This window comes from Mucilaginibacter sp. (assembly GCF_036568825.1).
Classification (GTDB): domain Bacteria; phylum Bacteroidota; class Bacteroidia; order Sphingobacteriales; family Sphingobacteriaceae; genus Mucilaginibacter.
Genome location: NZ_DATCRU010000108.1, coordinates 1 through 41,007 on the forward strand (window position 1 = coordinate 1; position 41,007 = coordinate 41,007).

Annotated in this window: 36 protein-coding genes; 15 read left to right on the forward strand and 21 right to left on the reverse strand. The window is 42.2% G+C overall.

Annotated features, from left to right (window positions below; translation table 11 throughout):
- Nucleotides 1-503: 503 nt before the first annotated feature.
- The 5 genes from VIM89_RS23405 to VIM89_RS23425 form a co-directional block, all read right to left on the reverse strand.
- On the reverse strand, nucleotides 504-1,085 hold the full coding sequence (locus VIM89_RS23405; RefSeq protein ID WP_488158615.1) for a hypothetical protein: 582 nt from the start codon (nucleotides 1,083-1,085) through the stop codon (nucleotides 504-506).
- 142 nt (nucleotides 1,086-1,227) lie between these two features.
- Nucleotides 1,228-2,100 carry a succinate--CoA ligase subunit alpha gene (gene sucD / locus VIM89_RS23410; protein WP_488158616.1) on the reverse strand — a complete coding sequence of 291 codons (873 nt, stop codon included), beginning with the start codon at nucleotides 2,098-2,100 and terminating at the stop codon, nucleotides 1,228-1,230.
- A gap of 200 nt (nucleotides 2,101-2,300) precedes the next feature.
- Nucleotides 2,301-2,927, reverse strand: coding sequence for a hypothetical protein (locus tag VIM89_RS23415; protein WP_488158617.1), 627 nt, complete (start codon nucleotides 2,925-2,927; stop codon nucleotides 2,301-2,303).
- Between the two features lie 169 nt (nucleotides 2,928-3,096).
- Nucleotides 3,097-4,329, reverse strand: a complete 1,233-nt coding sequence (dctA, locus tag VIM89_RS23420; RefSeq protein WP_488158618.1) for a C4-dicarboxylate transporter DctA — start codon at nucleotides 4,327-4,329, stop codon at nucleotides 3,097-3,099.
- Between the two features lie 339 nt (nucleotides 4,330-4,668).
- A complete protein-coding gene (locus VIM89_RS23425) occupies nucleotides 4,669-5,454 on the reverse strand; it encodes a hypothetical protein (protein ID WP_488158619.1) in 786 nt (261 codons plus the stop codon).
- A 408-nt stretch (nucleotides 5,455-5,862) separates the two neighbouring features.
- Between VIM89_RS23425 and VIM89_RS23430 the strand changes: the two genes are divergently transcribed.
- On the forward strand, nucleotides 5,863-6,312 hold the full coding sequence (locus VIM89_RS23430; RefSeq protein ID WP_488158620.1) for a protein tyrosine phosphatase family protein: 450 nt from the start codon (nucleotides 5,863-5,865) through the stop codon (nucleotides 6,310-6,312).
- Nucleotides 6,313-6,370: 58 nt separating this feature from the next.
- On the opposite strand, the gene VIM89_RS23435 is transcribed toward VIM89_RS23430, so the two are convergent.
- A complete protein-coding gene (locus tag VIM89_RS23435; protein ID WP_488158621.1) occupies nucleotides 6,371-6,607 on the reverse strand; it encodes a hypothetical protein in 237 nt (78 codons plus the stop codon).
- Nucleotides 6,608-6,722: 115 nt separating this feature from the next.
- Here VIM89_RS23435 and leuS point away from each other — a divergent pair, with 115 nt between their 5' ends.
- Complete coding sequence (leuS, locus tag VIM89_RS23440; protein WP_488158622.1) at nucleotides 6,723-9,542, forward strand: leucine--tRNA ligase; 2,820 nt, start codon at nucleotides 6,723-6,725, stop codon at nucleotides 9,540-9,542.
- Between the two features lie 649 nt (nucleotides 9,543-10,191).
- Complete coding sequence (locus tag VIM89_RS23445; RefSeq protein WP_488158623.1) at nucleotides 10,192-12,711, forward strand: TonB-dependent receptor; 2,520 nt, start codon at nucleotides 10,192-10,194, stop codon at nucleotides 12,709-12,711.
- A gap of 217 nt (nucleotides 12,712-12,928) precedes the next feature.
- On the opposite strand, the gene VIM89_RS23450 is transcribed toward VIM89_RS23445, so the two are convergent.
- Nucleotides 12,929-14,737 (reverse strand): MutS-related protein, encoded by a 1,809-nt coding sequence (locus VIM89_RS23450; protein WP_488158624.1) that lies wholly within the window; start codon nucleotides 14,735-14,737, stop codon nucleotides 12,929-12,931.
- A 144-nt stretch (nucleotides 14,738-14,881) separates the two neighbouring features.
- Here VIM89_RS23450 and rlmH point away from each other — a divergent pair, with 144 nt between their 5' ends.
- From rlmH to VIM89_RS23470, 4 genes are all read left to right on the forward strand, one after another.
- Entirely contained in the window at nucleotides 14,882-15,355 is a 474-nt protein-coding gene (rlmH, locus tag VIM89_RS23455; protein WP_488158625.1) for a 23S rRNA (pseudouridine(1915)-N(3))-methyltransferase RlmH, read from the forward strand.
- A gap of 107 nt (nucleotides 15,356-15,462) precedes the next feature.
- Nucleotides 15,463-16,419, forward strand: a complete 957-nt coding sequence (locus VIM89_RS23460) for an aspartyl/asparaginyl beta-hydroxylase domain-containing protein (protein ID WP_488158626.1) — start codon at nucleotides 15,463-15,465, stop codon at nucleotides 16,417-16,419.
- A 10-nt stretch (nucleotides 16,420-16,429) separates the two neighbouring features.
- Nucleotides 16,430-17,386, forward strand: coding sequence for a cation diffusion facilitator family transporter (locus VIM89_RS23465; protein WP_488158627.1), 957 nt, complete (start codon nucleotides 16,430-16,432; stop codon nucleotides 17,384-17,386).
- 151 nt (nucleotides 17,387-17,537) lie between these two features.
- The gene (locus VIM89_RS23470; protein WP_488158628.1) at nucleotides 17,538-17,834 is read left to right on the forward strand and encodes a GIY-YIG nuclease family protein; all 297 of its coding nucleotides are present in this window, start codon (nucleotides 17,538-17,540) and stop codon (nucleotides 17,832-17,834) included.
- Nucleotides 17,835-17,921: 87 nt separating this feature from the next.
- On the opposite strand, the gene VIM89_RS23475 is transcribed toward VIM89_RS23470, so the two are convergent.
- The 3 genes from VIM89_RS23475 to VIM89_RS23485 form a co-directional block, all read right to left on the reverse strand.
- A complete protein-coding gene (locus tag VIM89_RS23475) occupies nucleotides 17,922-18,479 on the reverse strand; it encodes a DUF5606 family protein (RefSeq protein ID WP_488158629.1) in 558 nt (185 codons plus the stop codon).
- A gap of 139 nt (nucleotides 18,480-18,618) precedes the next feature.
- Entirely contained in the window at nucleotides 18,619-19,080 is a 462-nt protein-coding gene (locus VIM89_RS23480; RefSeq protein ID WP_488158630.1) for a peptidylprolyl isomerase, read from the reverse strand.
- A 71-nt stretch (nucleotides 19,081-19,151) separates the two neighbouring features.
- Nucleotides 19,152-19,550 (reverse strand): contact-dependent growth inhibition system immunity protein, encoded by a 399-nt coding sequence (locus VIM89_RS23485; protein ID WP_488158631.1) that lies wholly within the window; start codon nucleotides 19,548-19,550, stop codon nucleotides 19,152-19,154.
- A gap of 119 nt (nucleotides 19,551-19,669) precedes the next feature.
- On the opposite strand from VIM89_RS23485, the gene VIM89_RS23490 reads away from it, so the two are divergent.
- Together VIM89_RS23490 and VIM89_RS23495 are read left to right on the forward strand one after the other, a co-directional pair.
- Nucleotides 19,670-20,413, forward strand: coding sequence for a peptidase associated/transthyretin-like domain-containing protein (locus VIM89_RS23490; RefSeq protein WP_488158632.1), 744 nt, complete (start codon nucleotides 19,670-19,672; stop codon nucleotides 20,411-20,413).
- 169 nt (nucleotides 20,414-20,582) lie between these two features.
- Nucleotides 20,583-21,764, forward strand: coding sequence for an asparagine synthetase B (locus VIM89_RS23495; protein WP_488158650.1), 1,182 nt, complete (start codon nucleotides 20,583-20,585; stop codon nucleotides 21,762-21,764).
- A gap of 109 nt (nucleotides 21,765-21,873) precedes the next feature.
- On the opposite strand, the gene VIM89_RS23500 is transcribed toward VIM89_RS23495, so the two are convergent.
- From VIM89_RS23500 to VIM89_RS23515, 4 genes are all read right to left on the reverse strand, one after another.
- Nucleotides 21,874-23,979 carry a putative porin gene (locus tag VIM89_RS23500; protein WP_488158633.1) on the reverse strand — a complete coding sequence of 702 codons (2,106 nt, stop codon included), beginning with the start codon at nucleotides 23,977-23,979 and terminating at the stop codon, nucleotides 21,874-21,876.
- Nucleotides 23,979-24,794 carry a purine-nucleoside phosphorylase gene (locus VIM89_RS23505; protein ID WP_488158634.1) on the reverse strand — a complete coding sequence of 272 codons (816 nt, stop codon included), beginning with the start codon at nucleotides 24,792-24,794 and terminating at the stop codon, nucleotides 23,979-23,981. Before VIM89_RS23505 ends, VIM89_RS23500 begins: the two co-directional genes overlap by 1 nt.
- Entirely contained in the window at nucleotides 24,757-25,818 is a 1,062-nt protein-coding gene (lpxK, locus tag VIM89_RS23510) for a tetraacyldisaccharide 4'-kinase (RefSeq protein ID WP_488158635.1), read from the reverse strand. Before lpxK ends, VIM89_RS23505 begins: the two co-directional genes overlap by 38 nt.
- 312 nt (nucleotides 25,819-26,130) lie before the next feature.
- On the reverse strand, nucleotides 26,131-26,352 hold the full coding sequence (locus VIM89_RS23515) for a hypothetical protein (RefSeq protein ID WP_488158636.1): 222 nt from the start codon (nucleotides 26,350-26,352) through the stop codon (nucleotides 26,131-26,133).
- A gap of 61 nt (nucleotides 26,353-26,413) precedes the next feature.
- On the opposite strand from VIM89_RS23515, the gene VIM89_RS23520 reads away from it, so the two are divergent.
- Complete coding sequence (locus tag VIM89_RS23520; protein WP_488158637.1) at nucleotides 26,414-27,322, forward strand: serine hydrolase; 909 nt, start codon at nucleotides 26,414-26,416, stop codon at nucleotides 27,320-27,322.
- Nucleotides 27,323-27,482: 160 nt separating this feature from the next.
- Nucleotides 27,483-29,396, forward strand: coding sequence for a molecular chaperone DnaK (gene dnaK / locus VIM89_RS23525; RefSeq protein WP_488158638.1), 1,914 nt, complete (start codon nucleotides 27,483-27,485; stop codon nucleotides 29,394-29,396).
- Between the two features lie 735 nt (nucleotides 29,397-30,131).
- Here dnaK and tnpA read toward each other — a convergent pair.
- The 5 genes from tnpA to VIM89_RS23550 all read right to left on the reverse strand — a co-directional run bounded on the left by tnpA (nucleotide 30,132) and on the right by VIM89_RS23550 (nucleotide 35,062).
- Nucleotides 30,132-30,593, reverse strand: coding sequence for an IS200/IS605 family transposase (tnpA, locus tag VIM89_RS23530; protein ID WP_488158639.1), 462 nt, complete (start codon nucleotides 30,591-30,593; stop codon nucleotides 30,132-30,134).
- Nucleotides 30,594-30,661: 68 nt separating this feature from the next.
- The gene (locus tag VIM89_RS23535) at nucleotides 30,662-31,564 is read right to left on the reverse strand and encodes a nucleotidyltransferase family protein (RefSeq protein WP_488158640.1); all 903 of its coding nucleotides are present in this window, start codon (nucleotides 31,562-31,564) and stop codon (nucleotides 30,662-30,664) included.
- A 134-nt stretch (nucleotides 31,565-31,698) separates the two neighbouring features.
- Nucleotides 31,699-32,811 (reverse strand): M42 family metallopeptidase, encoded by a 1,113-nt coding sequence (locus VIM89_RS23540; protein WP_488158641.1) that lies wholly within the window; start codon nucleotides 32,809-32,811, stop codon nucleotides 31,699-31,701.
- A 196-nt stretch (nucleotides 32,812-33,007) separates the two neighbouring features.
- A complete protein-coding gene (locus tag VIM89_RS23545; RefSeq protein WP_488158642.1) occupies nucleotides 33,008-33,478 on the reverse strand; it encodes a GNAT family N-acetyltransferase in 471 nt (156 codons plus the stop codon).
- A gap of 42 nt (nucleotides 33,479-33,520) precedes the next feature.
- Complete coding sequence (locus VIM89_RS23550; protein ID WP_488158643.1) at nucleotides 33,521-35,062, reverse strand: acyl-CoA carboxylase subunit beta; 1,542 nt, start codon at nucleotides 35,060-35,062, stop codon at nucleotides 33,521-33,523.
- A 114-nt stretch (nucleotides 35,063-35,176) separates the two neighbouring features.
- Here VIM89_RS23550 and VIM89_RS23555 point away from each other — a divergent pair, with 114 nt between their 5' ends.
- Together VIM89_RS23555 and can are read left to right on the forward strand one after the other, a co-directional pair.
- Nucleotides 35,177-35,917, forward strand: a complete 741-nt coding sequence (locus VIM89_RS23555; RefSeq protein ID WP_488158644.1) for a YoaK family protein — start codon at nucleotides 35,177-35,179, stop codon at nucleotides 35,915-35,917.
- A 29-nt stretch (nucleotides 35,918-35,946) separates the two neighbouring features.
- Nucleotides 35,947-36,600, forward strand: coding sequence for a carbonate dehydratase (gene can, locus VIM89_RS23560; RefSeq protein ID WP_488158645.1), 654 nt, complete (start codon nucleotides 35,947-35,949; stop codon nucleotides 36,598-36,600).
- 77 nt (nucleotides 36,601-36,677) lie between these two features.
- On the opposite strand, the gene pruA is transcribed toward can, so the two are convergent.
- On the reverse strand, nucleotides 36,678-38,315 hold the full coding sequence (gene pruA / locus VIM89_RS23565; protein ID WP_488158646.1) for an L-glutamate gamma-semialdehyde dehydrogenase: 1,638 nt from the start codon (nucleotides 38,313-38,315) through the stop codon (nucleotides 36,678-36,680).
- A gap of 195 nt (nucleotides 38,316-38,510) precedes the next feature.
- Here pruA and VIM89_RS23570 point away from each other — a divergent pair, with 195 nt between their 5' ends.
- Entirely contained in the window at nucleotides 38,511-38,858 is a 348-nt protein-coding gene (locus tag VIM89_RS23570; RefSeq protein ID WP_488158647.1) for an MmcQ/YjbR family DNA-binding protein, read from the forward strand.
- 203 nt (nucleotides 38,859-39,061) lie between these two features.
- Here VIM89_RS23570 and VIM89_RS23575 read toward each other — a convergent pair whose 3' ends face one another.
- Nucleotides 39,062-40,240: a GAF domain-containing sensor histidine kinase gene (locus VIM89_RS23575; protein ID WP_488158648.1), complete on the reverse strand. Its 1,179-nt coding sequence runs from the start codon at nucleotides 40,238-40,240 to the stop codon at nucleotides 39,062-39,064.
- Nucleotides 40,241-40,493: 253 nt separating this feature from the next.
- Here VIM89_RS23575 and VIM89_RS23580 point away from each other — a divergent pair, with 253 nt between their 5' ends.
- On the forward strand, nucleotides 40,494-40,826 hold the full coding sequence (locus VIM89_RS23580; RefSeq protein WP_488158649.1) for a hypothetical protein: 333 nt from the start codon (nucleotides 40,494-40,496) through the stop codon (nucleotides 40,824-40,826).
- The last annotated feature ends 181 nt before the right edge of the window (nucleotides 40,827-41,007 follow it).

Below are 41,007 nucleotides of genomic sequence, written 5' to 3' on the forward strand. Positions count from 1 at the left end.
GTATAGTATTACCCTCTCTTCTTCGGGTGTGAGCTTGTTGTATCCCATATTGTTTAATTAGTGAATGAGTGAGTTAGTGAATGAGTGATTGTATTCCTTTTCACCGTTACAACAAATATACGATGGGCTTGGTGTTTTGATTTTTGGAGTAAGTGCTTGTTTACATTGGGTTGACTAGGCTAATTTTTAAACTTGTCATGCTGAACGATAGTGAAGCATCCGTCGCGAATAATACCTTAATAGACGCGCACATATATTCGGAGATTCATTGAAATTCTAGTTACCTAACAAATCCCGTAATAGATTCTTCGCTCTCGCTCAAAATGACAAACCGTTTTGTTCCGTTCGTTATTTTGTAACAGTAGTTGTGGAACAATATCTCCGACTCGTCATTGCGAATTTGTCTGAACCTGAATTATCAGAATTTAGGGGTTAACAGAATTCGAGCAATTCCGTAATTATATAAATTCGGGTTCTGATACAAACAAAAACATTATAAACAACTACTGTATTTGACCATAACTGTCATAGTGTTTTTCTATGATCTTTTTATATTCCAATATAAATCCTTGTGCTAATTCTGTAAAAAAATCGATTGAGTCTTTTAAACTGTTAAATCTAGTGGCAGACAATGTGGTTACTGCATTGGCGAGAATATATTCTAATCCCTTATAATTCCATGCACCGTAATTACCTTTTAAATAAGATCGGGATGCACCGAAATCCCCCTCATTTTCAATTATATGTTGTAAACTATGCAGTATCTTCCAGAAAATCCAACCCGGTAAAGCAAGGTTTTGGTTTAAAGACGGGTATTTGCCGAATTCTCTAATCGTTTTTATATTTTCAAGAATATTTTTAATCGTTAGTATAAGATTGACTCTTACTCTTTCTGCTTTGGGGTTAATTAGAATTAAATAATTTTCCGCTCTATTCAAATCAATCTTAGCCTGCCACATAAGGCTTTCCAATTCGCAAATCTGAGTTTTAAAAATATCTCTATTGTTATTATATGATTCGAGTCTACTTTTATTCTCTTCGAGTAGCTTCTCAAGATATAAATACTCTTTCACTGATGCTTCCATGATTGATTATGTTTATTTATAAATATACGATAAAGCAAGGTTAATTTATTTTCCTTATACATATTTACAAATGTCTGACCAATAAAAAATCCCAGCCATTTCTGACCAGGATTTCTCATATCTCAAATCTAATATCTCAGATCTATTTCTTCAATTCTTCCGCCATAGCAGCGCCTATATCGGCAGGAGATTTTACTACGCGGATACCGCATTCTGCCATGATCTTCATTTTGGCAGCAGCAGTATCATCAGCGCCGCCAACGATCGCACCGGCGTGACCCATTCTGCGTCCCGGAGGAGCGGTTTGGCCTGCGATGAAACCTACTACAGGTTTTGTTCCATTCTCTTTTATCCAGCGTGCAGCTTCAGCCTCCATGCCGCCGCCTATTTCGCCTATCATAATGATACCATGCGTGTCAGGGTCGTTCATCAGTAATTCAACTGCTTCTTTGGTGGTAGTGCCGATGATCGGGTCTCCACCTATACCGATAGCTGTAGTAATACCCATTCCGGCTTTCACTACCTGGTCTACCGCTTCGTAAGTTAAAGTTCCTGATTTTGATACTACGCCTACATTACCACTGCGGAAGATAAAGCCCGGCATGATACCGATCTTCGCCTCACCAGCAGTAATGATACCAGGACAGTTAGGACCGATCAAACGGCTGTTTCTGCCTCTCAGGTATTCCTTCACCTGGATCATATCCTTGGTTGGGATACCTTCAGTGATACAAACGATCACACCGATACCTGCCTCGGCTGCTTCCATAATGGCATCGGCAGCAAATGGCGGTGGTACGAAAATGATAGAAACGTTAGCGCCGGTTTTGGCAACTGCATCGGCTACGGTATTAAAAACAGGTCTGTCAAGGTGAGTGTTGCCGCCCTTGCCGGGAGTAACACCACCAACCACTTGTGTACCATATTCGATCATTTGCGATGCGTGGTAAGTACCTTCCTGGCCGGTAAAACCCTGAACTATTACTTTGGAATCTTTGTTTACGAGAACGCTCATAGATTTTATTATGTGTGCGCAAAGCTAAAGTTATTCATGGTAATCTCAAAGTCAATTACGATTTACGAATTACGATTTTAGATTTGCGAATTACGATTGATTAATACGCCCCGTTATCGCAGGGTGCAAGGCGGTTTGGCGTTGCGGTGAGTGTCCTTCTGTTACATTCTGCCTACAACTGCGACAGCGTAAAGCAGCGACTACCGATTCAATGGCAAATCGCTATTAATAAATTTTCTATATGGTTTTTGCAGCCTCCCTTTTATGCCGGTAAGATCAAGCATGTATTTAAGACAACTATATAGCTTTTTAGTTGAGTTTGGTGCATACCAAGCGATTATGTGATACCTTCTATCGTCCTTCCCTTCAAACAGCCAAACATCGTCATAAAATGTCGAAGTTTTTTCGTCACCATTACATGAGTCCATCTGCCAAAAATGCATATCATGCACCTTTTTAGTAAACTCAAGCCATTGACTTTCTGATATCTCCTTACTTTTTAGCGGATCGGCTTTTCTCTTCTCAGCATACCATACAGCATTGCTTTTAGACCACGAAACTGAGTAGCTATTTGCCTTTTTTTGGATACTGATAATATACTCATGATAATTAAGCGTGGGCAAACATAGAAACCTGTATTCCTCGTCTGAAATTGTATCTTTATAAAGCTTTTGCTTCATTCCAAAAAACCTGAACTGGCGAATCCAACCATAGGCATATCGCATTTCACCATTTACTACAGGATGAACTCTCCTTTTAACAGATTGGCCATGGCTATAAACTGATAGTAACAGAAGCGGAACAATAAGGAAGATTGTTTTTTTCATACTATAAATTTAAAGTTTATAGTAGTTTTTCACCGGTAACCTGTCAATTATTTTTAAATGCAGAACGATGCAATAGTGATTATTTGTCCGTCCGTCATAATATGCCACATAGTATAATGACACTGCATGACAGCCTACATTCCATCAATCGTAATTCTAAAATTGTAAATCATTCGGCCTGCGCCACAGGCGTAAACTCCTTCTCGCTCTTCGCTATCACGATACAGGCTATTCCATTGCCTATCATGTTGGTGAGCGCCCTTGCCGTCGACATAAAGCGATCTACACCTAATAATAATGCCACGCCTTCAACCGGTATCACTTTAATAGCTGTTAAGGTAGACGTGAGTACAATAAAACCGCTGCCAGTTACCCCCGCTGCGCCTTTAGAGGTGATCATGAGGATACCGATAATAACCAATTGCTGTTCTAACGATAAAGGAATATTAAACACTTGCGCCAGGAAGATGACTGACATAGAAAGGTAAATCGTCGTTCCATCCAAATTAAAAGAATACCCTGCCGGAATCACTAACCCGACTACCGATTTGGCACAACCGAATTTTTCCATCTTTTCCATCATGCTTGGTAATACAGTTTCTGATGATGAGGTACCCAGTACGATCAAAATTTCCTGCCGGATGTATTTCAGATATTGCCAAAGGCTGAACTTGAAGATCAAACTCACGATAAATAACACCACGAAAATAAAAAGCAGCATAGTTAAGAATACAGCCCCTAATAATTTTACTAATGGCCCTAACGTACTGATTCCATAAGTTGCCACGGTATAAGCCATTCCTCCAAAAGCTCCGATAGGCGCTACTCTCATCACCACACCCATTATATTGAAGAAAACCTTGTTCAGCTTTTCAAAAAAATCAACCAAAGGTTTGCCAGTCTCCTTCAATAAACTCAATCCATAACCAAACAGAATGGCGAAAAAGAGTATTTGTAAAATATCACCCTTGGCAAAAGTATCGAATACATTAGATGGAATGATATGCGCAAAAAACTCACTCCACTTCATTTCAGAAGCTGCTTTTTGGAATACTTGCAATTTGGCATTGGCTGCTCCGTGTGGTGCAGGTAATCCGCTGCCGGGTTTTATCAGGTTGGCAAAACCTACACCCATGATGAGCGCAAAGGTGGTCACGATCTCAAAGTATAATATTGCCTTACCCCCAACCCTGCCTACTTTCTTCATATCACCCATGCCAGCTATACCTAACACGATGGTCAGGAAAATAATAGGCGCGATCAGCATCGTGATCAGATCAATAAACTTTTTGCTGATAAGCTGTGCCGTCGGACCAAAATCTTTAAAATACAGTCCCACCACTACGCCCAGCACAATGGCCGCTATCACCTGGAAAGTTAAATTGGATAAGAGTTTTTTCATGCGAAAACAAGTATACGATAATTGGTGAATAGTTGTAGTGGTTGGAATGGTTGTAGTGGTGTCCGTCAAAATAATAAACAATATCATCATGCTGAACTTGTTTCAGCACCCCACTCGCTAAGTATACAGCATGCAAGTATACAGCATGCAAGTATACAGCATGGCGTCGACCTGTCCTGTGGGTTCCCGATCCGTTAGCCAACGGACTGGATGACGTAGTGAGATGTTCTGTCCGTCCATTATTTTGTAACAGTGATGAGCGGACGGACGAAAAACAAAAAGCCCCCTTCGTTCCACACGAAGAGAGCTTCTAAATGCTGTATATGTATTAATTATTGATTAGCTTACAGTGCCTGTTTGCAGGTTAACGGTATAAGTAGCGCCGTTGATAACCACCTTAGCTGAATTATTACCCAGGAAAGTGATGGTACCGTTGTAGTTCCAGGTACCTTGCCCGCCGCTGGCAGTAGTGTTAAAAGTAGCCGAGCCGCTTACCAGGTTACCTTCCTGATCGATCGTCACATTGCTGAAAGTATAATTGAATGACATAGCAGTGGTTTTGCCGCTAACTTTTGCATTTTCGGCAAAATTGATAGTACCGTTCAATGAAATGTTTGAGCTATCATCGCCCGGGGTTATTTGAGCTAATGTCAGGTTTTCGGCAATATTGAAAGTACCGTTTATTTGAGCTGTAGCTTCGGTTACTTTCAGGTTGTCGGTAATATTAAAGCCTGAAAACACGTCGTTAGTACAGTTGAAAGTGAAACCGATAGAACCCGATACTGTTGCCGATCCGCCTCCGTCACCCGCAATAGTTGCGCTGAAGGTAGTATCGGCGTGCATACCGCAGGTAATATCGCCGCCCAGATCGTTAATGCCTGTACGACCTTTGGTCAGTTTTAGCCTAAGTGCGTTACGATCCAAACCGAATTGTCCGGGAGCGCTAAGGCCACTGCTCAGGTTAAACCCACCAAAGCCTGAATACAGGGTTTGTGACAAGTTCAAAGCCATCTGACTAGCTACTGTTTTTGAGTCGACTGTTTGCGAGGAACTTGATTTTTTACATGATGTATAGCCCAATGCTGCACAGGCCATTACCACTAATGCGATGCGTTTTAATTTCATGACAAGATTTAAATTTTTTGTAATGATAAGTAGTTTTTGCCACTTATACGAAAAAAGCGATTGCTGGGTTATAGGGAGTTATGCGATTTGTTCCGTTCTTTAAGGAGTGTAACAGTAGTGCGAAACAAAACGAGTGTTCTATTAGCACTGTAACAAAATAAAGAACGGAACAAAACAAGGTGAAAGCAGAAAGGTTAAAGGCGAAAGGCACCCCGGTTTCAGTCTGTAACTGAAGCCAGTGTGGGGAGTTATAGTGTTTTGTCCGTCCGCTATTTTGTTACACTCCTTAACGGACGGACAGAAAAGCATGCTGAATAACACACCCCTGCCCCTCTCAAGAGGGGAATTTATCTGAAAGATCAACCAATCAACCACTTAACTTAATCAACCACTCACTATCTTTACATCATGAGCGACATCTACAACTTCAAACAGGTATCAGATATACTGGCATGTGCCGGTCAACCACGTGAAGGGCAGTTGCAAAGTATTGCTGATGATGGTTATCAGGTTGTTATCAACCTTGGTTTAGCAGATGGCAAATATGCTTTGGCTGATGAAGCTGCATCGGTTACTAAGTTGGGTTTAGCTTATCATCATTTGCCAATTATTTTTGATGATCCGCAGTTGAGTGAGTTAACTGATTTTATCAGGCTGATGAATGAACATAGTCACCAGAAAACATTAGTGCATTGTGCTGCTAATTACAGAGCATCTGCCTTTACAGGTTTATATCTTTTTGCCACTGACATTTTGAATCAACATGAAATGCAGAAATTTATTGAAGAAGTATGGCAACCAGATGGGATATGGCAGCAGTTTATTGATGATGCTGTACTTTGGTTGACTAGTGATTGATGATTGGTTGTAAAAGTTGTATTGGTTGAAATGGTTGAGTTGAGTTAGATTTAAACTCTCATTTCCCAAATATTCTGTGATAAACCTCTTTTAATTGTTGCATCGGAACAGGTGTTAAAATATTTCGAGCTGGAAAAACTAAAAGAACATCGTCATCACTAACATATAAAACATAATGATTGTGAATGCTGTCAGGTTTTTCGGGCGAGAAACCTGGCCTGCCGTTAAACAGTTTCTCAAATCGTTTCTCAATTATCTCTGCTTCTCTTCTAAAAGCGGTTATTCTTTCGTCCATAGTGTTATCAAACACAAACTTAACCTTCGCCCTCAACTTAATCAACCACTTAACTCTATCAACTTAATCAACCATTTTTCTTAATTTCGCAACCTCAAACGCGAGATTATAAGCAATGGACTATCAATTTAAAGATATAGAGCAAAAGTGGCAGCAGTTTTGGGCCAAAAATCAAACCTTCAAGGTTGATAACGATTCCCAAAAACCCAAGTATTATGTGCTGGATATGTTTCCGTATCCATCAGGTGCGGGGTTGCATGTTGGACACCCGCTGGGCTATATCGCTTCCGATATTTTTGCGCGCTATAAGCGTTTGCGAGGTTTTAATGTGCTGCACCCGATGGGCTACGACAGCTTTGGCTTACCTGCCGAGCAGTACGCCATCCAAACCGGTCAGCACCCCGCCATTACTACCGAGACAAATATCGCTACTTACCGCCGTCAGCTTGACCAGATAGGTTTCTCGTTCGACTGGAGCCGCGAGGTTCGTACTAGCTCACCCGACTTCTACAAGTGGACGCAGTGGATATTTATGCAGCTGTTCAACTCCTGGTATAATAAGGCTGCGGATAAGGCTGAATCGATAGAAAAACTGGTTGCTCACTTTGAGCAGAACGGTTCATCAGGCATCAATGCGGTATGTGATGAGGATATATTGACCTTTACCGCTGATGAGTGGAATGCCATGAACAATAACGATCAGCAGGAAGAATTGCTAAAATACCGCCTTACTTACCTGCGCGAAAGCACCGTAAACTGGTGTGCCGCGTTAGGCACTGTACTAGCTAACGACGAGGTAAAAGACGGCTTTAGCGAGCGCGGTGGTTATCCAGTTGAACAAAAGAAAATGATGCAATGGAGCATGCGCATCACCGCCTATGCCGAGCGTTTACTACAAGGCTTAGATACCATTGACTGGCCCGAACCATTGAAGGAAATGCAAAGGAACTGGATAGGTAAGAGTGTGGGCGCGTCTGTGAAATTTACGATTTACGATTTACGATTTACGAATGCCACTGATCACCAGTCACCGGTCACTGATAACTATATAGAAGTATTTACTACACGCGTTGACACAATTTTTGGTGTTACCTTTTTGGTATTGGCTCCTGAGCATGAATTAGTGCCATCATTAACTACGCCTGAGCAGAAGGCTACGGTGGATGCTTACATCGCGCAAAGCAAAAAGAAATCTGAGTTGGACCGCATGGCAGATACCAAAACGGTATCAGGTGCTTTTACGGGCAGCTATGTCATCAACCCGGTGAACAATGAGCGTGTGCCTTTATATATCGCTGATTATGTTTTGGCGGGATATGGTACCGGCGCAGTAATGGCAGTACCATCAGGCGATCAGCGCGATTATCTTTTCGCTAAACATTTTGATCTGCCGATCATCCCGATCATCGACATACAAAAAATAGAAACCGAAGCCGACCCAACCAAAGAAGGTACTTATATCAACTCCGACTTTATGAACGGATTGAACTATAAGGACGGTACGGCAAAAGTGATAGAATTTTTAGAAGGCAAAGGCGCAGGCAAAGCTAAGGTGAACTTCCGTATGCGTGACGCCATATTCGGTCGTCAGCGTTATTGGGGCGAACCAGTGCCGGTTTACTTTAAGGATAATCTGCCTCATTTGATAGATGAGAAGGATTTGCCTTTAATACTTCCTGAAATTGACAAATATTTACCAACCGAAACAGGCGAGCCACCATTGGGTCGTGCTACGGGATGGAATTATAATGGGTTCGAGTACGAGTTGAGTACCATGCCGGGTTGGGCTGGTTCCAGCTTTTACTGGTACCGTTACATGGATCCGAAGAACGACAAAGAGTTTGCATCTAAAAAAGCTATTGAGTACTGGAAGAATGTCGACCTGTATATCGGCGGTTCGGAGCATGCAACCGGCCACCTGTTATACAGCCGTTTCTGGAACAAGTTTTTGAAGGATATGAACCTGGCGATTGAAGAAGAGCCGTTCAAAAAGCTCATTAACCAGGGGATGATACAGGGAAGGAGTAATTTTGTATACAGATTGATTGATGATGAAGGACGTGGTACCAATACTTTCGTTTCTCATGGTTTGGTTAAGGAATACAAGACTTACGAGTTGCATGTTGATGTGAACATTGTAGAGAATGATATCCTCGATATCAACAAGTTCAAACAATGGAGAGAAGATTTTAAGAACGCTGAGTTCATTTTGGAAAACGGAAAATACGTTTGCGGCGTGGAGATCGAAAAAATGTCGAAATCCAAGTTCAACGTAGTTAACCCGGATGACCTGATCGCAAAATATGGCGCTGATACTTTACGCATGTACGAGATGTTCCTCGGCCCATTAGAGCAAAGCAAACCGTGGAACACCAATGGTATCGAAGGCGTGTTTAAGTTCCTGCGTAAGTTCTGGAAACTTTTCCATGATGAGCAGTTCAACTTCAGGGTATCAGAAGAAGCACCATCTAAAGCTGAATTGAAATCATTACATAAGATCATCCGCAAGGTAGAGGAAGATATTGATCGTTTCTCGTTCAATACTTCGGTATCCAGCTTTATGATCGCTGTTAATGAATTGACCGATTTGAAATGCAATAAGAGAGCTATCCTGCAAGATTTAGTAATCGTGTTATCGTCTTATGCACCGCATATTTGTGAGGAGTTGTGGGTATTATTAGGTAACGAGGCTGGTACTCTATCCTATGCAGATTATCCAAAATTCAATCCGGAATATTTGATTGAGGATGAGTTTGCTTACCCAATCTCCATCAACGGCAAAATGAAAATGAACCTGAACATTTCATTAAGCCTTGATGCTCCGGCTATCGAAAGCGTTGTCGTTGGCAATGCCGATGTACAAAAGTACCTGGATGGCAAATCGCCTAAAAAGGTGATTGTGGTGAAGGGTAGGATTGTGAATATAGTGGTGTAAAACAAACTATAGGGTGTCATGCTGAGGCTCTCGAAGCATGGCGGGCAGGCCTCTACGCGCCGCACTTCGACGCACTCTGGTTTAAGTCTCTGACTTAAATCATCCATGGATTGGAGGACTGTGTCCGGGTATAGCACTCAAAGTAAGTTGTGGACAACAAAAAATATATGTATCCAACGCCGGACAGAGTCCTGTAGTCATAAGTGATTTAAGTCGCCCTGCGGAAGACTTAAACCAGAAATGGGGCTCCGGCTATCGAAAGCGTTGTCGTTGGCAATGCCGATGTACAAAAATATCTCGATGGTAAATCGCCTAAAAAGGTGATTGTGGTGAAGGGTAGGATTGTGAATATTGTGGTGTAAAAACAAACTATAGGGTGTCATGCTGACGCTCTCGAAGCATGGCGGGCAGGCCTCTACGCGCCGCACTTCGACTGAGCTCAGTGTGACAGAATGACAAAAGGGAAATGAGGTTTGAGACCTTTGTCCAATTTCCCTTACCACAGCTGTTATACTCCCAAACGGACGGACATATCTTTATTTATTTAACCTGGTAACGAATAAGTGACAAACGCAGTCATTACTAAAAAAAGAACCGTTTGCTGTAACATTTGCACTAATTTCGCCTCCAATTACGAAAATGATTTGAAATGAAACGTATACTTTTACTTTTTGCAATAATATTATCAACCGTACTTACAGCTAAGGCGCAGCTTGGCGGCGTGGGTGGCGGCTCATCTATAGTGGGAAAGGTATCGGGCACACTGATTGATTCCGTTTCCAAAAAGCCTTTGGATTACGCTTCCGTAAGTATCTTCCGTGCTACAGGTTCCTCTCCCATCAACGGCGTCCTTACCGACGAAAAGGGTAACTTCAAAATAGAAGGCCTTCACCCCGGCAGCTATAAACTGAGAATTACCTATGTAGGTTATCCTGACAAATTTGTTACCGGTGTTGTTACTACCGACTCGAAACCCGATAAAAATATGGGTACGATTGTAGTGGCGCCAAGTGCGAAAGCATTAAAGGGAGTTGAAGTCACCGGTACAGCAGCATTAGTTGAAAACAAGATCGACAAAATAGTATACAATGCTGAAAAAGACCTTACAGCAGCAGGTGGTAACGCCAGCGACGTTTTACAAAAAGTGCCTTTGGTAGCTGTAGACATTAATGGTAACGTTTCCTTACGCGGCGACCAGAACGTGCGTGTTTTGATCAACGGCAAACCTTCGGGTGCTACTTCTGCCAGCTTATCGGATGTGTTAAAAACCATTCCTGCTGACCAGATCAAAAGTATCGAAGTAATCACTTCGCCATCTGCAAAATATGATGCAGAAGGCTCAGCAGGTATCATCAACATCATCACCAAGCAAAAGAATATGACCGGTATCAGCGGTTCAATCAGCGGCGGTGTGGGTACACGTCAGAATAACGGCAACATCAACCTGAATTACAACAAAAACCGTTTCAGCCTGTCGATGAATGCCGGTGGCAACTTAACCTGGCCTCAAACCTCGTTAACTACTTTTGATAACGAGATCAACGAGGGCACACAGCATTTCGCCAACCAATCAAGCGGTTCTACCTATCTGAAAAGACATGGTGGCATAGGCAACGTTTCGGCTAACTACGATTTCAATGCTTATAACTCCCTTCATACCAATATCCGTCTAAATCAGGGTGGCTTTGATCCGAATTCAACTACCCAGAATGCTTATATCAACTACAATATACCTGACTCAAATAAGTTGTATAATGGTAATAGCTTAAGCCATAACACATTCGGCGGCTTTGACTGGAACCTTGATTATACCCACAAGTTCAAAAAAGAAGGCGAAGAGCTGGATATATCAACCCAATGGAGCCATAGCAAGATCGTAACCGATTATACCAACTATTACACCGGCGATCTTCCTGCAGGTTATGAAAACACCAAAAATAACATTGACGGTTTAAACAATGAGTACACTTTACAGGTGGATTATACCCTGCCGGTAAGCAAAACATTTAAGTGGGAAGCTGGTGGTAAAGAGATCATTCGTCGTATTAACAGTACATCGGACCTTTTTGATTCAAATAACTTTAGTTTGTTAGACAGTCTGAATTCGAGCAAATACAATTACAATCAGAATGTAACCGCCGGATACAGTGTGTTTACTATTACCTTGCCAAAATCATGGACAGTGATGGCAGGTGTGCGCGACGAATATACAAGCATCAATGGTGCAGCCAGTTCGGGGGATGAGCAGAATTTGCCTCCTGTTAACCAGGGATATAATACTTTCATCCCAAGCCTTACCATACAGAAGGCGCTGACTCCTACACAAACCATCAAGTTATCGTACAGCAAACGTATTACACGCCCAAGCTTGCAGTTCCTGAACCCGTATGTCAACAAGACTAACATTACCGCACAGACAGAAGGTAACCCTAACCTGGCGGCGGAAGTATCGCAGTCTATCGAGTTGGGGTATACCACGTTTATCAAATCATCGGTTATCAATACATCACTCTATTACAGGCATACGTCTGATGTGATCGAAAATATCGTAGGGCCACTGCCATCGGCTGATACCAGCGTGCATGGTACATTAACCCAATACCAGAACGCTACTGTAAACAATTCATTTGGTTTTAGTTTCTTTGGTTCTGTCAGCCCGATCAAAATACTGACCTTCCGTGCGAGCGCCAACGTTTATACTTACCACCCTACCCCATACGCCCAGTATGCAGAGTTTTTCTCACAGTCAGGAACTTATATTCAATACAATGCCTTCGTTATGGGCGAACTGGATCTGAGCGGTGGTTTTATTGCACAAGTATTTGCGATAGAAAACTCTCCACGTCATACCATCCAGGGTACAAGCCCGTCATTCAGTTTACTGGGTGCAGGCGTGCGTAAGCAGTTCCTGAAAAAGAAGGCTTCTATCGGTATCAACACATTGGAGCCGTTTAATAAATATAAGGACTTCAACACCAAAACTGTCAGCAATGGCTTGAACCAAACCAGTACGTTTGCGTTCCCATTCCGCTCGGTTGGTTTAACATTTAGCTACAGCTTCGGTAAAACTACTTTCAGCAATCCGCAGCAGAAAAAAGGCGTTAATAACGACGACATGAAGCAAGGCGACCAAAACGGTGGCGTAGGCGGCGGTCCGGGTACCAGGTAATAAATATTAGATTGTCAATTATATTTAGATGTGCAGGTGAGAAATCATCTGCACATTTTTTTTGTCTGAACCATGATTCGCATGATTTAAGGATTACTATGATTACCTTTCAAACGAAAAATGGGTGTCACACTGAGGTCCTCGAAGTGCGGCGCGCAAAGGCCTGACCTGTATATTGTCTGAACCGCAGATTGGTTTGATTATAGGATTTCGCAGATTAATGTTGGTCCACGTTGATACCAATCTGCTTCAATAAAAGAGAAGCATTAAATGTCTTGCATTCACCATGTTTGATTTTATAATCGAACAGCATCTCGCCATCCTTTACCTGGATATCAAAATAAAAATTGCGGATGTAATCGGGATATTGTTTTTCCAGTTCAGCTATTTGCAGATCGTGCGTGGCGACCATCCCTACTCCTTTTTTGCTGATCAATTGTTGTATTACTGCTTTTGAGCCCAGGTATTTATCTACAGAGTTGGTTCCCCGCAGCATTTCGTCTATCAGGAAGAATATTTTAGTATTGCTATCCACCGCAGCAAGCAGCATTTGCAGGCGATCAAGTTCGGCTTTAAATGTTGAGGTGCTTTCATTCAGTGAATCTTTGATACGCATGTAACTCAACACCGTCATTACAGATACCTGCATCGACTCCGCACAAACCGGAGCACCACATAAGGCTAGTACGGCGTTAATACCTATAGTTCTCAGAAAGGTACTTTTCCCGGCCATGTTAGAACCGGTTATGATGTCGATTTTATAAGTGTCAATTAACTCATAATCATTAGCAATGCGCTGATTAATTGGAATCAATGGATGAGCAATTTGCTTTGCAGCAATGGTATAAGTTTCGCTCTCAATAATCTCAGGGAAACACCAATCCGGGTAATTGATATGCAAACTTGCCAGACTGATGAGCGCCTCATATTGGGCGATGACATCAAAAGCATCTTCCAGGTTTTGATGGTTGGTTCGTTTCCAGTTTTCGATGGCGATCACCTGCTTCAATGTCCACAAAAAGAATACATTCAGTATAAAGCCAATGATCATGATCAGATTGTACTCTAATTTATTGATCAGTCTGCCCAATTCTTTTATTCGTTCTGAAGTATGTTCTGTCTTAAGCTTTTGGGCAAGATCATTACACATCCCTTGCTGCCATTGTTCTATCTCAATGGACTCGAATACAAGCGAATAGTTAGTGAGAATCTTGCCTATTTTACCTGCTATTGCTGTCGATTTCAGCATAACGCCCCCTTTTGACGAAAGGATTAACAGGTTTATAATAGCGATAATGATCGCGATAAGCCAACCCAGTCTATAGAAATACCCACCTATAATTAAACCTGTCAAGAGAAATGGTGCTATTCTTATATACTGCGATAACAGCTTCTCACCAGGAATTTCCAAAGGAATATGCAGATAGGTAAACAATCGTTGCAGTGAGTCGGTATCATCCTTACCCGCAAATATTAATTTAGCTTGCAGCGACAACTTCCAATCATTCTTAGCAGCTAATTCTGCTACCGCAGATTGTCTTGATGATATCTCAGTTTTTTCATTTGGTGCACTTAGCCAATCAGCCAGTTTCTTATTTCCGAATGAAGTAGCAGCACGGTTGGTGAGTTGAAACAAAGAAGCATCACCAAAAATGTCGAGGTCAGAAGTGTAAAAGTGTTTGTCATTTGCAAATTGCCGCCCATCTTCATAGATATTCTGATGGCTGAGCATACTTTGAATTTCATTTTCGTTCACTTTAACCAGGTTCTGAAAATATTCTTTCTGCTGCTCAAATATGCTTTGGCGAGATACCAGCCATGCAAAACAAAGTAGCAAAACGAAAACCGATACGCCAATGATGGTGAAATTATTCAGGCGATCAGCAATATATATTGACAGTGCAATCAGAGCGAATACGCCAAGCCTCATAAATGAGTAAATGTCAGCTAACTTTTTATATTTAATAACCTGCTCTTTGGCACCTTCTGCACGGCTTCGGTAATCATCTATGATATACTGTTCCACTGATAAATTTTTGTTGTAAGGTTGAAATGTTGTAAAGTTGTAATGTTTTTTGACTTATTCTATTAAGTTTTATTATTTATCAAGGAAAATGAGATTGATCCAACTTTTCAACCTTCCAACTTTGCAACGTTACAACACCAGAAAATGAAAATCACCCTGCTGATAGTCGGCAAAACAGAAGATGCTTATTTAAAGGAGGGGATTGATAAATACCTGAAACGTCTGAAGTTTTATGCTAAAGTCGAGATCGCTGAAATAGCTGAATTAAAAAACACCAAAGCACTTACCGAACAACAGCAGAAAAGCAAAGAGGCCGAACTGATCCTCAAAAAACTGACTGCTAACGATTACGTCATTTTGCTGGATGAAAAAGGCATGGAGCTATCATCATCACAGTTTGCAGCTTATATCGATAAAAAAGCTATTGGCTCAGTGACTAATCTCGTTTTTATAGTTGGCGGCCCGTATGGGTTTGACCAATCACTTTACCAGCGTGCAAATGATAAATTATCGCTGTCGCGGATGACTTTTTCTCATCAGATGGTACGTTTATTTTTTGTAGAACAGCTTTACCGCGCATTCACGATTATTAAAGGCGAACCCTATCATCACTCCTGACCAAAAAGACGAAATCGTCAGTTTTTTGTAAAATCCTGGTTTTTAAGACAGAAAAAAGACAATTCCAATTTATTCAGTATCTAATTTTGATGCAAATCCCCTATGACATGCATCAAGTATTACTCGAATTAGTCTCTGTAAAGTTTATTATTCTTTATATTCTTATTATTTCCACTGTCATTGTTCATTACAGGGGCAAGGTTCGGTATAAGTTTTTCAGACAACTTACCGATCACTCAACCTTTATGGCGCCCATCAATATGCCGATGTATGCTTTGTCAGGTGTAGAAAATAAACCATACATTAACCAGGCAAACTTCCCGCAACTGGCAGTATTGAAAGCCAACTGGCAGACGATTCGTGATGAAGCCTTACAGCTGGAACGCGAGGAATTGATTAAAGGATCAGATAAGTATAACGATGTAGGTTTCAATTCCTTCTTCAGGCGAGGATGGAAACGTTTTTACCTGAAATGGTATGACGATTTCCACGAATCAGCCAAAAAACATTGCCCCCAAACTATCGAACTGATAAAAAGCGTGCCTTCTATTAAGGCAGCCATGTTTGCTGTGTTACCTGCAGGCAGTCAGCTTTTGCAGCATCGCGACCCTTATGCAGGCTCGCTGCGTTATCATTTAGGGTTGATCACCCCGAATTCCGAAGATTGTCATATTGTTGTGGACGGACAGAGCTATTACTGGAAAGATGGTGATGATGTGATCTTTGATGAAACTTATATTCATCATGCCGAAAACAGAACCGATGTTGACCGTATCATCCTGTTTTGTGATATCGAGCGCCCTGTAAAAACCATGTTTGGCCGTGGATGGAACAAATTCTTCGGCTGGTTTATTATGGCTGCAGCAGCATCGCCAAATATGGGTAATGATAAAACCGGGAACATCAATAAGGTATTCAAGTATATTTACTCCATTAGGCTTTTAGGCAAACGCATTAAGGCCTACAATATCAGGCTGTATTATGTGGTAAAATATCTGTTACTGCTTATCATATTGTACTTTGCTTTTTTCAGGTGGATCATTAATCTGATTTTTAAACACTAACTTTGCCTGCATGTCAGCAGGTCACTCCCATTCGCACGATCATTCGCACTCGCATTCACATGGGCACGGTCATCACCATCATCATGACCATACCCCAAAACTGGATCATCTAAACAGCGCCTTTATTATTGGCATTGTTTTAAACTCTGCCTTTGTAGTGCTGGAAGTGATTGCCGGTTTGTGGAGCCATTCATTATCCTTACTAACTGACGCCGGACATAATTTGAGTGATGTTGCAGGGCTAGCTTTAGCTTTGCTTGCTTTTAAACTGAGTAAGGTAAGCTCCAACAGGGAATACACTTACGGTTATAAACGCTCAACCATCATTGTGTCCTTCTTTAATGCCCTGGTGTTGTTTATCGCCGTTGGTTTTATTGGCTACGAAGCAATCATGCGTTTTATCCACCAGGAAGCCGTAGCCGGCGGTACAATGGCCTGGGTAGCCTTCGCCGGTATAGGTATTAATGGATTTACTGCATGGCTTTTTGTAAAGGATAAAGACAAAGACCTGAATGTAAAAGGTGCCTACCTGCACATGGCTGTTGATGCAATTGTGTCGTTCGGTGTAGTAGTTTCAGGTATTATCATCTATTTCACTCATTTATACTGGATAGACAGCGTAGTAAGTTTGATCGTAGCTATCGTTATCCTGCGCGGCACCTGGAGCTTATTAATCGACAGCCTACGCCTCGAGATGGATGGCGTTCCGAAAGAAATGGATCTGGAAAAGATCAAACAGGAACTAATGAAAGCGAAAGGCGTTGTAGATGTTCACCACGTTCACGTATGGGCATTAAGTACTACCGAAAACGCATTAACCGCACATTTGGTGATCGATCAAAACGCTGTATCTTCTTTCGATAACATCAAACACGATCTGCGCCACCGACTGGAGCATTTATCCATTAGTCACAGCACTTTTGAACCGGAGTTCACGGATGAGAAGTGTTTGCATGTGGATTGTTAATTGGTACATGCAGCTAACTCCATGCCATGCTGAACTTGTTTCAGCACCTCATCATAAAGGTATACGCCTACAAGGTAACCCGTTTGATTAGCAGCTATGCATTGATCTACGAAAAATCATTAAATTGAACCTGTAAATCAAAAACCTTATCATGCTCTATAAACAAGGTTATGTCTACGTCATGACCAATAAATACCGAACGACTTTTTATATCGGAGTTACAAGTGATCTCAGAATAAGAGTTTGGCAGCACATTAATAATGAAGGCTCACAATTCGTAAAGAAATATAGATTATATGACCTTGTATTCTTTGAGTATTTCGAGAGAATAACAGACGCGATAGATAGGGAAAAGCAGTTAAAAAATTGGCATCACGATTGGAAAGTCAATCTGATTAAGTCGATGAATCCTGAAATGAAGGATTTGAAGGATCAATTGGAATTGTAAGATTCAATTCATGATCACAAAGCATGGCGCAGACTTAGCAAGTGGGGTGCTGAAACAAGTTCAGCATGACCCCCTCTTTTTAATATTTTATTTCTTTTTTGCCTTAGCCTTTGGTGCAGCTTCTTCTTCCGCAATTTCAGCTTTAGCTTTCGCAGGCGCTTTTGCTTTTTTAGCAGGCTTGGTTTCTTCGGTAGATTTAGCCTCTTCAACCGGTGCAGCTATCGGCTCTGAGTCTGCAACAGGCGCTGCTTCTTCATTCGGATCAGGCTCGCTGAACAAAGGCAGGCCCTTCAGGATATGATACCATGAAACGATCTTCTTCATATCAGAAGCATATACCTTTTCTTCATCGTGAGCAGGCGCTACTTCTCTGAAAAAGTCACGCAATACTTTACCATCGGCTTTTGCATCCGGAACGCTTTTCGCATCCTTCATGCGGCCAAATACATCAGTCAGACGGATATCTTCATAATCGCCAAAAATGGTGATCTCATCAAGCGCAGCAATCTTGGCAGTCGACAGGTTAGCTACCAGCTTAGTTTTATTGGCATCAAGGCTTTCCAGAATAAACCCTGTTTTGTTTTGAGCCAATGCTTTCCACAAACCCGGTTTACCTGATACCGATACTATTCCACGTAAATTCATTTTTTTAGTTGTATTGGTTGTAGTTGTTGCAGGGGTTGTAAAGGTTGTAGTAATTATAAAGGTTGTAAGGGTTAAAAACATTTGCCACTTTACCAACCTCTACAACATTTTCAACTTTTATAACCTCTTCAACTTTTATTTACTCCTCAATTACTTCAACACCCAAAATCTTATCACCCTGGCGAATGCTGTCAACTATGTCAACGTTCTCGATCACTTTACCAAAACAGGTATGGTTTCTGTCGAGGTGGGCAGTGTTATCGCGGCTGTGGCAGATAAAAAATTGTGAGCCACCTGTGTTACGACCAGCATGAGCCATCGAAAGTACGCCACGATCATGATATTGATTGTCGCCGGTCAGTTCACAATCTATGTGGTAACCCGGACCGCCTGTTCCTGCGCGGTAAGCTGTATCAGGATTTTTTGAGAAAGGGCATCCGCCTTGTACCACGAAATTCGGGATCACACGGTGAAAAGTTACACCATCGTAAAAGCCTTCTTTAGCCAGTTTCTTGAAGTTTGCAACTGTATTCGGAGCGTCTTTGTCGTAGAATTCTACGGTCATATCGCCTTTTGCAGTCTTTATTATTGCTTTGCTCATCGCTACTTATTTAATTGGACTGCAAAGTTAGTAAAAAAGGGTAAAGGCAAAAGTTGAAAGGAGAAAGTGAGTTAAATCCCATTGTCATAAAATAACTTAACCGAAATATTATGCCCGGCTATCTCATCAATCCGGTCCTTTATTAGGTCATGGATATTTTCCCATAACTCTCTGTGCTCTTTCCAGAACAGTGGTGGTCTGCTCAAAACATTTTGCAACAGATCTCCGGCGTAGAAATCTCCCTCGGCAAAAAGGTTATCATTTAATACCTGGATAGCCAACGGAATCAAATATATTAATCCTTCATTCTGGCCAATCATGAGCCTGATGTCCTCAACTGAAAGTTCATTCAATGGCACTTTCCTAAGTCTCAATACCTTATTTATAAGAGGAAAATTAGTTTTTGGTATGTCTATCGGCTTTTTCTCTAAATTCTCTAACGATTTCTGTTCCCAGTTACTCTCCATCATCTTAAATGTAATATGCGCTAAATATATTACATCGCCTTCAATTGTTAAAAATAGTTAAGATGCTCTTTCATACCCCTAAATCACAATACCTTCTGAAATAATTCGTTACTTTAGCGGGTATGATACGTGTCTTTCTGATTTCTATAGTTTTATTGTTCATTGTCAATTTAAGTTTTGCGCAGGGTAATTTGACGGGCCGGGTACTGGAAAATAAAACCCGTATACCAATTGCCGGTGTGAGTGTACAGAATCTTAAATCGAATGTTTTTGGTGTTACTGATAAGAATGGCTTATTCTCAATCCGCGCACACGTTGGCGATCTCATCACTTTTTCTTCTTTTGCCTACGAAACTGATACGCTTTATGTAAAAGATCTTGGCTCGACTGAGATTTTAATGAATCTGAAAGGTACAAACCTGAAAGGCGTAACCATCAGAGACCAACAAACAAGGCTTGGCAATCTTACCGCTCCCCCTACTTTATCTCCATTCGGTGGTCAAACTGTCGTTTATTCCAAGGATGCAGATGGCAACTACAAAGGCGGTCTGACAATGAACATATTCGATTCTCATGCAGACGCAAAAAAAAGGGCGAAAGCTATACAGTTAGGAAAAGACGAGGAATTAAAACAGAAAATTGCTGCGGAATTCAGTCCTGACAGGTTAAAAGATTATGTTCCGCTGAAGGGGCAGGAAATGACCAATTTCATCATAATGTATACACCGACCATGGATACGTATAATGCCCCGGAGTTTAATCTTCCTGCGTATATTGATTCAACTTATAAGGAATTCATGAAAATTCCGAAACCAAGAAGGGAATCAAAGGATCTTACCGACCTGAATGCCAAACCAAGTGAGTAACGATTCCGTTAAACTCATAATAGCCTCAACAATTATTCGTTACTTTTAACTGGGTAATTACATGAATATTAGCTTCAAACACCTTTCGCCTTTTAGTTTTCGCCTTTGGGTTATCCTGGGGTTACTAATTTTACCGGTCATCGGAAGGGCGGCTTCTATTCTTATACCCATGGATGAAGATCAGAAGGATCACCTGAAATCATACGGCATAGCTTTCTGGACGCTCAAGAATGGTGAAGAAGTTGACTGGCTACTCAATTACCGCGGCGGCAGCTTTATGATGAAGTACAATAAAAACATCGAAGATGAGTGCAAAATACGTGGCGTAAGCTATGAGGTATTGGCTGATGCTAAAGTAAGCGAGATCGTTACCCAGATAAGCGATCCATCTGTGAATATGGACCTGGTGAAGCTAGAGAAAGCGCCTAAAATTGCAGTGTATTCGCCTAAAAATAAGCTACCCTGGGATGATGCCGTAACGCTGGTTCTGAAATATGCTGAGATCCCGTATGATGTTGTATATGATGAAGAGGTGATCCGTGGGGATCTGCCTAAATATGACTGGCTGCACCTGCACCACGAAGACTTTACCGGACAATACAGCAAATTTTACGGTTCATTTCGCTATGCGCAATGGTATAATGATGACGTAAAGATACAGGAAGCCATGGCGCATAAGCTAGGCTTCAAGAAAGTATCACAAATGAAGCTTGCCGTAGCTGAGCACATTCGTGACTTCTGTTCAGGTGGAGGGTTTTTGTTTGCTATGTGTTCAGGTACAGACACATTTGACATTGCACTAGCTGCTTCAAATACCGATATCTGTGAAAGCATGTTCGATGGTGATGCCGCTGATCCGGATGCACAATCTAAACTGGACTTTACGCAGACTTTCGCTTTCCAGAATTTCACGCTGGATATGAACCCTATGTCGCACCAGTTTAGCAATATCGATGTTACTACCACCCGCCAGGTTGAACGCACACGTGATTTCTTTACCCTGTTTGATTTCTCTGCTAAATGGGATGTTGTACCCAGCATGCTCACTCAAAATCACGATAAAGTGATCAAAGGATTTATGGGATTAACCACCGCCTTTAACGAAAAGCTGCTTAAACCAGGTGTAACCATTATGGGCGAAATGAAGACCGGTAATGAAGCCCGTTATATCCACGGTGAATATGGCAAAGGTCAATGGACCTTTTATGGCGGCCACGACCCTGAAGATTACCAGCACGTAGTAGGCGACCCTCCTACTGATCTGAAACTGCATCCAAACTCTCCTGGATATCGTTTGATCCTCAATAACGTATTATTTCCAGCTGCTCATAAGAAGAAGCAGAAAACGTGATCTCAGTTTGCAGTGGGCGGTTTGCAGTGGGCAGACTTATATACTGCAAAAGTTAAGTTAACTGCATTCATGCGGCTGTTTTGCAAACTGCCAACTGGGAACTGAAAACTCAATTATAGAACGACCAGGAAACACCGATCTTTAACAACCTGTCAGGGCCCGGATAGCGGTTGATCATATAGTATCCTTTGCTGAATAGCCCCTGATTGGCGTAGTCGTACATCACAAATATATTGGTACGGATCAGTGTCGCTTTGAAGAATACCGATGCTACTGGATAAGATGAGAAGGTGAGATTCGGGCTGCTGTTATAGAACTGACCTAGCCCAACCGCGTAGGATGGTGCAACATAAGGCGTATTATAACGCACATCGATACCGATATTACTGTTCAGCACGCTAAAGAGCAACTTGGAGTAATATAAACTGCTATAAGTATATACCGAAGGGGTGCGTAAGGTGCTCTGGTAATCGCTCTTTTGATAAACCACATAATTATCAAAATGCCATCTGCGCCATGATAAATTCTTGCCGATACTCACCTTTATCAAGTTGATTGGATTGTGTAATTGGGTTGGTGTAGCATTTATCCCATTTTCGTCGGCTGTGAAATACAGGTAATCGTTTATCATGTAATATTCCGCCTTCAGATCAAGTTGCAACAGGTCATTGATATAATTGAATGACAGGTTGGTAGTCTTCTGATTGCTAAAACTGTTATGGAATATGTAATGGTTTGATATCCAGTCTGTGTAAACGAGAGGTGGCGAACTGCTTTGCTGATAGGCACCGAATGTTATCCTCCCCGCTTTGCGGCCGCCTGATAAGCTCAGTTTTGCTTCGTAAAGAAAGTTGCCAAAATCACGTCCAGCCGCTATCTGCTGCAGATCGACGTCGAGCAATATTTTGTTACTGAACCGGTAACCGGCTCTCCCCTTTAGCGTGATATCCTCGAAAGAATTGTTTTGAACCCGTTGGTTAACCACCTGTCGTGCAAAATTGGCATTGGTAATGGTGTCGGTAACGAATTGCTTATAGGTATAGTAATCATGCACCAAACCAAGGTCGATCTTTATCTCATTTTTCACTATACCCGTTGATTTTCCGCGCAGGTAAAAACTGTACGAGAACCCATTTTGCAAATGAAAGACGGAGAGCGAATCCCTGGAATAAGTTGAACTATAATAATAATCAGGAAACACGCCATAAGTATCGGGTTCATTTTGTAGAAACTTATAGGTGCTTTTATTATAAAGAAAGCTCCATGATACCCGCTGCGTAGGCAATATTTTGGGTTTGTCAACACTCTTTATCGTCGTATCAATTTTGCCGATGTAATAAAACTGCTTGATGTAAAACCCGTTGCTGCGGATGTTGTCGCTGGAATTATACAAACGAACCGGCTGGTTTTGCGAAGTAACATAACTACTTGTTGGCTTGGCGGTAAATATCGAATCATTTTGTATCGAGCCGTTCTCAGGCGCTTTCAGGTTATTATAAAAATAGCTGCCAAGCAAATTATAGCGCTTGCTTTTTGATTCATGCCAGGTAAATATCGCCCCTGTCAGATCGCTGGCGCCTTGTTGCGGATAAAAGCCCCGTGAGCCAATAATATTAAAATTAAAGCCGACATTCCATTGCGGATTGACGTTTTGTGTATGGATCACCTTAAACAACTGCTCTTTTACACCACTGGCAAAAAGCGAGAGATTGGTGTAAGGCACGCGGGCCCTGTAATATTGTATATCCTGCGGCGTAAAAAGATAGGCATCCAGGAAATGCTGCCCCACATCAAAACCTATTGTTTTACTTGGTTCAAATAATAAGCTTCGCTCTGCAAGTCCCAGGTTACCCAATCCTATTTTGGGGCTTCGCGGCTGGTAAAGCGGGCTGTAATTTTCAAAATTTGTAAGACCGGTATCCAAGGGAAAAACCTGCGTGCTGTCACTTAGCAAGCGCTCATTAGTTACCCTGATAAACTTGGATGTGAAGATAACGGAGTCACGTTTCTTTTCTTCTTTCTGCCTTTCAGCATCAATCTCCTGGTCGCCGGTAAGCTGTTTACCCTGTTGTTTGGTTGACGTATCAGTATTAAAATTATTTCTCCTATTAAGATTATTCGGATAACCGGGTACGTTCGGGGTTTGGGCCAACGCCACACCTGCCGAAAAACAGATCAGCGCAACAAGAAGAATATATCGGAGTCGGTTATGCATTAAAGGCCGGCAATCAGTTTTTTAAGTATTAATGTCATTTTGGGCTCAGCTTCATGTGCAACTGCCAGAATTTCTTCTAATGAGACCGGGTATAACGTCTCAGGAAATCCTTCATCGGTCAATACTGATATGGCAAAAACCGGCAGGCCCATGTGGTTAGCCACAATCACCTCGGGCACGGTGCTCATACCTACCGCATCGCCGCCAATTATTCGCAGATAACGGTATTCTGCCCTTGTTTCGAGATTTGGCCCTGTCACAGCTACATAAACACCTTTATGGCAGGTAATATTGTTTTCTTTGGCAATATTCAATGCATTTTCGATCAGGTCACGGCGATAAGGTTGACTCATGTCTGGAAAACGCGGACCAAGTTGTTCCTCATTTCTGCCGATCAATGGGTTGTGCGGCTGAAGGTTAATATGATCTTCAATCACCATCAGGTCACCTTTTTTGATATCAGGATTAAGCGATCCACTGGCATTAGATACGAATAACGTTTTTATACCCAGCATCTTCATTACCCTTACCGGGAAAGTGATCTGCTGCATGCTATAGCCTTCGTAATAATGCAAACGGCCCTGCATTGCTACCACCTTTTTGCCAGCCAATGTGCCGAATATCAGTTTACCGGAATGAAATTCCAGTGTTGAGATGGGAAAATCGGGGATATTGGAGTACATCAGTTGCTTTTCAACTTCTATCTCGGTTACCAATCCGCCAAGGCCGGTACCCAGAATGATTCCTACTTCGGGCTCAAAATCGCCAATGCGATTTTTAATGTATAAGGTGGTTTGTTGTATGTTCTCTAACATATTGTATAACTAACTGGTCGAATTGTTGCGCCTCATTATTCAGGAATTGCACCCCTATCGGGATGACTAAAACCGGCAACGATTGCACAAGCGGAAGCAGTTCGTGTTCAACTAAACGCTTGGCATCCTTTTCTGTTGTAATGATCACTTTTTTTTGTGCAGTACAGGCAGCGAATTCATCGGCAAGTTTACTGATATTTTTCAAGCTAAAGCGATGATGATCCGGATAATTGTGATGCACTAGCTTTGAAGTATATTTTTTGATATGCTGCACCAAAGGCCTAGGGTTAGCGATGCCTGTGAGTAGAAATACCGTTGTATCGCTATCCAATATTACCTCCGACTTTTTCCCATTCAAGTCCTGCAGTGGCAGATAATCAATCGACGTAAAGAATACAGACTGATATGGAAGCGGCTCCATATTATAAATGATAGCTTGCTGCTGTTCATTGCTTAATTGCTCAGGACATTTGCTGATCACGATAATATCCGCCCGCCAGCGCCCGCTGAATGATTCACGCAAATTACCGGCTGGTAAAAGTAAATGCGGTTCGTTGATGCGGTTATAATCAAACAACAAAATACTCAACCCTGGCTTTACGGCCCGGTGCTGGTAAGCGTCATCCATCAATACCAAATTGTGTGTATTGGTAAGCTCTTTAATACCATCAACCCGTTTTTCGCATACAACTACAGTTATATCAGGAAACTTATGCTTAAACTGCAAGGGCTCATCGCCTACCTGTTCAGCGGTGGAATCGGTTGTTACTGTTAGAAAGCCCTTTGTCTTTCGTCCATAGCCCCGGCTTAAAGTCGCCAGTTTATAGTGATCTTTAAGTAATCTTACCAGGTATTCCGTCATTGGTGATTTGCCCGCCCCTCCTACATCCAGGTTACCTACTGAGATCACCGGCATTTTAAACTTCCGGCTTTTTAATATACCGCCATCATAGCACCAGTTCCGGATAGCTATAACAAGACCATATAGTAATGAGAATGGGAATAAGAGCCAGCGGAGTTTCATATAATGGGTAAAGATATAAAAAACACGTCGATAGGAATTTTGTGCGTAGTTTTAAAACAAGTTTTGAAACAGAAAAGCAATGGCCCATAGGGCCTACCGCTTTGTAGAAAAGAATAATGAATGCGATTTGTGCCGCATAGCGGCTACCCATCCACCATGCAGGTAAGTGCATGGATTATTCCACACTTGGGAAACTAGTAAAGGGTAACCCCTTGTAATTGGCTACAAAGCGGTAAACCCTACGGGTCATAGGAAATAAGCCTATCGAAAATATGGGTATATAATAATTACATTTAGGGAGAGTGCAGGCCATTAATTTAATTCATTAATAGCTTTTCTTGTTTGCTCTATAGTCTCTAATTGTTTAGCTGAGAATGTCGGGGCCGACATCAAAAACGATTCAAAATCTTGTGCCTGTGTATCATCGGTTGCTTGTTTTTCAAGTTCTTTTTTAAACTTCAATAGCTGATCTTTCGGAAGTTTTTTTACTAACCGGATTAAATCATCAAAACCAATATCCACCTGAATTTGCATAATCAAATTTACAAAATTTATTTAATTTCGATTTTCTGCACTAACCAATCCTAACATCAACATGAAATACAAACTACTTATCCTCTTTTTAGCATTCACTGCTACCGCTTTTGCTCAAACCGACAATAAACTTACCACTAAACTACAAGATGCCATAAAAGGCTTTAATGGCCAGGTGGGCATCTATGTAAAAAACTTAAAGACAGGTAAAACAGCAGCTATCAATGCCGATACCCTCTTTCCTACTGCCAGTATGATCAAGGTGAGTATACAATGCGGAGTATTTGATAAGATAGAAAAAGGAGAACTGGCCTATAATCAAAAACTGATCTACCGCGATTCGTTATTGTACCCCGGAGAAGACATCCTGGGTTCATTTAAAGATAAGGATACAATAGAGTTAAGTAAAGTTGTTTTACTGATGATCACCATGAGCGATAATACTGCCAGCACCTGGCTGCAAAGGATAGTAACCGGAGAATACATCAACAATTGGCTGGATAAAAACGGCTTTAAGGTATTGCGCGTAAACTCAAGAGTAAAAGGCCGTGAAGCAATTCGCGCCAAATATGGCTGGGGTGTTAGTTCTCCGTATGAAATGTGCCGTTTATTTACCATGATACGCAATGGCGAAGCCGTAAGCCCTGCAGCAAGCGAGCGGATGTATCGCGACCTGGTGCGTATTTATTGGGATGACAGATCACTATCGCAGATACCTCCTTATGTGCAAGCAGCCAGTAAGAATGGCTCCGTTGATGAAGCCAAATCCGAAACTGTTTTGGTCAATGCCCCGCACGGTGATTATGTTTTTTCGGTAATGACTAATAATATTAAAGATCAGCGTTGGGTGCCCGATAATGAGGCCTGTGTACTCATCCGTAAAATATCGGCATTATTATGGCACTATTACGAACCTAAAAGCGACTGGAAGCCTGCCCCGGGTATTGACAAGCTGATGCTGAACGAGTGACATTTTTCTGACAACCTGTCACGGATTCTGTGCACTTACCTGACGAAATATGAGGCGTTTTTGACGTCCTGGAGCCTTTTTTACTGCCAAAGTGATATTGGCATACGCCTTGTTGATACTGCATAGGTTTAATATCAAAAAAGGAAAAAATCAATCATATATGTCTAAAATAATTGGAATCGACTTAGGAACAACGAACTCTTGCGTTGCAGTAATGGAAGGTAACGAACCGGTAGTTATTGCTAACAGCGAGGGTAAACGTACTACGCCGTCAGTTGTGGCGTTTGTTGACAACGGCGAGCGTAAGGTAGGTGACCCTGCCAAGCGTCAGGCTATCACCAATCCTACCAAAACTATTTATTCTATCAAACGCTTCATGGGTAATAAATTCGATGAAGTGACCAAAGAAGCTGCCCGTGTACCATACAAAGTGGTAAAAGGCGACAATAACACCCCGCGTGTTGAGATCGACGACCGCAAATATACCCCGCAGGAAATCTCAGCTATGATCCTTCAGAAAATGAAGAAAACCGCTGAAGATTTCTTAGGTACCGAAGTTAGCGAAGCAGTTATCACTGTACCTGCTTATTTTAACGACGCTCAGCGCCAGGCTACCAAAGAAGCCGGCGAAATTGCAGGCTTAAAAGTTCGCCGTATTATCAACGAGCCTACTGCTGCTGCCCTTGCTTACGGCCTGGACAAAGCGCACAAGGACATGAAAATCGTTGTGTTCGACTGCGGTGGTGGTACACATGACGTATCAGTATTGGAGTTAGGCGATGGCGTGTTCGAAGTAAAATCAACCGATGGTGATACTCACTTAGGTGGTGACGACTTTGACCAGGTAATTATCGACTGGCTGGCTGACGAATTTAAAAACGACGAAGGTATCGATCTGCGTAAAGACCCAATGGCTTTACAACGTTTAAAAGATGCTGCTGAAAAAGCTAAAATCGAGCTTTCAAGCACTTCTCAAAGCGAGATCAATCTCCCATATATTACTGCTGCTGACGGTATGCCTAAGCACCTGGTTAAAACTTTAACCCGTGCTAAATTCGAGCAACTGTCTGACAGCCTGATCAAACGTACCATTGAGCCATGTAAAACAGCTTTGAAAGCTGCCGGCATGAGCACTTCGGATATCGATGAAGTGATCCTGGTAGGTGGTTCAACCCGTATCCCTGCTATACAGGAAGCTGTACAAAAATTCTTTGGCAAAGCTCCTTCAAAAGGTGTAAACCCTGACGAAGTGGTTGCTATAGGTGCTGCTATCCAGGGCGGTGTGTTGACAGGTGAAGTAAAAGACGTGTTACTGCTTGACGTTACCCCGCTTTCATTAGGTATTGAAACTATGGGTGGTGTAATGACCAAATTGATCGAAGCAAACACGACTATCCCGACCAAGAAATCGGAAGTGTTCTCTACCGCATCTGATAGCCAGCCTTCTGTTGAGATCCACATCTTACAGGGCGAACGTCCGATGGCTGCTCAGAACAGAACATTGGGCCGTTTCCACCTGGATGGTATTCCACCAGCTCCACGTGGTGTGCCACAGATCGAAGTATCATTCGACATCGACGCTAACGGTATATTACACGTATCAGCCAAAGATAAAGCTACCGGTAAAGAACAAAAGATCCGTATCGAAGCTTCATCTGGTTTAACTGATGCTGAAATCAAGAAGATGAAGGACGAAGCTGAAGCTAATGCTGATGCTGACAAAAGGGCAAAAGAGGAAGTTGATAAACTGAACTCGGCCGATGCCCTGATCTTTACTACCGAAAAGCAACTGAAAGAGTATGGCGATAAGATATCAGCTGATAAAAAAGCTCCTATCGAAGAAGGTTTGAAAAAATTGAAAGAGGCTTATGCTTCTAAAAACCTCGACGCTATCGACGCTGCTCAAACAGAGTTGAACGCTGCATGGACCGCCGCATCTGAAGAGATGTACAAAGCTGCTGGTGATGCCGGTCAGGCTCAGCCTGGCGCAGGTGATGCCGGAGCACAGGGCCAAAACGGTTCGCAAGGAACCGGTGACCATGTAACCGATGTTGACTTCGAAGAAGTAAAATAATAAATCCATCATATAGACGAAAGCCCGTCCGCTAGCCAGCGGACGGGCTTTTATTTAATTACCCCTCAGAAAGAAAATGCGATTGTTATGATCACAAAAACGATTGAAGCAATCAGGACTGCAATTATAATATCTAAAAAAGACCTTATGGCTAACATGGCTTGAAGATTTCTTGATGTAAATATCAGTTAAAAATTATTGCAAAAATTTCAAACTATACCACCGTGCGGATATACTACACGAGTGTGTGATTATGCTATACAAATGGATTGTGGCATTGACTAGTTGTAGAAAGGAGGCTCCTATGGAGCCCCTTTCATCTGTTTGTTTTTCTATAAACAGGGTGCTCCTACGGAGCTTGGCATAACGATAATTATAAAAACCCCAAGGCAACTATGTGGGTGGTGGTTTTGGTCAGTTAAAGAGAGGAGGCTCCTATGGAGCCAATTTCTCCTTGTTTGGTTTTCTATAAACAGGGTGCTCCTAACAGAGCTTGGCATAATGATAATCATAAAAACCCCATAGGCAACTATGTGGGTGGTGGTTTTGGTCAGTTGCAGAGAGGAGGCTCCTATGGAGCCAATTTCTCCTTGTTTGGTTTTCTATAAACAGGGTGCTCCTAACGGAGCTGGCATACCCCACTAATCAAAAACTCCGTAGGAGTACCCTGTTTATAGCACCAGTAAATAGAAAAGAATTGGCTCCATAGGAGCCTCCCAATAAACGCCAGAAAGGTTATTCTATAAAATCAAACAAAAACCTATCCTCAAATGGTATTTGAAATCTTTCCAATAATTCCACATACTCTTGTTTGAATGATCTTTTCTGATGATGCTTTTCCTGGTTAAGAATATACTTTACAACTACATCAATATGAGATTGTGAATAAGAGAAAACCCCATAACCTTCCTGCCAATTAAATTTGCCTTTTATCCAACCTCGATCATTGATAAACTCATTGCTTTCAACCTTTATCTCTTTTACAAAATCGGATATCAGAACCGTTGGTCTGAAGCCCACAAATAAATGTATATGATCAGGCATGCAATTAACCGCCAGCATTTTGGCTTTCCTGTTTTGAACAAGTCCGGTAATATATTTATGTAGCTCCTCCTTATGTTGCTTCGGAATGAGGCTTTGCCTGTGCTGAACGGCAAAGACAAATTGTAAATAGATTTGTGAAAAGGTATTGGCCATATTTAATGACTATAATAACAAAAAAATCCCGCCTTTTGAGCGGGATCTCAGAATATCTGTAAGAAATTTTATGACCAAAGGTTTGACGGATAAACTCCATCCGCAACCAGTTTGGAAATACTTGCTTGTACGATCGGTTTATCTTCTTTATAAGTAACGCCAAACCATTTAGAAGCAGTTGGGATCACTTTGAATGATGCTGTACCTGATTTGATCAGCTCGTCAGCAGCAAGTGGAATAAAGAATTCGGCTTTAGGATTGTTCTCATTTGCGTCAACAAATCTAATGAACATCGGCTCGCTTTGTTTGAAGATAGCCGGAGTGAAACCCCAGAAATTCATTGATACACGGGTATCATTTGGAAGTGGATGTTCTCCGGTAGCATCTTTATAGGCAACGGTACCATCTTCTTTAAAATATACTTCAGTACGCTCGTTGATCTCAACCATGTTACCATTTCCGTCAACCTTACATACACCACGGGATACTGAACCGTAATCTGATAAAGTTTTATCGATCTGGTAGCCTACCAATGCATATTTATCATCAGCTGCTTCGGTAGTCAGGAACTTCGCCATTTTTTCGAAAGCGTCGCGACCGTAGTAGTCATCGGCATTAATTACGCAGAAAGGCTCATGAACCTGGTGGCGTGCAGCAAGAACTGCATGCTGAGTGCCCCATGGCTTTGCTCTTTCAATAGTCTTGTCGATGCCAAAAGGTTTCAGGTCATAGCTTTGGAAAACATAATCTGTTTCAACACGGCCTTTCAGTTTTGGCTCGAAGATACTTTTGAAAGTATCGGCAAACTCCTCGCGGATAATGAAGCTGATCTTGCCAAATCCGGCGTTGATCGCGTCATAAATAGAGTAATCAATAATTGTTTCGCCATTCGGACCGAAGCCATCAACTTGTTTCATGCTTCCATAGCGGCTGGCCATACCTGCGGCCAGTATCAGTAGAGTGGGTTTCATAGTGTTTATTAGGTACTGTTTTTGAGTGCTTTTGTTTAATTATATCTCAAAGGACATTTATACTCAAATTGTTTTGGCAAAGTTTACTTTTCAAAAGTAATTTATAAATGTCAATAATACAATTATTTTGACATTTATTTAATATACCTGAAATCCTGCCCGTCTTTTACATTCAGCAACACTTCGTATATCAGGCGTATCACATTATCCACATCTTCCTTGTGGATCATCTCAACAGTAGTATGCATATAACGCAGCGGCAATGAGATCAATGCCGATGGCACCCCGTCATTTGAATAAGCGAAAGCATCGGTATCTGTGCCAGTTGAACGCGAAGATGCCTGGCGCTGGAATGGAATATCTGCTTTTTGTGCTGACTCAATTAATAGCTTATTTACGTTGTTCTGCACAGCCGGAGCATAAGATACCACCGGACCTTTGCCACAAGCCAGATCACCCTGTGTAACCTTGCTGATCATCGGGGTTTGGGTATCATGGGTAACGTCGGTTACAATAGCCAGATTAGGTTTAATATGATGAGCAATCATTTCCGCACCGCGTAAACCTATCTCCTCCTGTACTGCATTCACAATGTATAATCCGAATGGCAATTTCTTTTTATTTTCTTTCAGCAAACGTGCTACTTCAGCAATCATAAAACCACCGGCACGGTTGTCCAATGCACGACCAACATAGTAACGGTCATTCAATACCATGAATTCATCTTCATAGGTAATCACGCATCCTACATGGATGCCCAGATTTTCTACTTCTTCTTTAGTAGTGCAGCCGCAGTCCAGGAAAATATTTTTCAGTGTAGGCGCTTCCTCTTTCTCACCCGAGCGGGTATGAATAGCGGGCCAGCCGAAAACTGCTTTAACTATACCGTTATCAGTATGAATATTTACCCGTTTTGATGGGGCGATCTGGTGGTCGGAACCGCCATTACGGATTACGTAAATCAATCCATCGTTAGTGATGTAGTTTACAAACCATGATATTTCATCCGCATGCGCCTCAATGACCACTTTGTATTTGGCTTTCGGGTTGATGATACCTACCGCAGTACCATAGTTATCTACATAATGTTCGTCGATGTAAGGCTTGATATAATCTAGCCATAATTTCTGACCTTTTGCTTCAAATCCTGTTGGAGATGGGTTATTGATATATTCCTCGAAAAAAGCCAGCGAGGTTTTATTTACGACCTCAACGTGCTGCTTTTTTTCAGCTTTCTTTTTAGACATAACTGATTATTTGGGACTGTTTTTTAATCGATAATGGCAAATATAGTAAAGCTGGAGATAATGACGTATGTTAACAAATTTTAGCGGCATTATTGATTAATTGTTACTGCGTTAACATTCAGTTTATCTCGTCACACTTACTTTGTCGCGAGTAAATTTTTTTCAAGATTAGTTTAGTTGATTGAGGGCCAGCCCGCTAGTTAGCGGACTGGTTTTTTATTTGCTTCTCCAGTATCTCGTAATCAAAACCATATTTAGAAAAGAGTTTGCCGGTATGCGTGTATCCAGCTTTCATATAGAAACCGATTGCTGATACCCGCGCATTGCACCATATTACCGCACCTCCCTCTGACTCAGCAAATTCTTCAACCCGTTGCAGCAAAGCATTACCGATACCCATTTTCTGATACTCCGGCAGTATGGCCAGTTTCCGGAACTGGAATGATTTATCAACCTGAAACAAGGAGACGATCCCAACAAGCTGACTATCTGTAAATGCTCCAAAGTGAACGCCGTCCTGGTCTTCATCTAACTCCATTTCGTAGAGTTTACTATCGGGGTATAGCACTGCCTGACGCAAACGCCAGGTGAGTTCGGGACGGATTTGTTCGATACTAATCATTTGAGGTGAAAGGACAAAGGTAAAAGGATAAAGGTTTATATACATCTATATATTTTATCTTTCGCCCTTTACCTTTCAGCTTTAGCCTTACAAAGGAATGTTTCCGTGTTTCTTCCGCGGGTTATTCACCACCTTATTCTCCAGCATTTTAAAAGCATGGATGAGTTTGATGCGTGTTTCTGCAGGGTCGATCACCTCATCAATAAAGCCGCGCTCAGCTGCACGGTAAGGATTGGCAAATATATCTGAATAGGTTTGTTCCATCTCCAGCCATTTGGCTTCTTTATCATGCGCAGCATTGATCTCACGTTTAAAGATGATCTCTGCTGCTCCTTTGGCACCCATTACGGCGATCTCGGCAGTTGGCCAGGCGTAGTTCATATCGGCACCGATATGTTTGGAGTTCATCACATCATAAGCACCACCGTAAGCTTTACGGGTGATCACAGTGATACGCGGTACCGTTGCTTCGCAAAATGCAAACAGCAGTTTAGCACCGTTGGTGATAATGGCGTTCCACTCCTGGTCGGTGCCGGGTAAAAAGCCGGGAACATCTTCGAATACCAGCAGCGGAATATTAAAGCAATCACAAAAACGTACAAAACGTGCCCCTTTGGTTGATGAGTGGATATCCAATACTCCCGCCAAAAACGCAGGTTGATTTGCTACGATACCAATACTGCGGCCAGCTAAACGGGCAAAGCCGACAACAATATTTTCCGCAAAATTTTTATGTACTTCTAAAAATGAATCTGCATCGATCACTTGTCCTATCACATCCCTGATATCGTAAGGCTGTGAAGGATTTTCCGGCATTAGGTCAGCCAATCCGGGACGTGATTCATCTTTGCCTTCGTAAACAGTTGAAGGTGCCTTTTCCTCGCAATTTTGCGGCATATAACTCAGCAGCTTTTTGATATGCTGTATTGCATCAATCTCGTTGGTACAGGCAAAATGAGTTACTCCTGATTTTGTCGCATGGGTATCCGCTCCGCCCAATTCTTCTGAAGTCACCACTTCATGGGTAACCGTTTTCACGACATTCGGACCAGTTACGAACATATACGAGGTATTCTCCACCATCAATATAAAATCGGTAATAGCGGGGGAATATACCGCGCCACCGGCGCAAGGGCCCATTATGGCAGAAATTTGCGGTATCACGCCCGACGCCATTGTATTACGATAAAAGATATCGGCATAACCGCCTAGCGAAACCACGCCTTCCTGTATTCTCGCCCCGCCTGAATCATTCAAACCGATTACCGGGGCTCCATTCTTCATCGCAAGATCCATTATCTTGCATATCTTCTCCGCATGGGTTTCCGAAAGTGAACCGCCAAAAACAGTAAAGTCTTGTGAGAAAACATAAACCAGGCGACCGCTTATAGTACCGTAGCCGGTTATTACACCATCTCCCGGGTAGATCTCTTTCTCCATCCCGAAGTCGGTTGAGCGGTGGGTAACCAACATCCCGATCTCCTGAAAGGAACCTTCATCCAGCAAAAAGTGCAGACGCTCGCGTGCCGTTAATTTCCCTTTTTTATGCTGACTTTCTATCCGCGCATGACCGCCGCCTGCCAGGGCCTGTTCGCGTTTATGTTGTAGTACTTTAAGTTTTTTATTCACAATCCGGTTTATAATGCTACAATGTAATTGCTAAAAATAGGATTAAATGCGCAATATACGCTCACCCATCAAACATAAATGCCCTGCTCTCGTTAATTTTGCACCCGTTAGTTTATGTTGAGACGATCAAAAGATAAGCGCACCCTCAAAGAAAACCTGATGCTGGCCTCGTCCACTGCATTTGTGGCAGGATCAACCAATGTGGCTGGTGTTATCGCATTCCTTGCTTTCACCACTAATATCACCGGCCATGTGGCCAACCTGGCACGTCATGTTGCCGAAAATAACTGGCACGAGATGACCCTGTTTTTCATTTGGCTGCTTTTGTTTTTTGCAGGCGCATTTATATCCAATTTCCTGATACGTTCGGCATCCGACAAAAGCAATTACTGGGCACATTCCCAGCCTGTCATTATAGAAATTGTCATTTTGCTATTTGTGGCCGTTTATGGCGATAAGTTCTATGCCGAATCGCAAACCGAGCGCGAGATCATTATCTGTGCTATCATATTTTCGATGGGATTGCAAAACAGCATGGTTTCAACCGTATCCGGTGGATTAATCAAATCCTCCCACTTAACCGGATTATTTACTGACCTGGGCGGCGATGTATCAGAATGGTTTCATACGATTGGAAAAAAGAGAGACATTGTAAAAAACCGTATTTACGTACGTTTAACGATACTTGCCTTTTATTTTTTAGGCGGATTGGCAGGCGGCTACTTTTTCAATGCCTATGGATTCGTGATATTCTACTTTATCCCGGTAATTTTGCTTACGATATTATACTACGATCTATCAAATGTTGCCTTACATAAACTAGTGCGGCTCTTCTCGGCGCCTAAAAAAGTATAAATTTGCAGCCAAAATAAATATATCAACCTATGAGCGCTAAAATCCACGACACCAGTCATATTACCTACGAGGGCCTTCTTGAAGGAAACAAAAGGTTTATCGATAATGCTTTAAAATCAGACCCGGAGTTTTTTGATAAACTGACTAGTCAAAACCCGCCTGTACTTTGGATAGGTTGTGCCGACAGCCGTGTTCCGGCTAACCAGATCACCAATACCAATCCCGGAGAGATATTCGTGCACCGTAACATTGCCAACATGGTGATTCATACCGACATGAATATGCTTTCGGTATTAGACTATGCCGTGAACGTGCTCCATGTAAAACACGTGATCGTAACTGGTCACTACGGTTGCGGTGGGGTACTTGCCGCCATGAGCAACAAAGAATTTGGGTTGATCGATAACTGGCTGCGCCATATTAAGGACGTTTACCGTATCCACGCCAAACAACTGGATGCGATAAGTGATGAAACCGAACGTGCCAATCGGCTGGTAGAATTAAACGTAATTGAAAACGTTTACAATCTGTGCAAAACCTCCATCGTGCAAAACGCCTGGAAAAACGGCCAGGACCTAAGCGTTCACGGCTGGGTTTATAGCCTCGCTACAGGAAAAATATCAGATATGAAAGTAAGCACCAGCAATAATGACAAGCTGGATAATGTGTTTAAGTTTAAATAGTTAATGGTTAATAGATCATAGTTCATAGCAGTCAACTTATTGGCCATGAACTATGATCCATCAACTATAAGCTAATCTTACAATTCTTTCTGCAAAAACGGATACCTGTAATCCTTTGGTGGATCAAAAGTTTCCTTAATAGTTCTTGGAGATACCCAGCGTAGCAGGTTGATCATCGAACCGGCTTTATCATTTGTACCCGATCCCCTGGCACCGCCAAATGGTTGCTGACCAACTACAGCACCTGTCGGTTTGTCGTTTATATAGAAGTTACCTGCAGCATTACGTAAACGCTGTGTTGCCTCGGCGATGGCATAACGGTCTTGTGATATAATTGAACCGGTAAGCGCATAGATCGAAGTTTTATCAACGATATCGATTACTTTGCTGAAATCTTTATCCTCGTAAACATAGATAGTCAGCACTGGTCCGAAAAGCTCTTCGCACATCGTTACATAGTATGGATCATCTACACGTAACACAGTTGGCTCGATAAACCAGCCATCGGTTTTATCATATTTTCCGCCGGTCACCAGCTCTACGCTAATATCGTTTTTAGCTTCGTCGATATATTTCGCGAGCTTATCAAATGATGCTTCTGTGATTACAGCGTTAATAAAATTTTCAAAATCTTCAGTCGGGCCCATTTTAAAGCTGGCCACATCGCGCTGAATATTTTCTTTTACCGTTTCCCACAATGACTTAGGGATATAAGCTCTTGAAGCAGCAGAACATTTTTGTCCCTGGTACTCAAATGCACCGCGAACTAAGGCAGTGCTTACTACATCAGCATTAGCACTTGGGTGAGCAAGAACAAAGTCTTTGCCACCTGTTTCGCCCACGATGCGCGGATAGGTTTTATATTTATGAATATTGGTACCGATAGTTTGCCAGATGTTCTGGAATACTTTGGTTGAACCGGTAAAGTGTATACCTGCAAAATCAGCGTGATTAAAGATTACTTCGCCTGCAACCGGGCCGTCAACATAGATCAGGTTGATCACACCATCAGGAACACCTGCTTCTTTGAACACTTTCATAATCACATTGGCAGCGTAGATCTGCGGATAAGCAGGCTTCCAAACTACCACGTTACCCATCATTGCAGCTGATGAAGGCAGATTACCTGCAATCGCTGTAAAGTTGAACGGCGTCAGCGCAAATACAAAACCTTCCAGTGGGCGTTGCTCTACCCTGTTCCATACACCTTTGCCTGAGATTGGCGGTTGTTGCTGGTAGATCTCAGTCATGTATGACACATTGAAACGCAGAAAGTCGATCAGCTCACAAGCAGAGTCGATCTCGGCCTGGTAAGCATTTTTTGATTGACCCAACATCGTTGCAGCGTTGATCTCAGCACGGTATGGGCCTGCGATCAGGTCGGCAGCTTTTAAGAAGATAGCGGCACGTTGTTCCCATGCCAGGTCTTCCCAGGCAGCTTTTGCAGCCAACGCAGCGTCAATAGCGGCGTTTACATGACTTGCGTCGCCTTCAGAAAATGTAGCCAGTAAGTGTTTATGATCATGCGGCGGACGGATCTCCAACTTTTTGTTGGTACGAACTTCTTTCCCGCCGATATACATCGGGATATCGATTTGTTTTGAGCGCGCATCTTCCAGAGCGGCTTTGAGGGCAGCACGTTCCACACTGCGCGGGCCATAATTTAAAACAGGCTCGTTCTGCGGTGCAGGCACGTTAAAAAATCCTTTCAGCATAGGTGTTAATTATTGAGTGCGCAAAGATACGGGTTAATGTGCAGATGTGCGAATGCGTTGATGTGCAAATATGCAAATGTGCAGATGTGCGGATGAACAAATGACTTTCAGCTGAATGTGAAGATGTGCGAACGAATTAAACCCATCTACAAATTTGCGCATCTGCATATCTGCACATTTGACTATTTTTATCTCATGACCATCGAAGACCTGCAAATTATTTGTTATCAATTGCCCGGAGTAACGGAAGATATAAAATTAGGCGAACATCTCTGTTTTAATGTCGGTGGCAAATCATTCCTTTTTACTCATCCGGATGGTGTGCCTCCGTCGGCCTCATTTAAAGTACCTGACGAAGATTTTGAAGAGGTAAGCTCAATGGAAGGTCTTGAACCGCAGCCTTATATTGCAAGGTACAAATGGGTTCTGGCACGCGATATCAATAGCCTGAGTAAAAAGCAATGGGAATTTTTTATCAAACAATCGCATGGACTGATCGCCGCTAAGCTGCCTGCGAAAATTAGAAAGAGTATTGGGTTGTAGCTTTAATTAAGAGACATCGTTTCATTTGAAGCCACGTGTTGACTCACCCGGTCATTGCTTCGCTCGACCACCCTCTCTAAGCTGCGCTTAAAGAGGGATTTTTTTATTTTTTTCTTCTTCTCCCTCTTTACCGCTTGCGGTAGAGAGGGTCGAACAGCGTAGCGCTTTCGGGGTGAGTCAACTGGAGGTTTTGCATGTGGAACTTACACGCAAGGCATTTCCAAAGTAAAACTTGTCTCCCCATCATGCGATTCTGCAAAAAGCTTTCCGCTATGTGCTTTGGCAATTTCAGAAGCAATAAATAATCCCAAACCCAGGCCTTTCTGACTGGATTTGGTTTTCCCTCTTGAAAATGGCTGGAACAAGTTATCCATTACTGATTTCGGAATATCATCGCCGGCATTGGTAACTGTCAAAATAAATTTCCCATCGCCGCTTACAGCATGCACACGCACCGGGGTATCCTGCCTGCCGTAGGTAATGGCGTTGCTCAGTAAATTCGAGAACAGTTGTCCAATACGTTTTCCATCACAGCTTACCTGATCATCAAGATTAAGTTTAAGGGAGACGTATCTGTCAGGTGATATCAATTCCAACTCAGCAACGACATGTTTTAATATTTCAGCTAATGGTTGGTCTTCCAGGACATTAAGCTGAAGTCCACCACCCAGGTGACTTTGTGCAAAATCAAGGATATTATCTACCAGGCCACGCATACGGTAGGCCGAGCCTTGCATGATCTCTGCCAATCTTCTCACACGATCCTCTACAGGCATGCGCATGATCAACTGAGCCGAATTTAATATGGCTCCTACCGGGTTTCTAAGATCATGCCCCAGAATCGCAATAAATTGTTCCCGCAGTTTGGCATTTTCCTGTTCTTCCTGCAAGCGGGCTTGCATAGCTTTAAGCTCATCTGCTGAGCTTAAATGAAATGCGATCAGCTCGGCAAATAATTTGAACATGCCTACAACTTCCGGCGTATTCAGCTTAGCTGGCCTCGGGTCGATAGAGCACAACGTTCCGAAAAAGCGGCCGTCTTTAAGAATGATAGGTATCGAAATATAGCTCTGGAAACCATACATCGCTGGGGTATGGTGCATGCAATAATAATCGTCTTTATCTACATGATCAATGATCACCGGTTTACCATTTTGCCTGATCTCGCGGCATATGGTGGTTTCTACCTTTAACTCGTCGCCGGGTTTCAGGCCAAATGCAATATCATCACGCACACTGCAGGTTATCCAACGCTTGTCCGTCACACGCGCTACAGCAGCAAATCCCATTCCTGTGGTGCGGCAAACCACATCCAGCAATGTCGGCATCATGGGGATACCGTTGACAGCGTCAATATCCGCCTGAAAATTAGGGTCAGTCAATGTGAGAGAATTTATCAATGTACAATCTGCAAATAAAAAGCTGTAGAAATCCTGAAGAATACAAATAATATTAATAATTAGTTGATATTTTTTATTACTAAAACAAGATTTACCGCTTTAAATAACCCGATATAAGCCCTGCCGAAACTTACATTTTTATGCATCTTTTTTGCACCTCTCGCGTATAACACTTCCATGGATGTAGGTAAACGTCCTAACACGCACACTATTAATCAATAAAAGGAACACGGTTATGTCGAAACCAGAGGATATCTATAAAGAGTACAGGGAACTGGTATTAAAAAATGCCGAAAAAGAGATCAACGGCCAAAAATTCTCCTTTCTGTTTACTTCAGAAAAGGAGGGGACTTTTACCCTAACCAACAATGAAACCAAGGACATGATAGGCGGTACATTTAAGCTGAGCGTGAACAATGACGGTCTGAACATCCTGATGGACTATAAAGGTTTCTATATCACTCAGACTTTAAAGATCGACAAGAAGGAAAGTACTATTGTACGTGAACCAAACAGCGGCAAGGTGTTTTTAACTGGTCATAAACTGGATATGAAAGGCGGTAAATAAGGATTTATACTATTTACTTTCGTTCAGTCTGTAGCACCTTATACACAATTTTACAGGAAAAAATTCCACAAAATTAATCCACAGTTATTTCGATTATTTTCCTTTAAGGCAATAAAAGGCTCAAATTAGCCTGTATTGACCTGTTTTTAGATTCGCCTTCATGTGGTGCGGTTGTTGCCGT

Coding starts and splice junctions, on each gene's coding strand:
- VIM89_RS23405 (WP_488158615.1), bottom strand. CDS start 1,085: ATGGAAGCATCAGTGAAAGAGTATTTATATCTTGAGAAGCTACTCGAA.
- sucD (WP_488158616.1), bottom strand. CDS start 2,100: ATGAGCGTTCTCGTAAACAAAGATTCCAAAGTAATAGTTCAGGGTTTT.
- VIM89_RS23415 (WP_488158617.1), bottom strand. CDS start 2,927: ATGAAAAAAACAATCTTCCTTATTGTTCCGCTTCTGTTACTATCAGTT.
- dctA (WP_488158618.1), bottom strand. CDS start 4,329: ATGAAAAAACTCTTATCCAATTTAACTTTCCAGGTGATAGCGGCCATT.
- VIM89_RS23425 (WP_488158619.1), bottom strand. CDS start 5,454: ATGAAATTAAAACGCATCGCATTAGTGGTAATGGCCTGTGCAGCATTG.
- VIM89_RS23430 (WP_488158620.1), top strand. CDS start 5,863: ATGAGCGACATCTACAACTTCAAACAGGTATCAGATATACTGGCATGT.
- VIM89_RS23435 (WP_488158621.1), bottom strand. CDS start 6,607: ATGGACGAAAGAATAACCGCTTTTAGAAGAGAAGCAGAGATAATTGAG.
- leuS (WP_488158622.1), top strand. CDS start 6,723: ATGGACTATCAATTTAAAGATATAGAGCAAAAGTGGCAGCAGTTTTGG.
- VIM89_RS23445 (WP_488158623.1), top strand. CDS start 10,192: ATGAAACGTATACTTTTACTTTTTGCAATAATATTATCAACCGTACTT.
- rlmH (WP_488158625.1), top strand. CDS start 14,882: ATGAAAATCACCCTGCTGATAGTCGGCAAAACAGAAGATGCTTATTTA.
- VIM89_RS23460 (WP_488158626.1), top strand. CDS start 15,463: ATGCATCAAGTATTACTCGAATTAGTCTCTGTAAAGTTTATTATTCTT.
- VIM89_RS23465 (WP_488158627.1), top strand. CDS start 16,430: ATGTCAGCAGGTCACTCCCATTCGCACGATCATTCGCACTCGCATTCA.
- VIM89_RS23470 (WP_488158628.1), top strand. CDS start 17,538: ATGCTCTATAAACAAGGTTATGTCTACGTCATGACCAATAAATACCGA.
- VIM89_RS23475 (WP_488158629.1), bottom strand. CDS start 18,479: ATGAATTTACGTGGAATAGTATCGGTATCAGGTAAACCGGGTTTGTGG.
- VIM89_RS23480 (WP_488158630.1), bottom strand. CDS start 19,080: ATGAGCAAAGCAATAATAAAGACTGCAAAAGGCGATATGACCGTAGAA.
- VIM89_RS23485 (WP_488158631.1), bottom strand. CDS start 19,550: ATGATGGAGAGTAACTGGGAACAGAAATCGTTAGAGAATTTAGAGAAA.
- VIM89_RS23490 (WP_488158632.1), top strand. CDS start 19,670: ATGATACGTGTCTTTCTGATTTCTATAGTTTTATTGTTCATTGTCAAT.
- VIM89_RS23495 (WP_488158650.1), top strand. CDS start 20,583: ATGGATGAAGATCAGAAGGATCACCTGAAATCATACGGCATAGCTTTC.
- VIM89_RS23500 (WP_488158633.1), bottom strand. CDS start 23,979: ATGCATAACCGACTCCGATATATTCTTCTTGTTGCGCTGATCTGTTTT.
- VIM89_RS23505 (WP_488158634.1), bottom strand. CDS start 24,794: ATGTTAGAGAACATACAACAAACCACCTTATACATTAAAAATCGCATT.
- lpxK (WP_488158635.1), bottom strand. CDS start 25,818: ATGAAACTCCGCTGGCTCTTATTCCCATTCTCATTACTATATGGTCTT.
- VIM89_RS23515 (WP_488158636.1), bottom strand. CDS start 26,352: ATGCAAATTCAGGTGGATATTGGTTTTGATGATTTAATCCGGTTAGTA.
- VIM89_RS23520 (WP_488158637.1), top strand. CDS start 26,414: ATGAAATACAAACTACTTATCCTCTTTTTAGCATTCACTGCTACCGCT.
- dnaK (WP_488158638.1), top strand. CDS start 27,483: ATGTCTAAAATAATTGGAATCGACTTAGGAACAACGAACTCTTGCGTT.
- tnpA (WP_488158639.1), bottom strand. CDS start 30,593: ATGGCCAATACCTTTTCACAAATCTATTTACAATTTGTCTTTGCCGTT.
- VIM89_RS23535 (WP_488158640.1), bottom strand. CDS start 31,564: ATGAAACCCACTCTACTGATACTGGCCGCAGGTATGGCCAGCCGCTAT.
- VIM89_RS23540 (WP_488158641.1), bottom strand. CDS start 32,811: ATGTCTAAAAAGAAAGCTGAAAAAAAGCAGCACGTTGAGGTCGTAAAT.
- VIM89_RS23545 (WP_488158642.1), bottom strand. CDS start 33,478: ATGTATATAAACCTTTATCCTTTTACCTTTGTCCTTTCACCTCAAATG.
- VIM89_RS23555 (WP_488158644.1), top strand. CDS start 35,177: ATGTTGAGACGATCAAAAGATAAGCGCACCCTCAAAGAAAACCTGATG.
- can (WP_488158645.1), top strand. CDS start 35,947: ATGAGCGCTAAAATCCACGACACCAGTCATATTACCTACGAGGGCCTT.
- pruA (WP_488158646.1), bottom strand. CDS start 38,315: ATGCTGAAAGGATTTTTTAACGTGCCTGCACCGCAGAACGAGCCTGTT.
- VIM89_RS23570 (WP_488158647.1), top strand. CDS start 38,511: ATGACCATCGAAGACCTGCAAATTATTTGTTATCAATTGCCCGGAGTA.
- VIM89_RS23580 (WP_488158649.1), top strand. CDS start 40,494: ATGTCGAAACCAGAGGATATCTATAAAGAGTACAGGGAACTGGTATTA.